Annotated in this window: 57 protein-coding genes and 3 tRNA genes (2 of these 60 running past the window's edge); 36 read left to right on the top strand and 24 right to left on the bottom strand. The window is 69.3% G+C overall.

Annotated elements, in window-relative coordinates; all coding sequences use genetic code 11:
* From BM430_RS11455 to BM430_RS11435, 5 genes are all read right to left on the bottom strand, one after another.
* Positions 1–640, bottom strand: the beginning of a protein-coding gene (locus BM430_RS11455; RefSeq protein WP_093567385.1) for a sensor domain-containing diguanylate cyclase. The gene continues 890 nt to the left of window position 1, outside the view; only the first 640 of its 1,530 coding nucleotides appear in the window; its start codon is at positions 638–640; the stop codon falls past the left edge of the window.
* A gap of 421 nt (positions 641–1,061) precedes the next feature.
* Positions 1,062–1,733: a deoxyribose-phosphate aldolase gene (gene deoC / locus BM430_RS11450; protein WP_244539444.1), complete on the bottom strand. Its 672-nt coding sequence runs from the start codon at positions 1,731–1,733 to the stop codon at positions 1,062–1,064.
* Between the two features lie 102 nt (positions 1,734–1,835).
* Entirely contained in the window at positions 1,836–2,099 is a 264-nt protein-coding gene (locus BM430_RS11445) for a hypothetical protein (protein ID WP_093567383.1), read from the bottom strand.
* Between the two features lie 127 nt (positions 2,100–2,226).
* Entirely contained in the window at positions 2,227–4,356 is a 2,130-nt protein-coding gene (locus tag BM430_RS11440; protein WP_280142274.1) for an Ig-like domain-containing protein, read from the bottom strand.
* 270 nt (positions 4,357–4,626) lie between these two features.
* A tRNA-Glu gene (locus tag BM430_RS11435) sits at positions 4,627–4,702 on the bottom strand.
* A 192-nt stretch (positions 4,703–4,894) separates the two neighbouring features.
* Between BM430_RS11435 and BM430_RS11430 the strand changes: the two genes are divergently transcribed.
* The gene (locus BM430_RS11430; RefSeq protein ID WP_093567381.1) at positions 4,895–5,752 is read left to right on the top strand and encodes a creatininase family protein; all 858 of its coding nucleotides are present in this window, start codon (positions 4,895–4,897) and stop codon (positions 5,750–5,752) included.
* 35 nt (positions 5,753–5,787) lie between these two features.
* Positions 5,788–6,672, top strand: a complete 885-nt coding sequence (locus BM430_RS11425; protein ID WP_093567380.1) for a sterol desaturase family protein — start codon at positions 5,788–5,790, stop codon at positions 6,670–6,672.
* 242 nt (positions 6,673–6,914) lie between these two features.
* Here BM430_RS11425 and BM430_RS11420 read toward each other — a convergent pair whose 3' ends face one another.
* The 5 genes from BM430_RS11420 to rpiA form a co-directional block, all read right to left on the bottom strand.
* A complete protein-coding gene (locus BM430_RS11420) occupies positions 6,915–8,297 on the bottom strand; it encodes a class II 3-deoxy-7-phosphoheptulonate synthase (protein WP_093567379.1) in 1,383 nt (460 codons plus the stop codon).
* Positions 8,298–8,549: 252 nt separating this feature from the next.
* Entirely contained in the window at positions 8,550–9,947 is a 1,398-nt protein-coding gene (gor, locus tag BM430_RS11415; protein WP_093567378.1) for a glutathione-disulfide reductase, read from the bottom strand.
* A gap of 5 nt (positions 9,948–9,952) precedes the next feature.
* Entirely contained in the window at positions 9,953–11,173 is a 1,221-nt protein-coding gene (locus BM430_RS11410) for an O-antigen ligase family protein (protein ID WP_244539443.1), read from the bottom strand.
* Positions 11,170–11,721, bottom strand: coding sequence for a DUF2059 domain-containing protein (locus BM430_RS11405; RefSeq protein ID WP_093567377.1), 552 nt, complete (start codon positions 11,719–11,721; stop codon positions 11,170–11,172). Before BM430_RS11405 ends, BM430_RS11410 begins: the two co-directional genes overlap by 4 nt.
* A 63-nt stretch (positions 11,722–11,784) precedes the next feature.
* Positions 11,785–12,495, bottom strand: coding sequence for a ribose-5-phosphate isomerase RpiA (gene rpiA / locus BM430_RS11400; protein WP_093567376.1), 711 nt, complete (start codon positions 12,493–12,495; stop codon positions 11,785–11,787).
* 232 nt (positions 12,496–12,727) lie between these two features.
* On the opposite strand from rpiA, the gene BM430_RS11395 reads away from it, so the two are divergent.
* Together BM430_RS11395 and BM430_RS11390 are read left to right on the top strand one after the other, a co-directional pair.
* Positions 12,728–13,264, top strand: coding sequence for a hypothetical protein (locus BM430_RS11395; protein WP_093567375.1), 537 nt, complete (start codon positions 12,728–12,730; stop codon positions 13,262–13,264).
* Positions 13,264–13,563, top strand: coding sequence for a hypothetical protein (locus BM430_RS11390; protein ID WP_093567374.1), 300 nt, complete (start codon positions 13,264–13,266; stop codon positions 13,561–13,563). Before BM430_RS11395 ends, BM430_RS11390 begins: the two co-directional genes overlap by 1 nt.
* Before the next feature lie 36 nt (positions 13,564–13,599).
* Here BM430_RS11390 and BM430_RS11385 read toward each other — a convergent pair whose 3' ends face one another.
* A complete protein-coding gene (locus BM430_RS11385; protein WP_093567373.1) occupies positions 13,600–14,010 on the bottom strand; it encodes a hypothetical protein in 411 nt (136 codons plus the stop codon).
* A gap of 229 nt (positions 14,011–14,239) precedes the next feature.
* On the opposite strand from BM430_RS11385, the gene gph reads away from it, so the two are divergent.
* The gene (gene gph, locus BM430_RS11380) at positions 14,240–14,938 is read left to right on the top strand and encodes a phosphoglycolate phosphatase (RefSeq protein ID WP_093567372.1); all 699 of its coding nucleotides are present in this window, start codon (positions 14,240–14,242) and stop codon (positions 14,936–14,938) included.
* A 235-nt stretch (positions 14,939–15,173) separates the two neighbouring features.
* Here gph and BM430_RS11375 read toward each other — a convergent pair.
* From BM430_RS11375 to BM430_RS11365, 3 genes are all read right to left on the bottom strand, one after another.
* A tRNA-Val gene (locus BM430_RS11375) sits at positions 15,174–15,248 on the bottom strand.
* Positions 15,249–15,376: 128 nt separating this feature from the next.
* A tRNA-Val gene (locus BM430_RS11370) sits at positions 15,377–15,451 on the bottom strand.
* A gap of 100 nt (positions 15,452–15,551) precedes the next feature.
* Positions 15,552–17,342: an ABC transporter ATP-binding protein/permease gene (locus BM430_RS11365; protein WP_093567371.1), complete on the bottom strand. Its 1,791-nt coding sequence runs from the start codon at positions 17,340–17,342 to the stop codon at positions 15,552–15,554.
* 379 nt (positions 17,343–17,721) lie between these two features.
* On the opposite strand from BM430_RS11365, the gene BM430_RS11360 reads away from it, so the two are divergent.
* The 4 genes from BM430_RS11360 (at position 17,722) to BM430_RS11345 (ending at position 21,061) form a co-directional block, all read left to right on the top strand.
* Entirely contained in the window at positions 17,722–18,354 is a 633-nt protein-coding gene (locus BM430_RS11360) for a 2OG-Fe(II) oxygenase (protein WP_093567370.1), read from the top strand.
* A 126-nt stretch (positions 18,355–18,480) separates the two neighbouring features.
* Positions 18,481–19,335: a hypothetical protein gene (locus tag BM430_RS11355; protein WP_093567369.1), complete on the top strand. Its 855-nt coding sequence runs from the start codon at positions 18,481–18,483 to the stop codon at positions 19,333–19,335.
* Positions 19,336–19,605: 270 nt separating this feature from the next.
* Entirely contained in the window at positions 19,606–20,490 is an 885-nt protein-coding gene (locus BM430_RS11350) for a ParA family protein (RefSeq protein WP_244539442.1), read from the top strand.
* Positions 20,480–21,061: a hypothetical protein gene (locus BM430_RS11345; RefSeq protein WP_093567367.1), complete on the top strand. Its 582-nt coding sequence runs from the start codon at positions 20,480–20,482 to the stop codon at positions 21,059–21,061. The genes BM430_RS11350 and BM430_RS11345 overlap by 11 nt, the downstream gene beginning before the upstream one ends.
* A 256-nt stretch (positions 21,062–21,317) precedes the next feature.
* On the opposite strand, the gene BM430_RS11340 is transcribed toward BM430_RS11345, so the two are convergent.
* Entirely contained in the window at positions 21,318–22,529 is a 1,212-nt protein-coding gene (locus BM430_RS11340; protein ID WP_093567366.1) for an FAD-dependent monooxygenase, read from the bottom strand.
* A gap of 144 nt (positions 22,530–22,673) precedes the next feature.
* Here BM430_RS11340 and BM430_RS11335 point away from each other — a divergent pair, with 144 nt between their 5' ends.
* Positions 22,674–23,648, top strand: coding sequence for a quinone oxidoreductase family protein (locus BM430_RS11335; RefSeq protein ID WP_093567365.1), 975 nt, complete (start codon positions 22,674–22,676; stop codon positions 23,646–23,648).
* A gap of 58 nt (positions 23,649–23,706) precedes the next feature.
* Positions 23,707–24,351 (top strand): bifunctional nicotinamidase/pyrazinamidase, encoded by a 645-nt coding sequence (gene pncA, locus BM430_RS11330; RefSeq protein WP_093567364.1) that lies wholly within the window; start codon positions 23,707–23,709, stop codon positions 24,349–24,351.
* A gap of 551 nt (positions 24,352–24,902) precedes the next feature.
* On the opposite strand, the gene rimO is transcribed toward pncA, so the two are convergent.
* Complete coding sequence (rimO, locus tag BM430_RS11325; protein ID WP_093567363.1) at positions 24,903–26,219, bottom strand: 30S ribosomal protein S12 methylthiotransferase RimO; 1,317 nt, start codon at positions 26,217–26,219, stop codon at positions 24,903–24,905.
* Positions 26,220–26,667: 448 nt separating this feature from the next.
* Between rimO and BM430_RS11320 the strand changes: the two genes are divergently transcribed.
* The 5 genes from BM430_RS11320 (at position 26,668) to BM430_RS11305 (ending at position 30,983) form a co-directional block, all read left to right on the top strand.
* Positions 26,668–27,156: an SDH family Clp fold serine proteinase gene (locus BM430_RS11320; protein ID WP_093567362.1), complete on the top strand. Its 489-nt coding sequence runs from the start codon at positions 26,668–26,670 to the stop codon at positions 27,154–27,156.
* Between the two features lie 29 nt (positions 27,157–27,185).
* Positions 27,186–27,560, top strand: coding sequence for a hypothetical protein (locus tag BM430_RS33920; RefSeq protein WP_143132009.1), 375 nt, complete (start codon positions 27,186–27,188; stop codon positions 27,558–27,560).
* Between the two features lie 477 nt (positions 27,561–28,037).
* Positions 28,038–29,543, top strand: coding sequence for an aminodeoxychorismate synthase component I (pabB, locus tag BM430_RS11315; RefSeq protein ID WP_093567361.1), 1,506 nt, complete (start codon positions 28,038–28,040; stop codon positions 29,541–29,543).
* Entirely contained in the window at positions 29,540–30,151 is a 612-nt protein-coding gene (locus BM430_RS11310; RefSeq protein WP_093567360.1) for an anthranilate synthase component II, read from the top strand. Before pabB ends, BM430_RS11310 begins: the two co-directional genes overlap by 4 nt.
* The gene (locus BM430_RS11305) at positions 30,138–30,983 is read left to right on the top strand and encodes an aminotransferase class IV (protein WP_093567359.1); all 846 of its coding nucleotides are present in this window, start codon (positions 30,138–30,140) and stop codon (positions 30,981–30,983) included. Before BM430_RS11310 ends, BM430_RS11305 begins: the two co-directional genes overlap by 14 nt.
* A gap of 221 nt (positions 30,984–31,204) precedes the next feature.
* Here the strand turns inward: BM430_RS11305 and grpE are convergent, their stop codons facing one another.
* Entirely contained in the window at positions 31,205–31,789 is a 585-nt protein-coding gene (grpE, locus tag BM430_RS11300) for a nucleotide exchange factor GrpE (RefSeq protein ID WP_093567468.1), read from the bottom strand.
* A 58-nt stretch (positions 31,790–31,847) separates the two neighbouring features.
* Positions 31,848–34,688, bottom strand: a complete 2,841-nt coding sequence (locus BM430_RS11295; RefSeq protein ID WP_093567358.1) for a [protein-PII] uridylyltransferase — start codon at positions 34,686–34,688, stop codon at positions 31,848–31,850.
* Positions 34,689–34,934: 246 nt separating this feature from the next.
* On the opposite strand from BM430_RS11295, the gene BM430_RS11290 reads away from it, so the two are divergent.
* The 7 genes from BM430_RS11290 (at position 34,935) to BM430_RS11265 (ending at position 40,430) form a co-directional block, all read left to right on the top strand.
* Entirely contained in the window at positions 34,935–35,906 is a 972-nt protein-coding gene (locus BM430_RS11290) for an aliphatic sulfonate ABC transporter substrate-binding protein (RefSeq protein ID WP_093567357.1), read from the top strand.
* Positions 35,907–35,938: 32 nt separating this feature from the next.
* Complete coding sequence (locus tag BM430_RS11285; RefSeq protein WP_244539448.1) at positions 35,939–36,742, top strand: ABC transporter permease; 804 nt, start codon at positions 35,939–35,941, stop codon at positions 36,740–36,742.
* Between the two features lie 15 nt (positions 36,743–36,757).
* Entirely contained in the window at positions 36,758–37,540 is a 783-nt protein-coding gene (locus BM430_RS11280; RefSeq protein WP_093567355.1) for an ABC transporter ATP-binding protein, read from the top strand.
* 105 nt (positions 37,541–37,645) lie between these two features.
* Complete coding sequence (locus BM430_RS11275; RefSeq protein WP_093567354.1) at positions 37,646–38,155, top strand: OsmC family protein; 510 nt, start codon at positions 37,646–37,648, stop codon at positions 38,153–38,155.
* A gap of 131 nt (positions 38,156–38,286) precedes the next feature.
* Positions 38,287–39,468, top strand: a complete 1,182-nt coding sequence (locus tag BM430_RS11270; RefSeq protein ID WP_143132008.1) for a DUF262 domain-containing protein — start codon at positions 38,287–38,289, stop codon at positions 39,466–39,468.
* A complete protein-coding gene (locus tag BM430_RS33915) occupies positions 39,465–39,932 on the top strand; it encodes a HEPN domain-containing protein (RefSeq protein WP_143132007.1) in 468 nt (155 codons plus the stop codon). Before BM430_RS11270 ends, BM430_RS33915 begins: the two co-directional genes overlap by 4 nt.
* Positions 39,933–40,115: 183 nt before the next feature.
* Positions 40,116–40,430, top strand: a complete 315-nt coding sequence (locus tag BM430_RS11265) for a helix-turn-helix domain-containing protein (protein ID WP_210188433.1) — start codon at positions 40,116–40,118, stop codon at positions 40,428–40,430.
* Between the two features lie 3 nt (positions 40,431–40,433).
* On the opposite strand, the gene BM430_RS11260 is transcribed toward BM430_RS11265, so the two are convergent.
* Genes BM430_RS11260 through BM430_RS11245 form a run of 4 tightly spaced genes read right to left on the bottom strand, consistent with a single transcriptional unit; the run spans position 40,434 to position 43,531 of the window.
* The gene (locus BM430_RS11260) at positions 40,434–41,216 is read right to left on the bottom strand and encodes an ABC transporter ATP-binding protein (RefSeq protein WP_093567353.1); all 783 of its coding nucleotides are present in this window, start codon (positions 41,214–41,216) and stop codon (positions 40,434–40,436) included.
* Between the two features lie 14 nt (positions 41,217–41,230).
* Positions 41,231–41,941, bottom strand: coding sequence for an ABC transporter permease (locus tag BM430_RS11255; RefSeq protein ID WP_093567352.1), 711 nt, complete (start codon positions 41,939–41,941; stop codon positions 41,231–41,233).
* Complete coding sequence (locus tag BM430_RS11250; protein ID WP_093567351.1) at positions 41,938–42,642, bottom strand: ABC transporter permease; 705 nt, start codon at positions 42,640–42,642, stop codon at positions 41,938–41,940. The genes BM430_RS11255 and BM430_RS11250 overlap by 4 nt, the downstream gene beginning before the upstream one ends.
* A gap of 34 nt (positions 42,643–42,676) precedes the next feature.
* Complete coding sequence (locus BM430_RS11245; RefSeq protein ID WP_093567350.1) at positions 42,677–43,531, bottom strand: transporter substrate-binding domain-containing protein; 855 nt, start codon at positions 43,529–43,531, stop codon at positions 42,677–42,679.
* 283 nt (positions 43,532–43,814) lie between these two features.
* Here BM430_RS11245 and BM430_RS11240 point away from each other — a divergent pair, with 283 nt between their 5' ends.
* Complete coding sequence (locus BM430_RS11240) at positions 43,815–44,315, top strand: GNAT family N-acetyltransferase (RefSeq protein WP_093567349.1); 501 nt, start codon at positions 43,815–43,817, stop codon at positions 44,313–44,315.
* Between the two features lie 75 nt (positions 44,316–44,390).
* Here the strand turns inward: BM430_RS11240 and BM430_RS11235 are convergent, their stop codons facing one another.
* Positions 44,391–45,005 carry a PepSY domain-containing protein gene (locus tag BM430_RS11235; protein WP_093567348.1) on the bottom strand — a complete coding sequence of 205 codons (615 nt, stop codon included), beginning with the start codon at positions 45,003–45,005 and terminating at the stop codon, positions 44,391–44,393.
* 173 nt (positions 45,006–45,178) lie between these two features.
* On the opposite strand from BM430_RS11235, the gene BM430_RS11230 reads away from it, so the two are divergent.
* The 4 genes from BM430_RS11230 to BM430_RS11215 all read left to right on the top strand — a co-directional run bounded on the left by BM430_RS11230 (position 45,179) and on the right by BM430_RS11215 (position 47,073).
* Positions 45,179–45,448: a hypothetical protein gene (locus tag BM430_RS11230; RefSeq protein ID WP_244539441.1), complete on the top strand. Its 270-nt coding sequence runs from the start codon at positions 45,179–45,181 to the stop codon at positions 45,446–45,448.
* Positions 45,449–45,480: 32 nt separating this feature from the next.
* Positions 45,481–46,341 (top strand): SDR family oxidoreductase, encoded by an 861-nt coding sequence (locus tag BM430_RS11225; RefSeq protein WP_093567347.1) that lies wholly within the window; start codon positions 45,481–45,483, stop codon positions 46,339–46,341.
* 76 nt (positions 46,342–46,417) lie between these two features.
* Positions 46,418–46,717, top strand: a complete 300-nt coding sequence (locus BM430_RS11220) for a nucleotidyltransferase family protein (protein ID WP_093567346.1) — start codon at positions 46,418–46,420, stop codon at positions 46,715–46,717.
* Positions 46,717–47,073, top strand: a complete 357-nt coding sequence (locus BM430_RS11215) for a HepT-like ribonuclease domain-containing protein (RefSeq protein WP_093567345.1) — start codon at positions 46,717–46,719, stop codon at positions 47,071–47,073. Before BM430_RS11220 ends, BM430_RS11215 begins: the two co-directional genes overlap by 1 nt.
* A gap of 28 nt (positions 47,074–47,101) precedes the next feature.
* Here BM430_RS11215 and BM430_RS11210 read toward each other — a convergent pair whose 3' ends face one another.
* Entirely contained in the window at positions 47,102–47,320 is a 219-nt protein-coding gene (locus BM430_RS11210; protein WP_093567344.1) for a DUF6894 family protein, read from the bottom strand.
* A gap of 172 nt (positions 47,321–47,492) precedes the next feature.
* On the opposite strand from BM430_RS11210, the gene BM430_RS11205 reads away from it, so the two are divergent.
* The 8 genes from BM430_RS11205 to BM430_RS11170 all read left to right on the top strand — a co-directional run.
* Positions 47,493–48,335 carry a transglutaminase-like domain-containing protein gene (locus tag BM430_RS11205; protein ID WP_093567343.1) on the top strand — a complete coding sequence of 281 codons (843 nt, stop codon included), beginning with the start codon at positions 47,493–47,495 and terminating at the stop codon, positions 48,333–48,335.
* Between the two features lie 42 nt (positions 48,336–48,377).
* Entirely contained in the window at positions 48,378–49,748 is a 1,371-nt protein-coding gene (locus BM430_RS11200) for an ethanolamine ammonia-lyase subunit EutB (protein WP_093567342.1), read from the top strand.
* A complete protein-coding gene (gene eutC, locus BM430_RS11195; RefSeq protein WP_093567341.1) occupies positions 49,745–50,530 on the top strand; it encodes an ethanolamine ammonia-lyase subunit EutC in 786 nt (261 codons plus the stop codon). The genes BM430_RS11200 and eutC overlap by 4 nt, the downstream gene beginning before the upstream one ends.
* Before the next feature lie 170 nt (positions 50,531–50,700).
* Positions 50,701–52,296, top strand: coding sequence for an ABC transporter substrate-binding protein (locus BM430_RS11190; RefSeq protein WP_093567340.1), 1,596 nt, complete (start codon positions 50,701–50,703; stop codon positions 52,294–52,296).
* 10 nt (positions 52,297–52,306) lie between these two features.
* Entirely contained in the window at positions 52,307–53,317 is a 1,011-nt protein-coding gene (locus BM430_RS11185) for an ABC transporter permease subunit (RefSeq protein WP_093567339.1), read from the top strand.
* On the top strand, positions 53,314–54,225 hold the full coding sequence (locus tag BM430_RS11180) for an ABC transporter permease subunit (protein WP_093567338.1): 912 nt from the start codon (positions 53,314–53,316) through the stop codon (positions 54,223–54,225). Before BM430_RS11185 ends, BM430_RS11180 begins: the two co-directional genes overlap by 4 nt.
* Positions 54,226–54,233: 8 nt before the next feature.
* Positions 54,234–55,274 carry an ABC transporter ATP-binding protein gene (locus tag BM430_RS11175; protein ID WP_093567337.1) on the top strand — a complete coding sequence of 347 codons (1,041 nt, stop codon included), beginning with the start codon at positions 54,234–54,236 and terminating at the stop codon, positions 55,272–55,274.
* On the top strand, positions 55,271–55,352 hold the 5' end (the start) of the coding sequence (locus BM430_RS11170) for a peptide ABC transporter ATP-binding protein (RefSeq protein ID WP_093567336.1). It continues 926 nt past the right edge of the window; the window shows 82 of its 1,008 coding nt (coding positions 1–82); it begins with the start codon at positions 55,271–55,273; its stop codon lies off the right edge, out of view. Before BM430_RS11175 ends, BM430_RS11170 begins: the two co-directional genes overlap by 4 nt.

Raw genomic sequence — 55,352 nt, 5'->3', positions numbered from 1 at the left:
CATCGCGCAGATAGATGTTGATCGCGCCATCCTGGCCGAGGCCGATCTGATCCAGCAGACTGCTGAAATACGACAGCTTGAGGCTGCCGATCACGAGGCCGCCGAAGGAGCCGTCCGGCTTGTCGATGCGCCGGCTCAGGACCACGACGTACGTTTTCAGAAGGCGCGACACCAGGGGCTTGCTGATGTGCAGGCCCAAATCGGGATCGGCCTTGTGGGCCTGGAAGTATTCACGGTCGGCGTAGTTGACGCGCCTGGGCGGCCAGCCGGCCGCATCGACGATGCTGTCGCCGTTCTCGTCGATAACGAGCATCGCGCCGAGGTCGCGGGCCGTCGCGGCCCGATCGAAGAGGATCAGCTGGCGCAGCTGCGGGGTGGCCTCGGCGACACCGGGGGCCTTCAGGTTGTCGACGACGGCGCGAAGGGTGAGGTCGATGATCTCGATGTTGCGGGCGATGTCCCGCTCGATGACCTGCAGGAGGTTCAGCGAGGTCTGGTCCGCCTTGTCCCAGGCGTCCCGCCGCAGGTCGAGCAGCATGAGCCCGGACACGACGAGCATCCCGATCGGGGCCAGCACGCCGAGCGCGATCCAGGTGCGGGGCAGGCGGAGCCGTCGCAGGAGGCGGGGTGGCAGGAACATCGGCGAGCACGTCCGTATTTTGGCAGCGCTTGGATCGTACCCGAAAAGCTTGTGCAAGCCTTATCAAAACCGGCCGTTCGGATTTCTAACGGTAATCGAGCGTACAATCGTATACGCCTGCCTCAGGGTTTCATCACCTTAAAGTTGCGCTATCATACTTTTGACTCAGATCGACATAGCTAGGCTGACAGCACGAGACAGGACGGCAGCAAGCTGACTGGAGGATAACCTCCACCAGCCGAGGCCTAGTTCCGAGCGCGTGCTCGATCGAGGGCGACGAGCAAGCTCACGCACGAGCCGACGTCGCTTCTCGTCACCATGCAGCTCGCCGAGGGCGAGAGCGCGAGATGACGACGAAGATTTCGAGCCGGTCTGCCACCGCAAACAGGGTCGCGCGCGGTCGAGCCGGGGCGTTTCGCCTTCAATACGATCCGCCCGCCACCCCCGCCGTCATTAAAGCCACGCCCGAACTCGTGCCGAGCCGCGTCGCACCGGCGGCGACCATGGCGCGGGCGGCCTCCAGGCTGCGCACGCCGCCCGACGCCTTGACGCCGACGGCGTCGCCCACCGTCGCGCGCATCAGGGCGATGTCGGCCACGGTGGCGCCGCCGGTCGAGAAGCCCGTCGAGGTCTTGACGAAATCGGCGCCGGCCTCGACCGCGAGGAGGCAGGCGAGGCGCTTCTGCGCGTCGTCAAGGAGGCAGGTCTCGACGATGACCTTCAGCACCGAGCCCCGGCAGGCGGCCCGCACCGCCGCGATGTCGGCTCGCACCACGGCGTGGTCGCCAGCCTTCAGGGCGCCGAGCGCGATCACCATGTCGATCTCGGTCGCACCCCGGCCCACCGCGCCCGCGGCTTCCGCCGCCTTGTCCTCCGGCATCACCGCCCCGAGGGGGAATCCGACGACGGAGCAGGGGGCGACGTCGCTCCCGGCCAGGATCCCGGCGACGAGGCCGACATGGACCGGGTTGACGCAGACCGCCTTGAAGCGGTGGGTCAGCGCCTCCTCGCACAGGCGCCGCACCTCGGCCGGGGTCGCGTCGGCCCGCAGGAGCGTGTGGTCGATCAGGCGGGCGAGGGCGGGCGCGTCCACGGTCACGTCTCCGAGCGGCCCCGGGGAGGGCGCCGCGACGGCCATGCGTTCCATCGCGGCGGGCGGACCGTCAAGCGCTGGGGACCGGAACCCGGCCGGGATCTACCGTCCGCTCGCCTGGCGGATCGCCGCGACCGTCTTCTCGACGAAGGCGACGCCCGGCTCGGTGAAGGTGATCTCGTCGTCGCTCAGGGTCGCGAGACCGCGCGTTTCGACCTCGGCGGCGCCCTCGGGATCCGCCTGGTGGCCGCGGCCGTCCCGGCGCACCACCGAACTGATCGGCTGGCCGCTGATCAGGTGGTGGTAGGCCGCGAAGGCGAAGATCGACAGGGCGCGGTCGGAGAGGGCGTTGGTGTCGGCAGCCATCGGGTCGGGCCTCGGGGGTCGCGTGGTGGTCGGGAATGCGCCGCATCCTGCGGCGCGGTCCCGGCCCAACGCCCGGGATCTGGAAAGGTGGTGCGTCCCCGATGCCGCAGGGCTTATCAAAGAATCCTCACCGCAGCCGGGCCGGGAGCGGCATCGCCGAGGTCTTCTCGTCGTAGAGCACCGCGTAGCGGCCCGCCTCCAGGTCGAACATCGCGTAGTCGATCCCCTTGATGGTCTCGGTCCGGAAATGCACCCGCTGGCCGCCGCGGGTGATCGCCGCGAGGCGGTGGGACAGGGCCGAGACCGGCAGCATCCCGGTCACCCGCTCCGGCCCGTCCTCGAGCTGGACCCGGAAGGTCAGGTCGTGCCCGTTCCAGGCCAGGGCCTCGAACCGGGTCGCCTCCCGGCGGTCGAGCCAGCGCAGCATCTGCGCCGCCGAGATCATCGCGACGCCGCGCTCGCGGGCCGCCGCGACGAGGTGGTCGAAATAGCCGTCGGTGTAGTCGTAGTGGGTACCGAAGGCGCCGAAGAACTGCTCGGGGCCGAGCGCCCGGTCGAGCATCGCGGCGATGCCGGTGCGCTGGTCGACGCCGTTCTCGTTCACCAGGTGGCTGGCGGCCTGGTAGATGTCGAGGACCCGCCCGTCGAGGTCGGCGAAGCGCATCGGGAAGCCGGACCCGTTCATGAAGCCCGGCCGCCGGCGGATCCACGAGCCCGGCCAGTAATAGTAGCCGAGGTCGAGGCGGATCCCGGCCGCCCGCTCGATCTTGGCGGTGTCGGCCCAGCCGTTCCAGGTGACGCAGTGCAGGCGATGGGTCTCCTGGGGCGGCAGGCCGAGCGTCTCGCCGATGCCGCCGACCTGGCGGCTCAGCGCCAGGCCGAGGGTCGCGCCGTCGACGTCGCGGCAGCCGGTATCGGCGTGGATCCCCGTCTCGAAGCCGAGCGCGGCGTAGGTTTGCGCGTCGTCCGCTCCTAAGCGCGTCGCCGGCGTGACGTAGGAGGTCGCCCGCGCACAGTCCCAGGCCTCGGGCCGGCAATCGAGCGGGCTCTCGGCGACGAGGCGCTTGTAGGAATCCAGGGTGCCGCGGCGCGTGGCGTGGTCGTCGCCGGCCATGATCAGGGCGGCGCGGCGCTCGTCGGGCAGGTACCAGACCCGCGGCAGCGGCAGCCGCTCGGCGCTCATCGTCACGATCAGGTTGGCGAGCAGCCGCTGCTGCTCGTCGGCCTGCGGGATCGCCACCCGCGCGAGGTCGAGATAGTCGGGGAAGAACAGGTCGTTCGGCCGCCGCGGCGGCAGCCCGTCCCGCTCCTGGCCCGCGAAGGCCGGATTGCCCTGGCGCAGGCGCACCACCGAGGTGGCGAGGTCGAAGGCGAAGGCCGCCGCCTGGCCCTGGCCGGCGCGGTGCAGCGACACGGCCGGCCAGGGCAGGGCCGCGGCGCCGGTCGAGAGGCGGGCGAGGATCGCGGCGCCTTCCGCGGCGTAGCGGGTCGCGGGGCCGTGGAACTGCATCGCCTGGTGGACGATGCCGCGGGCGGCCGGCGCCTGCGCGTCGACCTGGAGATACCGACCGGCCGATCCCTCTTCGCCGAGGGCATCCCCGGCCGGAGCGAGGCCGAACAGCGGCAGCCACGCGCCCTCGGGCCGGATCGCGATCAGGTTGCCGCCGTCCTGCACCCAGTCGGAGAGCCGCGCGGCCAGGGCCTCGTCCGGCGCCTCGGTCATCAGCACCAGGGCGGTCCGGGCGAGGCGCTCCGGCGTGTGATCTTGCGTCGCGACCACCGAGAACAGGTTCAGCCCCTCCGCCCGCAGGATCTCGGCGTAGTACGGCCCGAAGGGGTTCCCGGGGCCGACCGCCACCAAGACCGGCGCGCCGGGCTCCTCGGCGAGCCCGGGCGGCGGCGCCACGGTGAAGCGCCCCTCCGCCGGCTGCCGCAGGGCGAGCCCGATTGTGCTCTCCGGCCGGCTTCCGGCCCCGACCGAGATCCGGTACGTCGCGCCCGGCCGCAGGGGCGCCTGCGGCACCAGCCGCGCCGAGCGCTGGGCCGCGTCGTAGGTGATCGCAACCGCGACCGGCGCACCGCCCTCCTCGCGCAGGGCGATCGTCGCGGGCCCGATCGTCTCCGGCGCCATGTCGCGGGAGAAGCCCACCGCGATCGGCAAGCCCGGATAGACTTCCGCAGCGCCATCGAGCGGCATCAACGCCAGCACACGCGGCGAGAATTGCTCAAACAAGAGGCGGAACGATGCTGCGAGCATCATACATAAGACTACCGAGATCAGCAGGCGCATGACGACACGTTGCATCACATCTCTCGCCGAATACGATTGTCGTATGGCGGATGCTTAGCAGGCCGATCCACGGGAGGACAGCCGGGACGGCGCCGGCGCGCGTATACCTTGGTGGAGGGGGCGGGGATCGCCTACCGCTTTGGGGGAGGGGGTCGCCGGACGCGCGAAGCAGGCACGACGCCGCGCGAGCGGCGCGCCCGCAACCAAGAATCAGCGTTGTCCGAAAGATCCGGCCGGTGGCGCTCCCAAGGGGACTCGAACCCCTGTTTTCGCCGTGAGAGGGCGACGTCCTAGACCGCTAGACGATGGGAGCTGGCCCGGCGGGATGGCGGCGGTATAGCGACGGTCCGGCGGGGGCGCAAGCCTCTTGCAAGCCTCCCGGACCGACAATCTCGCGCGAGGGCGGCGGGCGCCTGCGGCCGCTCCGTTAAGCTTTCCGGTTTATGACCGCCTCGACCCGCGGCCGCGAAGCGACGGCGCCGCACGCCCCCATGCCAGTCCTCGCATGCCGACCTTCCGCCCGCTTCCTTCCTCCCGGCGCGCCGTCCTGACCGGCTGCACCCTCCTGGGTTTCGGCGTCCTGACCCTGCAACATTCGTGGCCAGCACCCGCGGTGCAGCGGATCGCGATGGCCGAGATGACCTGGGTCGAGGTGCGCCAGGCCCTCGACCAGGGCTACACGACCGCGCTCGTCCCGAGCGGCGGGCTGGAGCAGAACGGCCCCTACCTCGCCATCGCCAAGCACGACAGCATCGTCGCCTGGACGGCGCGGCGCATCGCGGAAGGGCTCGGACACACGCTGATCGCCCCGGTCGTGTCCTACGTCCCGCAGGGCGACTTCGACCCGCCGACCGGCAACCTCGTCTTCCCGGGCACGCTCGGCGTCTCCGAGGAGGCCTATGCGGGCACGCTGGAGGGCATCGCCCGCAGCCTGAAGGGGCAGGGCTTCCGCACCATCCTGTTCATCGCCGATCACGGCGGCTCGCTGGCGCCCCAGCAGCGGGTCGCAGGCAAGCTCGACCGCGACTGGGCGCCCCAGGGCGTGCGGGTGCTGAGCGTCGACGACTACTACGTCGCGGGCAACCGGGCGCAGACGCTCTGGCTGGAGGCGCAGGGCGAGACGGCGGCGACGATCGGAGGTCATGCCGGCCTCGCCGACCACGCCTCCCTGATGGCGACCGCGCCCGAGCGCGTCGACTTCGACCGGGCGCCGCCGCCGCTCCTCGCCCGGCTCGGGCTCGCCGGCGACGGCAGCAGCGGCGATCCCCGCCGCGCCACGGCGGAACGCGGGCGCGCGCTCCTCACCCTCCAGGTCGAGGCGGCGCTGGCGCAGATCCGCCGGTTCACGACCCCGAAATCCTAGCCCGAAATCTTGGTTCGCAAGCAAGGTTCGCGACGATGCCGACCGTTCCGACGCCGCCCTCGCTCTGGAGCGTGATCCAGAATCTCGGCCAGAGCACCGTCAGCATCGTGCTGCTGCTGACGATCCTCGGCCTGCTGTTCACGGTGATCGCCTGGGTCGCCCGGGCCTGCAATCCGGGCCGGCCGTGGTGGCGCAAGCCCGACATCGTGACGGATGTCTGCTATTGGTTCGTGATCCCGGTGGTCTCCGGCTACGCCCGGATCTGGCTCCTGGTCATCGGCCTGTTCCTGCTGAACGGGCTCCCGGCGACGCTCGGGCTGCCCCGCCTGTTCGGCGAGGGGATCGGGCCGCTTGCCGGCCTGCCGCTCTGGGCGCAGGCGCCGCTCTACCTGATCCTGTCCGACCTCGTGATGTACACGACGCATCGGCTGTTCCACACGATGCGGCTGTGGCGCTTCCACGCCATCCACCACTCCTCCGAGGAGATCGAGTGGACCTCGGCCGCCCGCTTCCACCCGGTCGACGCGGTCTTCCACGGCGCCCTCGCGGACGTGGTCCCGCTCCTCCTCGGCATCTCGCCGGACGTGCTGCTCATGCTCGTGCCGTTCAATGTCGGCGTCTCGGCGCTCGCCCACGCCAATCTCGACTGGACCTTCGGCCCCTTCCGCTACGTCCTGGTGAGCCCGGTCTTCCACCGCTGGCACCACACCGGGCCGGAGGAGGGCGGCAACAGCAACTTCGCCGGCTGCTTCCCCGTCATCGACCTGATCTTCGGCACGTACTACATGCCGAAGGGGGTCCTGCCGCAGGATTTCGGCAACGGCGACCCCGCGTTCCCGCGCGGGTTCGGCGAGCAGTTGGTGCATCCGTTCCGGTCGCAGGAGCGGCCGGCCGGGCTGGAGCCTGGGGCGTCTTCGTAGGGCGCCCGCCTGTTCTCTCGGCGCCCGTTTGCTTGTCTTCTACAGACTTGACACCCTGCATGTCATCCCGGGGCTCGGCGAAGTCGAGAACCCGGGATGACATGCAGGGTGTCAACTCTTTGGAGTTCACTCGAACAGGCTCACAGAGGCTGTTCAGCTCGGCTCGACACGGATAGCCCGGGAGGGGCACCGCATTTGCGGCACCCCTCCCGGGCCCCCCTCATTCCGACGATCCGAAAAACCTACTCGGCCGCCTCGATCCGCGGGTGCTCATGCTGCCGGCGCTCGCGCTTGACGAGGTCGGCGGTCAGGAACGCCACCTCGAGCGCCTGCTCGGCGTTGAGGCGCGGGTCGCAATATGTGTGATAGCGGTCGCGCAGGTCGTCCGCCGTCAGCGCCCGGGCGCCGCCGGTGCACTCGGTGACGTTCTTGCCCGTCATCTCGAGGTGGATGCCGCCGGCATGCGTCCCTTCGGCCTGGTGGATGTCGAAGAAGCCCTGGATCTCCTTCATCACCCGCTCGAACGGCCGGGTCTTGTAGCCGCTCGCCGTCACGGTGTTGCCGTGCATCGGGTCGCAGGACCACACCACCTTGCGGCCCTCGCGCTCCACCGCCCGGATCAGGCCCGGGAGATGGTCGCCGACCTTGTCGGCGCCGAAGCGGCAGATCAGGGTCAGGCGGCCGGCTTCATCGGTCGGGTTCAGCAGGTCGACGAGCCGGATCAGGTCGTCGGCCTTCAGCGACGGGCCGCATTTGAGGCCGATCGGGTTCTTGATGCCCCGGGCGAACTCGATATGGGCGTGGTCGGCCTGGCGGGTGCGGTCGCCGATCCACAGCATGTGGCCCGACGTGGCGTACCAGTCGCCGCTGGTCGAATCGACCCGGGTCAGGGCCTCCTCGTAGCCGAGCAGCAGGGCCTCGTGGCTGGTGTAGAAGTCGGTCTGGCGCACCTCCTGGTGCGTCTCCGGGTTGATGCCGATCGCCCGCATGAAGTCGAGGGTCTCGGTCATGCGCTGGGCGAGGTCGGCATAGGCCGAGGACTGGGGCGAGTCCTTGACGAAGCCGAGCATCCAGCGATGCGCGTTCTCGAGATTGGCGTAGCCGCCGGTGGCGAAGGCGCGCAGCAGGTTCAGCGTCGCGGCCGACTGGCGGTAGGCCTCGGCCTGCCGGCGCGGATCGGGCACGCGCTCGGCCTCCGAGAAGCCGATGCCGTTGACGATGTCGCCACGGTAGCTCGGCAGCGTGACGCCGTCGACGGTCTCGACCGGCGAGGAGCGCGGCTTGGCGAACTGCCCGGCGATGCGGCCGACCTTCACCACCGGCGAGCCGCCCGCGAAGGTGAGCACCAGCGCCATCTGCAGGAAGACGCGGAAGAAATCGCGGATGTTGTCGGCGGAATGCTCGTCGAAGCTCTCGGCGCAATCGCCGCCCTGGAGCAGGAAGGCCTCGCCCGCCGCGACCTTGGCGAGATTCTGCTTCAGCTTGCGCGCCTCACCGGCAAACACCAGCGGAGGAAAGCTCGCGAGCTGCCGCTCCACCGCCTCGAGAGAAGCGGAATCCGGATAATCCGGAACCTGCTGAATCGGCAGCCGCCGCCAGCTCGTGGGGGTCCAACGCTCGCTCATCGTCCTCTCCTCGCGCACCTCTTCGATAACCGGTCAGGTCGGTCGCGGAAGCCGGGCTTATAGGGGGGTTTGGCCCGCGGCGCGAGGGGGCTCACGCGCGAACGTTCCCGCACGGACCGTGCGCGCGAGGCGTGTTGCCGCAGCGGCACGGACCGATGTCGCGCAGCGGCGGCAAGACGATCCCGCCCGCGCCTGATCCGCAGGACCGCCCTTGGCCCCCGGCCCGGGACTGCCCTCACCTCAGAGCTGCCCTCAGCCCACCGCCACCGGCTGCTTGACCACCGACGGCGTGCGCATCGTCACCAGCTCCTCGCCGGCGGTGGGGTGGACCGCGATGGTGCGGTCGAAATCGGCCTTCTTCGCCCCCATCGTCACCGCGATGCCGACCGCCTGGATGATCTCGCCGGCATCGTGGCCGAGCACGTGGACGCCGACCACCCGGTCGCTCGCCCGCTCGACGATGATCTTCATCAGGATCCGCTCGTCGCGGCCCGACAGGGTCGCCTTCATCGGCCGGAAGCGGGCCTCGTAGACGTCGATCTCGCCGCACAGGCGCCGCGCCACCTCCTCGCCGTGGCCGACGACGCCGATCTCCGGGGTCGAGAACACCGCGGTCGGGATCAGGTCGTGATCGACCGCCCAGGGCTTGCCTCCGAACACCGTGTCGGCGAAGGCGTGGCCCTCGCGGATCGCGATCGGGGTGAGGGCCGCGCGGTTGGTGACGTCGCCGACGGCGTAGATCGAGGTCGCGGCGGTCTGCGAGAAGCGGTCGACGGGGATGGCGCCCTCCGCGTCGAGGGTGATGCCGGCCTTCTCCAGCCCGAGGCCGGCGACGTTCGGGCGCCGCCCGGTCGCCACCAGCACCTGGTCGACCAGGAGTTCGCTGCCGTCGCTCAGGGTGGCACAGATCGCGCGATCGCGCCGGTCGAGGCGGTGGACGGTGCTGTTCAGGCGCAGGTCCATCCGCTTGGCGTAGGCCTCGCCGAGGGCTTGGCGGATCTCGCCGTCGAAGCCGCGCAGCAGCCGGTCGCCGCGGTGGAGCAGGGTGGTGCGGGTGCCGAGGGCGGCGAACACGCCCGCGAACTCGACCGCGATGTAGCCGCCGCCGACCACCAGGATGCGCTCGGGCTGCGTCTCCAGCTCGAACACCTCGTTCGACGTGATGGCGAGCTCGGCGCCGGGGATCAGCGGCTCCTTCACCGGATGGGCGCCGACCGCGACCAGGATGTGGCGGGCGCGCACGCGGGTGCCGGCGCGCACGAGGCGCACCGTGTGGGCATCCTCGATCACCGCCCGGTCGGCCACCACCTCGACGCCGGCCCGCATCAGGTTGGTGGCGTAGATGCCCTCGAGCCGCGTCACCTCGGCGTCGCGCCGGGCCTTCAGGGTCGCCCAGTCGAAGCGCGGGGTGCCGACCTCCCAGCCGAAGCCGGCGGCGTCCTCGAACTCGTCACTGAACCGGCCGGCATAGACCATCAGCTTCTTCGGCACGCAGCCGCGGATCACGCAGGTGCCGCCGACCCGGTACTCCTCGGCGAGCTGCACCTTAGCGCCGTAGCCGGCGGCGATGCGCGCCGCCCGCACTCCCCCGGAGCCGCCGCCGATCACGAACAGGTCGACGTCGAAAGCCTGATCTCGGGTCTCGGTCATGGCGGTCACCGCTCGTTTGTTCGATCTTGTATCTGATAATGCAGGGCGCGCAGCCAGGCGATGGCCGCGCCGACGCCGGCGGTCCACCAGGCCTGCCAGGCGCCGTGCTCCACGAAGGCGACGATGCCCGCCGCCGCGAGGAGCGCGAGCGCGGTGCCGCGGGCGAGCCCGCTCCAGCCCGCGAGCGCGCGCAGGGTCAGGACCAGGACGAGGCCTGCGAGCGTCGCGCCGACGAGGCCGAGCTCGGCCCAGACCTGGAGGAAGCTGTTATGCGGGTGCCCGACCGCCAGCATGAAGCGCATCTCGGGCTCGATCCGCTCGGCCACCGGCGCGTCCTGGAAGCGCCCGGAGGTGCCGTAGCCGGCCCCGCGCCAGGGATCGGCGGCGACCGCCGCGCCGAAGCTGCGGGCGATGGCGACCCGGGCCCGGGTGCTGCTCCCGGCGAGCCGCTGATGCAGGGCGTCGGGCATGGTGCGGGCCAGAAGATCGCCCTCGACCGGTGCCAGCACCAGCGCCCCGAGGAACGCCGCCCCGGTGAGGTCGATCCCGGCGCGGGCGGGCAGCCAGCGCAACGCGCCGAAGGTGAGGGCGCCGGCGGCGAGCCCCAGCACCGTCGCGCCGCTGACCGAGCGCCAGGCCGCCGCCGCGAAGACGGCGACGGTGAGCGCCGCAAGGGCGCGCCGGCCGCGCGCCGCGAGGAGGGCCGCGAGGGGAAAGATCAGCAGCATCCCGGTCAGGAGCGGCCGGTTGAACGCGAAGGCGGCGACACGCTGGCCCAGGGCCTCGCGAATCACGAGGCCGGAGGCGAGGTCCGCGATCACGTAGAGGCAGGTCGCGATCAGGATCCAGGCCGCCGGCCCGGCGACGGAGGCCAGGTGCGGCGGCGCGAGGCGCGCCACCAGGTAGGCGCCCAGCAGCGCCGGGAGGAATTCCGACAGGGTGCGCAGCGACAGGCCGGGCAGCGGGCTCCAGGCGAGGCTCAACCCGCACCAGCCCAGGAAGGCGAGGGCGGCGATCCCGACGGGCGTCGCGAGCGGCGCGACGAGGAGCGGCCGCAGCGGGCGCCGGGCCGCCAGGCTGCCGGCGAGCAGCAGGAGCCCGGCGAGGCCGACCACCACCGGGCTCGACCGGTTCGCCACGGCCATGCAGGCCGGCAGGGCGGCGACGACGATCGCGCCGAGACGATCGAGCCCGGTTGCCCGCTCGCCGGCCGTGCGGGCGGTCACTGAAGCTGGTGGCCGCGCTTGCCCATCTCGGCCCGCACCCGGACCATCATGTATTCCGAGACCTCCTGGGTCCAGGTCTGCATCGCCTGCACCATGTCGTCGAGCACCTGGGGCTGGGTCTCGACGTAGCGCTTGCCCGAGGGCGAGCGGAAGAAGGCCGCGATGTCGCGCAGTTCCGCCTCCGTGAGCCTCGTGGCGTAGATGCGCGAGGCGACCTCGATGATCCGCTGCTTCTGCAGCTCCAGCTCGGGCTGCATCTTCTCGATGACCTCGGCGAGGTCCTTGGTCAGCTCGGGCCGGGTGACCGCCGCCTGCTTGATCTGCTCGCCGAAGGCCGGAAGGATCGAATCGAAGGAGCGGGCGATGCCGGAGGAGAGCATCACCTCCTTGGCGAGCGCGAGATGGCTCGGGGTGATGGCGGCACCCTGCGGCGCGGCGGGAGCCGCCGGGGCGGCCGGAGCGGCGGGCTTCGTCTGGGCGAGGGCGGGACCGGACAAGGTCGCGGCGAGGAGGCCCGCCAGGAGGACTCGGGAACGGCGCGGGGACATCGGTTTGCTCCGGAAGTCGGCGCCCGTGCGGGGCGGCCGTGACGAGGATGGGGGACGGGTGCGTCAGGCCGCCCCGAGGGTGACGATGCGGGGCTGGCCGTCGGCCGCCTCCGCGACGATCGCGCCGGTGGCGAGCCCGATGAACAGGCCGTGCTCCACGACGCCCGGCACCGCCACCAGGGCACGGGCCAGAGCGTCCGGATCGGGGATGCGGGCGAGGGCGGCATCGAGGATCAGGTGGCCGCCATCGGTGAGGAACGGCGCCCCGTCGGCGCCCTGGCGGATCGCGAGGGGGCCGTCGCAGCCATTCGCGCGGATCGCGGCCGCGACCGCCCGGGTGGTGGCGCCGAGGCCGAAGGGCACCACCTCGATCGGCAGGGGGAAGCGGCCGAGCGTCTCGACGCGCTTGGCGCCGTCGACGATGACCACCATGCGCCGGCTCGCCGCCGCCACGATCTTCTCACGCAGGAGCGCGCCGCCGCCGCCCTTGATCAGGCGGAGCTGCGGGTCGATCTCGTCAGCGCCGTCGATCGTGAGGTCGAGCGCGGGGGCGTCGTCGAGAGTCGTGAGCGGGATGCCGGCGGCCTCGGCCGCCTTGCGGGTCGCCTCGGAGGTCGGCACGCCGACGACCGAGAGCCCGGCCCGGACCCTCTCGCCGAGCAGCTCCACGAACACGGCCGCCGTCGAGCCGGTGCCGAGGCCGAGGCGCATGCCGTCCTCGACCAGCGCGACCGCCCGGGCGGCGGCGGCGCGCTTGAGCTCGGCGGGGCTCAACGCCGGCCTCCGCGGAATGGACGGATCTGGGACATCGGCTCGGTGCCTCGGTTCGTCTCTCTCGTCCGCCGTGACATCACCGTTGAGGCAATAGCAAGGCGGACGGGGGCGCCCTGACGGCCGGCCCCGCTCATCGAGAGGCCCCCTAGCACGCGACCGGGGGAGGCGGAAGCGGCCATCCGGCCTCGCCCGGGCCCGATGCCGGTGCTAGAGAGAGCCGACGAGGGAGACCATGATCGACGCCGCGATCATCGACCTGACGCATCATCTCAGCCGTCAGCCGCCGGCCATCGTCTCGCCGTACCTCGCGGCGCAGGCGGCCACGACGGCGCGCGCGTCCGAGCGGCTGGTCCGCGATGCGGAACGGTGGAACGCCGACTGGGCGCGCGACGCCGAGAGGCAGGTCGATGCGCTCCGGCTTCGGCTGGAGACGGGGCCGGTCACCGCGCAGGATCTTCGCCAGCTCGACCGGCTGATCGACCTGCTCACGGAGCAGACCGACACCCAGGCTGCGACCTTCCGAAGCCTTGAGAAGCGAACCCGGCGGTTCCTGAAGCAGGTGAAGGCGCGAGCACCCCAGGATGCCGCACGGCTCGCCATCGAGCGCGACCGCTTGTTCGCCGCCTATGCGCGGTCCTGTCTGATCCGCTTCGAACTCGTCCTGGCGCTGCGCGCGCTCCGCGCGGGCCACGATCCCGCGGCGCAATCCGGCCCGGTCTTCACCGATCCAGCCGCGCTCGAAAAGTACCTGCGCGCACCAGCCGCTTGATGGTGGCGCTCCGGCTATCGGACCGCTTCCGGGAGCGGCTCGCCCTGCTGTCCGAGGGGCGGCGCGAGCACGTCATCAACCGGCTCATCCGATTCCAGCGCGATCCGCAGGAGAAGCAACTGCGGCTGCGTCCGCTGCGCTGCGCGCCTGGCCACTTCCTGATCGACAGCGCCCGCTACGACCGAATCGTCCTACGGACGGACCTGATCGACGGCGAGACCGTCTACACCGCCGTCGATTGCGGCAGGCACGAGATCATCGAGGATTGGGAGCGGGCCGCCAAGCCGCGCTCGACGTGACCCGTCTCAACTCCACGAGCCCGCCGCCCGAATGGCTTAGGGCTTGCCCGAAGCGGCCGGCGCCGCGCTGCCGGCATTGCCCTGCGGCGTGCAGACCACGGCGTCGTCGAGCACGTAGCAGATGCTCATCGCGCCGGTGCGCTGGTTGACCCGGAAGACGCCGGCCTCGCGCAGGTGGCGCGAGGCGACGAGGCTGTACTCGGAGGGGGCCTGCGGCCCGGCGCCCTCGCCGGGGCCGAAGCACAGGGTGGTGCCGATGGTGTTCTCCTGCAGGCCGTACTGGCAGGAGATGACCTCGCCGGTCGCCTTGTCGACCCGGTAGACCCGGTTGAGGTCGGCCTGGGGTGCTGGCACGAACTCGTAGGACGCGGCCTGCGCCGCGCCCGCGACGACCAGGCCCGCCGCCAGACAGGCGATCCTGATCGGGTAACCCGTTCTCCCGCGCATGGCGCGCCGCTCCTTGAACCCATCGGGGCGACCGACCGCACCGTCGCGGCAGGCGGCTCGCCCATCTCGCGCTGTTATAGCTCGCTTCCGCTTGTCCGAGGCTTGTTGTCCGAGGCTTGCCGCGTCCCGAACGGGCCTCGGCTCGGCGGAGCCTCTCCCGGCGCGGGTTCCGCCCCGCGACGCCCGCCTGTATGGGAGACCGTCCCTGCCCCCAAGCCCGCGAGAGCCCATGCCGACTTCCCATCCAGACGCCCTGCCGCCGATCGTCGTGTTCGACCTCGACGGCACCCTCGCGGAGACCGCGGGCGACCTGATCGGCACGCTCAACGTGATCCTGGAGCGGGAGGGGCTGCCCCCGGTGGCGGTCTCGCAGGCCCGGGAGCTGATCGGGGCGGGCGCGCGGGCGCTGATCCAGCGCGGCTTTTCGGCCGGCGGGCGCGAGCTGACGCCGGACCGGCTCGACGAACTCTTCCTGGTCTTCCTCGCCCATTACGGCCAGCACCTGTGCGACGCGTCGCACCTCTTTCCCGGCGTCGTCGCCTCCCTCGACCGGCTGGAGGAGGCCGGCTACCGCCTCGCGGTCTGCACCAACAAGCCGGAGGACCACTCGGTGCGGCTCCTGGAGCTGCTCGGGGTGAAGGACCGCTTCGCGGCGATCTGCGGGCGGGACACCTTCCCGTACTTCAAGCCCGATCCGCGCCACCTCACCGAGACGATCGCGCGGGCCGGGGGAAATCCGGCCCGGGCCGTGATGGTCGGCGATTCCCGCACCGACGTCGCCACCGCCAAGGCCGCCGGCATCCCGGTGGTGGCGGTGCCGTTCGGCTATACCGACGTGCCGGTCGAGGAACTGGAGCCGGACGTGGTGATCCAGCACTTCGATGCGCTGTACGAGGCGGTGCGACGGCTGGATCGCGGCGCGGCCTGAGACCCGGGTTCGACCGACCTGACACCCTCGATGTCATCCCAGGGCCGCGCAGCGGAGCCCGGGATCCATAACCGCCGACGTTCCCGGACAGGGCTGACACCGTTCCGCTTCATCCTGAACCCCCGGCGGTTATGGATCCCGGGTTCTCGGCTACGCCGAGCCCCGGGATGACATCGCGGGTGTCAGCGGCGTCGAGAACGCCGTCCTGGCTGTCGCTGGTTTCATCGGAAGGGAATGGTGGGCGCGACAGGGATTGAACCTGTGACCCTTCGCGTGTGAAGCGAATGCTCTCCCGCTGAGCTACGCGCCCGACGATCGGTCCCATGCGGGGAAGATGCGACGCTTGAACAGCGACCGCATCTCGGACCGAACCTCTTCGACGGCAAGATCGCGTGGCGCGGGCCACCAGCAACTCAAGCCGTACAAGTCTCGAAAGGGTGGTGGGCGCGACAGGGATTGAACCTGTGACCCTTCGCGTGTGAAGCGAATGCTCTCCCGCTGAGCTACGCGCCCTGTGAGCCGGCTTCTAGGCGGGGCGACGCAGCGCGTCAAGGCGCTTCGTCGCCCTTATGCTTCGGCGCCTTTGCACTTCGCCGCCCCCGGCCGGGAGCGGCTACTGGGCCGGCATCGCCGCGACGAGGTCCGTCGGCACGAAGCGGCCGTCCTCGCGCCGGGTCATGTCGATCCGGCGATCGTGGAAGGCGGTCAGCGTCGAGCGGTGGCCGATCGAGACGATGGTGGTGTCCGGCAATTCCTGGCGCAGCATGCGGTAGAGCGCGGCCTCGGTCGGCTCGTCGAGGGCGGCGGTGGCCTCGTCGAGGAAGAGCCAGTCGGGCTTCGCCAGCAGCGCCCGGGCGATGGCGAGGCGCTGCTGCTCGCCGAGCGACAGGGCCTGCGCCCACGGCGCCTCCTCGTCGAGGCGGGAGGCGAGGTGGGGCAGGCGGGCCGCCTCGAGCGCCGCACGGATCGCCGCGTCGTCGCGGCTGCCGGCGGGCTCCGGGTAGGTGGCGGCGGCGCGGAGCGTCCCCATCGGCAGGTAGGGCCGCTGCGGCAGGAGCATCAGGCGCGCGCCTTCCGGCGTTGCGACCGAGCCCTCGCCGAAGGGCCAGATACCCGCGATGGCGCGAAACAGCGTCGACTTGCCCGAGCCCGAGGGACCGGTGAGCAGGGTCGTCTCGCCGGGCCGGAACGAGAGGGCGGGGGCCTCGGCGATGCGCCGTCCGTCCGGCAGGTCGAGGGCGAGGCCCTTGAGGTGGAGGCCGCCGCCGCCGGCGGGCAGCACCGAGAGGGCGCTGCCCGCCGCCATCGCGTCGGCCCGGGCCATCGCGGCGTCGAAGGTGGTGAGCCGATCGACCTGCGCCTTGTAGTCGGCCAGCGTCACGTAGAACGTGATGAAGAACGACATCGTGCCCTCGACGCGCGAGAACGCGCCGGCGGTCTGCGTCATCACCCCGAGCGGGATCTGGCCGGCGAAGTAGTAGGGCGCGACCAGGATGTAGGGGATCACCACGTTCACCTGCTGGTAGCTGACCGTGAAGGCGGCGAGCTTCTTGCGGCGGTCGACGATGGCGTAGAAGTTCTGGATCAGCGCGCCGAAGCGCTCACCGAGCGAGGCCCGCTCGGCCCGGGCGCCGCCGAGGAGCGCCACCTGCTCGCCGTACTCGCGCAGGCGGGCCAGCGAGAAGCGGAAATCCGCCTCGCGGCGCTGCTGCTCGAAATTGAGTCCGACCAGGGCCCGGCCGATGCGGTGGGTGAGCCAGGTGACCAGCGCCGAATAGATCAGCGCGCCCCAGACCAGGAAGCCCGGCACGTGCCAGCTCGTCCCCGGCACCGTGAAGGCCGACGAGATGTTCCACAGGATGACCGAGAACGAGATCAGGTTCGAGACCGCCGAGATGAAGCTGATGGTCAGCGACTGGGTGGTCTGGGTGAACTGGTCGATGTCGTCGGCGATGCGCTGGTCGGGGTTGTCGGCCTGGGCGCCGGAGAAGCCCATGCGGTAATGGGTGTTCTGCCCGAGCCAGCGGTCGACGTAGTGCCGGGTCATCCAGGCCCGCCAGCGGATCCGCAGGAACGACTGGATCACGTACTGGATGATCGCGCTCGCGACGTAGACCGCGGCCCAGAGGCAGAACACCGAGAACAGCAGCGACCAGAACGCCGTCGCATCCTTGCCCTGGATGGCGTTGAACCAGTCGCGGTTGAAGTACGACAGGCGCACGTTGATGGCGACCTGAGCGAACTCGATGCCGATCACCAGGACCGCCATGGTGAGCGCGACCCAGCGCTCCTGCATCTGCACCGCCGGCAGCGGCCACAGCCGCACCGTCGTGACCTCGCGGGTGGTGTAATAGGGATAGGCCAGACGCCAGATCTGCAGGAGGGCCTGCTTCAAGCCGTGCATCGCGGTCTCCGGGCCGCCCGGCGGGCGGGCCTCAAGCGGGCCCGCCGGGAGGGCGGGCCGGTGATTCGGTGGCGGTCAAGAGCGCGCCGGGATCGGCAGGCGGCCTTGCGACCCGCCATGGGTCAGCCCCGTGGCAGGACCATGGCGCCGTGGCCGTTGCAAGTTAAACCCCGTTCACCTGCGGCAGGGCGGCACTCCGGCACGCTCGCCGAGACGTGAACGCGCCGTCGTCACCGCCGGCGGTGCCCGCTGTCAGACCAAATGCCGCGGTGCCCCGCCGCCGCCGCAATCCGCCCCGATGGTCCCGTGGTTTCCGGCAGGCCGCGGGATGCGCGGCCGCGGAACAGCCGCCGCCTGACCTGACGAGTGCGATCATCCCATGTCGTCCCTCTCGATCCTCGACGTCGACGCCGTGCGCGCCGCCCCCGTCTCGCACGACCCCTACCATTACTTCCTCGGCCGGCAGGTTCTGCGATCCGAGGCGATCGCCGACCTGAAGCGCGACTTCCCGGCGATCGCGAAGCCCGGCTATCTCACGGTCGACGAGGTGCAGCTCACGGGCCGCTTCAAGGACCTGATCGAGGAACTCGAGAGCGACGACTTCTCGCGGGTGCTCGGCGAGAAGTTCGGCCTCGACCTCGTCTCCTGCCCGCGGCTCACCACGATCATGCGCCGCTCGCAGCCGAAATACGGCGCGATCCACACCGACGGCCCCTCGAAGGTGATGACGCTGCTCGTCTACATGAACGACGAGTGGGACGCGCCGGAGGCCGGGCGCCTGCGCGTGCTCTACGACGGCGAGCGGTTCGAGCCCTACGCGGTCGAGGTACCGCCGACGATGGGGACGATGTTCGCCTTCCTGCGCGCCGACAATTCCTGGCACGGCCACCGGCCGTTCGAGGGGGAGCGCCGGGTGGTGCAGGTCGCCTGGGTCAAGGACGCGGCCGAGCTGGAGCGCAAGCGCAAGCGCAACCGCACGGCGCAGTTCCTGAAGGGCATTTTCGGCCGTTAGGACAGTGTCCGGCGGGAGACACCGAGGATTTCGCTGCGCGCCGGGCCCCGGGACCCATGTCCACGGGGTTCGCGCGCGCTCTAAGACTTGACCGCCGGCATCCGCCGGGGGACGCTTGGGGGCATCATGAGGGCGTTTCACCGCGCGGGCCTTGTCGCGGCCGGCCTGTTCGTGCTGGCCGGGGCGGCCTGCATGCTCGGGCCGGGCCGCGCCGTCGCGCAGTCGGACCTCGAGATGCCCGCCGACCCGCCGGTCCTGTCGAAGCCCTATCGCTCCACGATCCCGATCTACCGCCGCCGTCCGCCGCCGGACGCCGTGCCGCCGGAGGCCGGCCAGGCGGGCGGCTGGCGCGAGCCGCCGGGCCGGATCGGCGCCCGCGACGGCGCATCGCAGGAGGGCGCCGCGGCGTTGCGGGACGCGCCGTCGGAATCCGGCTTCGGCCCGGTAAAGGCCGCGCCGGCCCATGACCTCGCGCCCGATGACGATCCGGAGGAGCGCTCGCCGGTCCGGGCCGCGACGGCGCCGACGAAGCGGGAGCTGCGCGAGGAGGCCCGCCGGGAGGGCGGGCCCGAGACCCGCGCCGCCGCGCGCCCCGCCCCCGTGCGGGAGACGCCGCGCCAGGCCGAATCCCGCCAAGTCGAATCCCGCCCGACCGAGACCGCCGCCGAGGACGACGAGGAGGAGGCCGCGCCGGCCTATGCGGGCGTGTGGGGGCCGAGCAGCGCGGCCTGTGCCCGCAGCCGCTCCGCCCGCCGCGGCTTCCTGCCCGCCGTGATCCGGCCGGGAAGCGCACGGGCCGGCAAGACCCTGTGCCAGTTCCGCGACCGGCGGCGAGACGGCCGCACCTGGACCGTGACCGCCGCCTGCCGCAGCGCCGGCCGCAACTGGACCTCGCGGGTGCGCCTGACCGTGGCGGGAAGCCGGCTGACCTGGGCGTCCGAGCGCGGCTCGGCCACCTACACCCGCTGCTCCGGCGGCTGAGGCTGCAGGTCGGTGGGGACAAGTCGGCGGGGACAAGCCGGCAGGCACAAGTCGACGGGCAAAACTCGACAGGGACGAGACAGTCGACGGGAAACAAACTGCAACCGGCCTTGACTCCCCGCAAACACCGGTGGTGGAAAGGGGACCCGCCGTGAAGAGACCCCCGATGGCCCCGTCAAGCCCGCCCGCCGCCTCGCCGCGGCGGACCCGCGTTCCCTCCCTGCGGCCGGGCTCGCGCGCATGACCGGCAAGCGCGTTCCGGGAAAGCTCGTGGCTGTCGCCAACATGAAGGGCGGCGTCGGCAAGACCACCAGCGTGGTGATGCTCGCCGACGCGCTCGCCGCCGGCGGCGCCTCGGTGCTGGTGATCGACCTCGATCCGCAGGCCAGCGCCTCGGTGTGCTTTGCCGGCGACGGGATCCTGGCCGAGATGATCACCGGGGGCCGCACCCTCGACTATTATCTCGGCCTGCGCATCGTCGACCGCGACAAGGCCGCCCTGCCGGACTTCATCCGCGATTACGTCTCGAGCACCACGCATCTGGGCGAGCCGCTGCCGATCTCGCTCATCGCCTCCGGCCCGTCGCTGCGCATCGTCGAGCGCGAGATCATCTACGCGCTCACCAAGCGCAAATACTCGATGCACGCCATCGAGGGCCACCTGTGGAAGCTGTTCCAGGAGGACTTCGTGCCCCTGCGCGAGCAGTACGACTACGTGCTGTTCGACTGCGCGCCGGGCATCTCGCCGATGACCGAGGTGGCGATCCGGGCGAGCGACCTCGTGGTGGTCGCCTGCATCTCGGACTTCCTCTCCACCTACGGCCTCAAGGCGTTCTACGAGACGATCTGGGGCGTCGGCAGCGCCTCCGAGAGCATGCTGGCACCCCGGCGCCCGCCGCACGTGCTGATCACCCGCTGGCAGAACACCAAGCAGCAGGCGACGACCTACGCCACCCTGCAGGAGAGTGCCGCGGCGGAAGGGGCGCGGTTCCGCCTGTTCAAGACCCGCGTGCCGCAATCGGCGGCCCTGGCGAACGCGCTGACCCTGGAGTATCAGACCTTCGCCAACAAGTATCGTGACCAGACCCGCGACCTGATCGGCGAGGTGATCACGCCGGTGGTGACCGAACTGAAGGAGGCCCTGGATGGCGCTTGAGATCGACGGCCTCGCGGTCCTGTGCGCGATCGCGGAGGCGCCGCAGGCGTTTCCGGCGATCCGCAGCGACGTCACCAAGGCCGCCCACGCCCTGGTGACGAAGCAGCTGAAGGCCAAGACCCTCGACCTGGCGGGGCTGCGCGCGGTGCGCGAGGCGCTGGGGCCCCAGCCCCTGGCGCTGATCGTCGACGGGCTGAAGGACGCCGAGGTCAAGGCCCTGGTCACCCGCCTCGACAAGCATCACCCGGACCTCAAGGACGGCCCGGCCGTCGCGCATCGCCGCCACCTGATGGCGATCGCCGCCGACCTCGACCCGGTCGCGAGCCCGGCGGCGAAGCCGAAACCCGCGAAGGCGCCCGCCAAGGCACCGGCGAAGCCGAAGCCCGCCGCCAGGGCGGTCGATGCGGCGTCGGCCGAACCTGCGGCCGCTGCGGCATCCGAGCCTGCCCCGCCGTCCCCGGCTCCCGCGAAGGCGCGTACGCCGGCCCGCGGCAAGCCCGCCCCCGCCGACGCGCTCGCTTCAGCGGCGATGGCTGCTCGCCCACCGCGGAGGCCCAGGCAGCAGGAGTGATCGGGTCTGCGCTGATCTGACAAGAAGAACGTAGAGCGCGGATTTTCCCTCCCCCCTCCGCGGGGGAGGGTGGCGAGCGGAGCGAGCCTGGAGAGGGGACGCCGCTTCCTGATAGGGCGGAACCGTCGTGAAGGGCGCTACCTGGAACAACGTCGCGCCGCCCCTCTCCCGCCCGGCTACGCCGGGCACCCTCCCCCGCAGAGGGGGGAGGGAAAATCCGCGCGCTCTTCTTCAAACCGATTTGACGAACTCTCCCTCACCCCCGCATCAGCGTCGGCGTCCCGAGCCGCGGGGTCACGCCCTCGCGCATCACCAGCCGGCGCAACGGCGCGATGGTCGAGAGGGCGAGCAGCCCCGCGCCGCGGGCGAGGTCGCTCGGCAGGAAGGCGGTGAGCAGGCTGCGGTTGAGGGTATCGACCGCGCCGGTGCGCAGGCGGGCATCGAGCGCCCGGCCGCGGGCGAAGCCCGAGAGCACCGACTCCGCCCCGGCGTCGCGCGCCCCCGCCACCGCGTCGCGCAGGGCCGCCGCGTCGCGAAGGCCGAGATTCAGCCCCTGCGCGCCGATCGGCGGGAAGACGTGGGCGGCCTCGCCGACCAGCGCCAGCCGCGGCCCGACCGGGCGCGGCACCGACAGGCCGCGCATCGGCACCAAGCCCCGCGGTCCGTCGATACGCATGGCACCGAGCATCGACTGCGCCTGGCGCTCGATCGCGGCGGCCAGAGCCGCGTCGTCGAGTTCGAAAAGGCGCTCGGCCCGCGCCTCCGCCGAGACCCAGACCAGGCTGGAGCGGCGCCCGCCCGGCAACGGCACCAGGGTGAAGGGTCCCTCGCGGGTGTGGAACTCGGTCGAGACCTCGCGGTGGTCGCGGGTATGCGCCAGGATCGTGGTCAGGGCCTTCTGCGGGTAGGTCCAGCGCCGAGCCGTCAGGCCCGCCTCCTCGCGCAGGGGCGAGCCGCCGCCATCGGCCGCGACGACGAGGCGCGCCGCGACGCGGCCGCCGCCCTCCAGCGCCAGCACGGCCCTGTCGTCGGCGACACTGCGCCCGGCGGCATCGTGCTCGACGAGGGTGAGCTCCGGGAGGGACCGGGCGCGGGCGCGCAGGGCCTCGACGAGGCGCGCGCTCTCGATGTTCCAGCCGAAGGCGTCGAGGCCGATCTCGCGGGCGACGAAGCGGGCCGGCGGGGGACGGAAGAGGCTGCCGGTGTCGTCGATCAGGTGCATCTCGGCGAGCGGCGCGGCCTGGGGCTCCAGCCCTTCCCAGGCGCCGAGCGCGCGCAGCAGCCGCACCGAACCGTCGAGGAGCGCCACGGTGCGCCCGTCGGCCACGGGGGCGTGGCGGCCGACCAGCGCCGTCCGCAGGCCGTCGCGGGCGAGCGCCAGGGCCGCCGCCAGCCCGACCGCGCCGGCGCCGACCACCGCCACGTCGTAGAGGGGGCCTTCAGGATTCGGGTCGGTGGTCTGGCTCACGAAACGGTCCTCGCATGGTCTGCCCGGAGACCTCGATCCTTAGATCTGGGTCGCGCGGGGCCGGTCCGCCATCCCGGCCATTGCCGAACACGGAGCCGCACCTATCATCCCGGCCGCACGACAAGACCAAGACGGGAGCGGACGATGCCCAAGGCGATCCGGGTTCACGAGTATGGCGGCCCCGAGGTGATGCGCTACGAGGAGGTGACGGTCGGCGAACCCGGTCCCGGCCAGATCCGGGTGCGCCAGAGCGCGGTCGGCGTCAACTTCATCGACATCTACTTCCGCTCCGGCCACTACAAGGCGCCCCAGCTCCCCTTCACCCCTGGCAACGAGGGCGCCGGCACGGTGGTGGCGGTGGGCGAGGGCGTCACCGGCTTCAAGCCCGGCGAGCGTGTCGCCTACGGGTCGGCCGCCGGCACCTATGCCGAGGAAGTTTTGGTTGACGCCAAGCAGGTGGTGCGCCTGCCCGACGGCATCGACGACGACACCGCCGCCGCGATGATGCTCAAGGGCCTCACCACCCAGTACCTGCTGCGGCGCACCTACAAGGTCCAGCCCGGCGACACGATCCTGTTCCACGCCGCGGCCGGCGGCGTCGGGCTGATCGCGACGCAGTGGGCCAAGCATCTCGGCGCCACGGTGATCGGCACCGTCGGCTCGGAGGACAAGGCCGAGCTCGCCCGCCAGCACGGCTGCGACCACGTCATCCTGTACCGCAACGAGGATTTCGCCGCGAAGGTGAAGGAGATCACCGGCGGTAAGGGCTGCCAGGTCGTCTATGACGGCGTCGGCCAGGCGACCTTCCCGGCCTCGCTCGATTGCCTGCGGCCCTTCGGCTATTACGTCAATTTCGGCAGCGCCTCGGGCGCGGTGACGCAGTTCGACATCAGCCTACTTGCCCAGAAGGGCTCGCTGTACGCCACCCGGCCGACCCTGTTCACCCACACCGCCGACCGGGCGGTGCTGGACGAGATGGCCGCCGACCTGTTCGAGGTGGTGCGGAGCGGCGCGGTGAAGATCCCGGTCCATACGCGGGCGACGCTCGCCGCCGCGCCGAAGGTCCATGCCGAACTCGCCGGGCGGCAGACGACGGGTGCGACGGTGATGCACCCCTGATACGCTGACGCTTCGGCACCCGGGGCGAATCGCTCCGGGTGGGCGGAGACCCGATGCGATGGATGCCTACGCCCTGCGAGTGACCGAGACCGACCTGCTCCTCGTCATCGACGTCCAGGCCGACTTCCTGCCCGGCGGCGCCCTCGCGGTGCCGGACGGGGACGCGGTGATCGGGCCGATCAACGCGCTCGGGCGCAAGTTCAAGCATATCGCCCTGACCCAGGACTGGCACCCGGCGGGCCACGCCTCCTTCGCCATGAGCCATCCGGGCAAGGCCCCCTTCGGCACCGTGCAGCTCCCTTACGGCACGCAGGTCCTGTGGCCGGAGCACTGCATCCAGGGCACGCCCGGGGCGGACCTGTCGCCGAGGCTGGAGCTGCCGCACGCGCAACTGGTGATCCGCAAGGGCTACCGGCCGGGGATCGACAGCTACTCGGCCTTCCGCGAGGCCGACCGCACCACCACGACCGGGCTCGCCGGCTACCTGCGCGAGCGCGGCTTCACCCGGGTGTTCCTCTGCGGCCTCGCCACCGATTACTGCGTCGGCTGGAGCGCCATCGACGCGCGGGAGGCCGGGTTCCAGGCGGTGGTGGTCGAGGATGCCTGCCGGGCGATCGACCTCGACGACTCGCTCGAGCGCGCCTGGGGCGACATGGCGGCGGCGGGCGTGGAGCGGGAGGAGAGCGGGGCGATCGGGGGGTAGGGCAGGCAGATCCGCTCGACGGCGCTAATTCACTCTACGTCATTCCGGGGCCGAGCAAGCGGAACCCGGGATCCATAACCGCCGACGACGCAGGGTGAAGCAAGACGCATCCCACTTCACCCGGAGACGCTCGCAATGAGAAGACGGCTCCGTTTTGCCTCGCCGCCCTTTTCGGACGACTGAAACGAAGTGGAAGGAGTCCGGGATCCAGCACGAGAAGTCGCGAAGCGTCTGCTTGTCTGCAACGGCGCACCATTCAGAGCCGCTTCGCGGCACTTCCTTTGCTGGATCCCGGATCTCCTTCCGCTGACGCTTCAGTCGTCCGGGAAAGGGGAGCTAGAACGACTCACCCAGTCTGACCTGGCCATGTCGTGCACCACGACTCAATCCCAATCCTCGGCCCGGCCCCATTTGCGGTCCGAACGCGCGGGCGATGTACCGCGCGTAGAGCACCCCGCCGACGCCGAGCGCTAGGAAGAGCGCGACGGCAGACCAACTCGGCTCGCCGACCGCGGCCCCCGGTCGTGATGCGATGAGCCAGAGCGGCATCGCTACACCGCCACCCCGTGCAGGTCGTAGGCATCCGCCGACTCGATCTTCACCGTCACGATGTCGCCGACCCGGACCGGGCGGCGGAAGGCGACGTGGACGTTGCCGTCGATCTCCGGCGCGTCGTATTTCGAGCGGCCCTTGGCGACCGTCGGGCCGGCGGCGTCGATGATCACCGGCAGGCGCTTGCCGACCTTCGCCTTCTGGAGCCTCAGGGACACCGCCTGCTGCGTCTCCATGAACCGGCGCTGGCGCTCGGCCTTGACCGCGTCCGGCACGGCCTCGGCCACCGCGTTGGCGGGGGCGCCGCGGACCGGCTCGTACTGGAAGCAGCCGACGCGCTCGAGCTTGGCCTCCTTCAGCCAGGTCAGGAGTTCCTCGAACTCCTCCTCGGTCTCGCCGGGGAAGCCGACGATGAAGGTCGAGCGGATCGCGAGGTCCGGGCATGTCGTGCGCCAGGAGCGGATGCGCTCCAGCATCTTCTCCTGGTTGCCCGGGCGGCGCATGCGCTTGAGCACGGCGGGGCTCGCGTGCTGGAGCGGCATGTCGAGGTAGGGCAGCACCTTGCCCTCGGCCATCAGCGGGATGACCTCGTCGACATGCGGGTAGGGGTAGACGTAGTGCAGGCGCACCCAGGCACCGAGCTCGCCGAGCTCCTTGGCGAGGTCGTAGAACCGGGCCCGCACCTCGCGGTCGCGCCAGGGGCTCGTGGCGTAGCGGGTGTCGACGCCGTAGGCGCTGGTATCCTGCGAGACGACGAGCAACTCCTTGACGCCGGCCTTCACCAGCTTCTCGGCCTCGCGCAGCACGTCCGCCGCCGGCCGGCTGACGAGGTCGCCGCGCAGCTGCGGGATGATGCAGAAGGTGCAGCGGTTGTTGCAGCCCTCCGAGATCTTCAGGTAGGCGTAGTGCCGCGGCGTCAGCTTGACGCCCTGCGGCGGGACCAGATCCAGGAACGGGTCGTGGGCCGGTGGCACCGCCTCGTGGACCGCCGCCACCACCGACTCGTAGGCCTGCGGCCCGGTGACCGCGAGCAGGTTCGGGTATTTCTCCCGGATCTCCTCCGGCTGGGCGCCCATGCAGCCGGTGACGATCACCCGGCCGTTCTCCGCCATCGCGTCGCCGATCGCCTGCAGCGACTCGGCCTTCGCCGAATCGAGGAAGCCGCAGGTGTTGACGATCACCACGTCGGCGCCGTCGTGCTTGCGCGCCAGTTCGTAGCCCTCGGCGCGCAGGTGGGTGAGGATGCGCTCGGAATCGACCAGGGCTTTGGGACAGCCGAGCGACACGAAGGAGATCTTGGGGGCGGGTGCGTTCATGGCGGAGGAGATTTCGGCAGGGCAGGATTTCGGCAGGGGCGGGATGCGACGCCGGCCCACGGCCAGGCTGGCGCGAGCAGGATCAAGGATTTAGGGAAGGATGCTGGGGCAGGCCTCTAGCACAGGGCGGGGCGGGCGTCACGGGGCCGGCGCGTCCGTCGCAGCATGCCAGGCGATACAGATCTGATGGATGCCTCACGCGCGGCACAATGCCGCTTAAGTCTCCCATGAAATCGGACATGTCTATATTGAGCATTCTGCTGCGAACAGCGGCGCTGAAATAATACTCGAATTATAATCGTCTCGCATTTACGTCAAAATTAGATAGAGCTTGAGTCTCTACGCGGAAGAGATGGACGCGCCGAATTCGATTATATAATATGAACAACGTCGGCCACAATCCGACGATGCTTTGATAAATGCAAGCAATCATATAGCGAGTTTTGGGATGATCACCGATCAGGACGGGCACATTTCGTCTAATTCATTCATTGAGACGGAACTTTGCACGAAAATAAAAAATATTGGCGATCACACAGCTTCAGATGTTGTCAGCTTAATTGCTCCCATGCAGCACGGCATCGACGACTTGATGCGAGATAGTATCGAAGAGATAAAAAATAAGAAACCGAAGGTTATCGTCATTCTGGAAACGGACGGCGGATCGATCGAGGTTGTCGAGAGGATCGCCGACCTACTGCGATATCACTATCCACAGGAAGTATCCTTCCTCATTCCAAGTCACGCCATGTCGGCGGGAACCGTGCTCGCTATGTCTGGCGACAATATCTATATGGATTATTTCTCAATTCTAGGTCCGATCGATCCTCAAGTCGTAAGCAGATCAAAGGGAGATGTCTATGTTCCTGCGTTGGGATATTTGCAAAAGTATGAAGATTTATTAAGCAAATCTAAAATAACACAATTACAGATGTAGAAATTGCCTTCTTTATCTCGAAATTCGATTTGGCAGAACTGCATCAATTCGAACAAGCTCGCGACTTATCAATGGAGCTACTCAAGAAATGGCTTGTTAAATACAAATTTAAAAATTGGAAGACGACAAGGACAAATGGAAAGACCGTAACGCCAGCGATGAAGGAAAAACGAGCTGCCGCTATTGCAACTACATTAAACGATATACGCAGATGGAAATCCCACGGCCGCGGGCTGACCATGGACGTTATCGACGGAGAAATTAATCTTCTTATTGAGGATTTTGGTAGGGATCCAATGCTTAATCAGAAGGTAAGGTCTTATTACCGGCTTCTTCAGGACTATATGATGACAGTGAGGCAGTCGATCGCGATTCACACGGCTGAGCGCTACAGGGGTGTTTGATATGACGAACAAATTCGATAAGGAGCATATTCTCGATGCAATAAGGTCTCAGCCATCGGGGAAGGAAAAAATTGAGCGCGCACAGAGAATCGTCAATAATCTAAGAGCAAGTGGAGTAAAATTGCATACCTACGAACTCAGGCATCCATTCAGCGGCGAAGTCCAACCCGTAGCAAAACCGAAAAAAGTCTTCAAGGTCGATCGCAGAAAAGGATGACCGAGCGTTAGAATGAGTTTTAGCCATCGCCACCTCTCGCCGTCGCAGGACTTGGCGGCCGGGATCTCGCACGATTGATTACAGCCGGTCCGTCGATGCCGTTGCCCTTAGCCGACCCGCCCTGTTCTCGTGATCGGCACGTCGCTCACGCATCGTCTCCGAGGGAGGCCCTGATCCGCCGGATTGTGGCTTGAAGAGGAAGCAACTGATCCGAAAGTGCGGATTTTCCCGGAAATGTGCGCTCGGATATGCCTGCGCCCATGTGGAGCCGCACCGTCCCCCTCCTCGATCCCGCCGCCGCCGCGTCCCGCCTGCGCGGCCGACATCCGCGCGGGCGATCCGGCCTCGCGCTCCTCGACAGCGCGATGCGGCACGACAGCCTCGGGCGCCACTCCTACCTCGCCGCCGATCCGTTCGGGTGTTTCCGGGTGCGCGGCGGCAGGGCTTTCTGGAACGGCGCGCCGGTGCCGGGCGCGCCGCTCGCAGCCCTCAGGACGGCGCTCGCCCCCTGGCGCACCACGCCGGATCCCGCCCTGCCGCCGTTCCAGGGCGGGGCGATCGGCTACGCGGCCTACGATCTCGGCGCCAGCCTGGAGCGGGTGGCGGCACCCGCGCGTCGCGCCGGCCTGACCGACGACCTCGCCTTCGACGTCTACGCCACGGTCGTCGCCTTCGATCACCGGGCCGGCACCTGCCACCTGATCGCCACCGGCTTCCCCGAGACCGATCCGGCCGCCCGGGCCGCCAAGGCCGCGTCCGACCTCGACGCCCTGGAGGCGGCGCTCGCCGGCCCCGAGCCGGTGCAGGACGCCGCGCCGGTGCCGCCTCTCACCTGGCGCTCGAACTTCACGGCGGAGACCTACGCCCGGGCGGTCGAGCGGGTGCGGGACTACATCCGGGCCGGCGACATCTACCAGGCCAACATCGCCCAGCGCTTCGAGGCCGACCTGCCGCCGGGCTTCGACGCCTTCGCGTTCTACCGCCGCCTGCGGGCGCGCAACCCCGCGCCGTTCGCGGCCTACCTCGAACTCGACGGGCTGACCGTCGCCTCCTCCTCGCCCGAGCGCTTCCTGCGCCTCGACGGGGGCCAGGTCGAGACCCGGCCGATCAAGGGCACGGCGCCGCGCTCCACGGATCCGGCCGAGGACCGGGCCCGGGCCGAGGCGCTCCTCGCCAGCGACAAGGAGCGGGCCGAGAACGTGATGATCGTCGATCTCCTGCGCAACGACCTGTCGCGGATCTGCGCGCCCCACAGCGTCGTGGTGCCGACGCTCTGCGGGCTCGAGACCTACGCGGGGGTCCATCACCTCGTCTCCGCGGTCACCGGCACGCTGCGGGAGGGGGCGGACGGGCTCGACCTGCTGGCCGCCACCTTTCCGGGCGGCTCGATCACCGGGGCGCCGAAACTGCGCGCCATGGACATCATCACGGAGATCGAGGGCGATGCCCGCGAGTTGTATTGCGGGGCGATCGGCTGGATCGGGTTCGACGGCAGCCTCGACACCAGCATCGCCATCCGCACGGTGGTGACGGACGGGACCCGCGCCGTGCTCCAGGCCGGGGGCGGGGTGACGCTGCTGTCGGACCCGGAGGCCGAGTACCGCGAGACCCTGACCAAGGCCGAGCGGGTCTTCGCGGCCTTCGCTGGAGCGTTTTCCGACGAAGTGGATACCGGTTCGTCGAAGAAAACGCGGCATAATCGAAGAGATCGAGCCACGTCCGATCGCAGCGCGATCGGACGTGGCTCGAGCGGGGAGGGCGCATGATCCTCGTCATCGACAATTACGATTCCTTCGTCTTCAACGTGGTGCGCTACTTCGAGGAGTTGGGCGCCGCGGTGCAGGTGGCGCGCAACGACGCCCTCGACGTGGCGGGCATCCGCGCCGTGAGCCCGGACGCTGTGGTGATCTCGCCCGGGCCGTGCAGCCCGGCGGAGGCCGGGGTGTCGCTTCCCGCCATCCGCGCCTTGTCGGGCGAGGTGCCGCTCCTCGGCATCTGCCTCGGGCACCAATGCATCGGCGCGGCCTTCGGCGGCCGGGTCGCGCGGGCCCGGCGACCGCTCCACGGCCACGCGACGGCGATCGACCATGACGGACAGGGCGTGTTCCACGGCCTGCCGGCGCCGCTCACGGTCGGGCGCTACCACTCGCTGATCGTGGAACCGGCGCCCGGCATGGCGGAGCACCTGCGCGTCGACGCGGTCTCGCCCGAGGGCGAGGTGATGGCGCTCTCGCACCTCCGGCACCCGACCTGGGGCGTGCAGTTCCACCCGGAATCCGTGCTGACCGAGCACGGCCACGCCCTGTTCGGCAATTTCCTGGACCTCGCCCGGCGCTGGCGCGACGCGGAAGGACGGCACCGTGCTGTGGCGTGACGGGCGCGTGCAGGAGGGGACAACCGCGCCCTTCGACCTCGCCGACCGCGGCCTGCTCCTCGGCGACGGGGTGTTCGACACCGCCATGGCGCTCGGCGGCACGGTGGTGGCGGAGGAGGCGCATCTGGCGCGGCTCGTCGCGGCCGCCGCGGCGCTCGGCTTCCGCTTCGACGCGGAGGAGGCCCGCACGGCGATGCGGGCGGTGGCGGCCGGCCACGCCCGGGCGGCGATCCGCACCACCGTGACCCGCGGGTCCGGGCCGCGGGGCCTGCGCCCGCCGGCCGAGCCGCGCCCGGTCCTGTGGGCGAGCGCCGCGCCGTTGCGCTCCGGCACGGTCTATACCGAACTCTCGCTCGGCTGGAGCGCGATCCGCCGCAACGAGACCTCGCCGACCGCGCGCCACAAGACGCTGGGCTACCTCGACGCGGTGCTCGCGGCCGAGGCGGCAGCGCGGGAGGGGCACGACGAGACGCTCTTCCTCAACATGGCGGGGCGGGTCGCCTGCGTCGGGACCGGCACCCTGTTCGCGGTGTTCGGGTCGTCGCTCGTCACGCCGTCCTTGAGCGAGGGAGTGCTGGCCGGCATCGTGCGGGCGAGGCTGCTCGCCCTCGCTCCCGGCCTCGGCCTCGTCCCGGGCGAGCGCCCGCTCGCGCCGGAGGACCTGGCGGGGGCGGAGGCCGTGTTCGTCACAAATTCCCTGCGGCTCGTCGCGCCGGTGCGGCGGATCGCCGGGCGGGACTATGCCAGCGCCGGGCATCCGGCGGTGCGGGCGTTGCAGGCGGCCCTGTCGGCGGAGATCGCGCAGGCCTGCGGGATGGCGCCGGAGGGGTGAGGCAGAGCGCACGTGAGAACCCTCCCCCCCACTGCGGGGGAGGGTGGCCCCTGCGTCAGCAGGGGCCGGGAGAGGGGACGCCGCTTCCGGAGAAAGCTGAACCGTTCTGAAGGGCGCGCACTGGATCTGTGTCGCGCTGCCCCTCTCCCGGCTCACTCCGTTCGCCACCCTCCCCCGCAGAGGGGGGAGGGTTTGGCGATGCATCACACCAAGCGGCTCGCTCAGCCTTCCGCCGGCTTCGCCTCAGCCTTCGGGCCGCCCTTCGCCACGCCGACCAGGGCCGGGCGCAGGACGCGGTCGCCGATGACGTAGCCCGACTGCACCACCTGCACGACCGTGCCGGAGGTGACGTCGGGGTTGGGCACCTCGAACATCGCCTGGTGCAGGTTGGGGTCGAAGCGCTGGCCCTGCGGCTCGACCCGCTTCACGCCGTGGCGCTCCAGGGTCTTGAGCAGGTCGCGCTCGGTCAGCTCGATCCCGTCGACCAGGGCCTTGAGCGGACCCTCGGCGGCGGCGCGGGCATCGGCCGGCACGCTCTCGAGGGCGCGCCGGATGTTGTCGGCGGCGTTGAGCATGTCGCGGGCGAAGTTCGTCACCGCGTAGGTGCGGGCATCCGTCACCTCGCGCTCGGTGCGCCGGCGCAGGTTCTCCATGTCGGCGAGCGTGCGCAGCAGCTTGTCCTTGAGGTCGAGCTTCTCGGCCTCGAGCGCGGCGATCGCGTCGGCGTTCGGCGCGGAGGCGGGAGCGCCCTCGGCAGCCTCGGGCTCGTAAGCCCGCGCGGCGTTCTCCGTGTCGTTCGGCGTCATCGTCATTCCAAAAAGGGGTCCGGGAATGACCCCGATATCAGGTGGACGGCCGGCGAAATCAAGCTTCGCCAGCCGCCGGGGCCGCCTCGCTCGCCTCGTCCTTGCGGGCGTCCCGGCCCGCGCCGCGGCGGCTCCGCTCGCCCCGGGGCAGGTCGGCCTCGAACACCGCCATCACGGCCCGGCGGATCGTCGCCTGCCGGTCGGGCTGGGTCACCTTGGTGCCGGTGAGGTCGGTGACGTAGAACACGTCGACCGCCCGCTCGCCGAAGGTCGCGACGTGGGCCGAGGTGATGTTGAGGTTGAGCCGGCCCAGCGCCGAGGTGAGATCGAAGAGCAGGCCCGGCCGGTCGAGGCCGGAGATCTCCAGGACCGTCTCGCGGGCCGAGAGCGCGTTGTCGATCGACAGGTCGGGGGCGACCTGGAAGGTGCGTGGCCGGTCCTTCGCCGGGTGCTTGTCGGCGACGAGGTCGGCGATGCGGATCTCGCCCTTCAGCGCCCGCTCGATCGCGGTGGCGATGCGGCCGGCCCGGCGCAGCTCGTCCTCGTCGCGCTCGAAGGCCCGCGACAGGGTGATGGTGTCGAGCACGAAGCCGTCGGCGGTGGTGAAGATCTGCGCGTCGACGATGTTGCCGCCGGCGGCCGCGCAGGCGCCGGTGAGGATCGCCAGCAGGCGCGGATGGTCCGGCGAGTAGACGCAGAGCTCGGTGACTCCGCGGGACAGATCGGTCTCGAAGGTGGTGGCGACGGTGTTGCCGGCCTCGGTCGCCGTGCGGATGAAGCGGGCGTTCTTGAGCTGGCGCCCGGCATCGACCTTGAGCCAGTAATGCGGGTAGTGCCGGGCGGCGTAGGCGTCGAACTCCTCCGCCGACCAGTCGGCGAGCTGCTCGCGCAGGCGCATCTGGATCAGCCGCACCCGGTCGGTGCGCGGGATCTCCGAGCGCCCACCCGACAGGACCATCTCGGTCTCGTAGTAGAGGGTGCGCAGCAGCGTCGCCTTCCAGGCGGTCCAGGTGCCGGGGCCGACCGCCTTGATGTCGGCGATGGTGAGCACGAGCAGCAGCTTCAGCCGCTCCAGGCTCTGCACCACGCCCGCGAAGGTCTCGATGGTCTTCGGATCGGAGAGATCGCGGCTCTGCGCGGTCATCGACATCAGGAGGTGGTGCTCGATGAGCCAGGCGACGGTGTTCGTCTCGGCGGCGTCCAGCCCGAAGCGCGGCCCGAGCTTGCGCGCCACCGCCGCGCCGGCGATCGAGTGGTCGTCCTTCCGGCCCTTGGCGATGTCGTGCAGGAACATCGCCACGTAGAGGGCGCGCCGGTTCTGGATCGTGCCGACGATGCGGTGGGCGAGCGGATGCTCGTCCTCGAGTTCCCCGGCCTCGATCTTGCCGAGCACGCCGAGCGAGCGGATCAGGTGCTCGTCCACCGTGAAGTGGTGGTACATGTTGAACTGCATCATCGCGACGATGCGGCCGAAATCCGGCACGAAGCGCCCGAGCACCCCGGTCTCGTTCATGTGCCGGAGCACCGTCTCGGGGGCGTTCTGCGAGGTCAGGAGCTCGACGAACAGGCGGTTGGCCTCCGGATCGACCCGCACCATCGGGCCGATCAGGGCGAGCGACCGCGTCGCGAGCCGGCTGGCATCCGGGTGGATCGCGAGGTCGTGCCGGTCGGAGAGCCAGAACAGCCGGATCAGGTTGACCGGATCGCGCTCGAAGGCGGCGTCGTCCCGCACGTCGAGCCGGCCGGTATGGATGCGGAAATCGTCCGCCTCGAGGTCGGGCGCGCGGAAGTGCTGCTTGAAGCGGCGCAGCCAGCGGTCGAGCACCGGCGGGCGCTTGGCGTGGCGCGCCTCCATCTCGGCGCAGACGATGGCGGTGAGGTCGCCGACATCCTTGGCGATCAGGAAGTACGACTTCATGAACCGCTCGACCGCCGCGAGGCCGCCGCGGGCGCCGTAATCCAGCCGCTCGGCGATGCGGGGCTGAAGGCCGAAGGACAGCCGCTCCTCCGCCCGCCCGGTGACGAAGTGCATGTGGCAGCGCACCCGCCACAGGAACTCGTCGCAGCGCTGGAACAGCCGGAGCTCGTCGGGCGTGAACAGGCCGGCCTCGACCAGATCCTCGGCCTCCTTCACCCGGAAGGTGTACTTGGCGATCCAGAACAGGGTGTTGAGGTCGCGAAGACCGCCCTTGCCGTCCTTGACGTTGGGCTCGACGAGGTAGCGTGAGGCGCCGCTCTTCTGCACCCGCGCGTCGCGCTCCTTGAGCTTCGCTTCGACGAACTCGGCCGCCGTGCCCTGCACCACCTCGCGGTCGAAGCGGGTCTCCAGTTCCTCGAACAGGGCGCGGTCGCCGAACAGGAAGCGCGATTCGAGCAAAGCCGTGCGGATCGTCATGTCGCCGCGGCCCTCGCGCAGGCATTCCGCGACCGAGCGGGTGGCGTGGCCGACCTTCAGCTTGAGGTCCCACAGCACGTAGAGCATCGCCTCGACGACGCTCTCGCTCCAGGCGGTCTGCTTGTAGGGCAGGAGAAACAGGAGATCGATGTCGGAGCCCGGCGCCAGGAGGCCGCGGCCGTAGCCGCCGGTCGCCACCACGGCGATCTGCTCGGCCGCGGTCGGGTTGTCGGAGCGGTAGAGCCGCTTGACCACCGCGTCGTAGATCGCCCGGATCACCGCATCCATCTGGGCGCAGATCAGCCCGGCGCAGGCATGGCCGTCGCGCTCGGCGAGCAGCTGCCGCTCGGCCTTCGCGCGGCCCGCCTCGATGATGCGGCGCAGTTCCGGCACCAGCCGCTCGCGCAGGCGGGTCGGGTCGCTGAGCGACTGGTCGATGCCGGCGAGCAGGAGCTTGAGGGCGGCCTCGGTGTCGGACGGGTCGATGGCGGTGAGGTCGGGCATGGCAGCCGGGCTTGTCAGGAGGGAAGCGCGGCCGGGTCCCGTCGCGTTCCCGCCTGTTTCGCATCACGGCAGGCGGAAAGCCAACGCTTCCGCGCGTCACACAGGAGGCCCACAGGCCGTACCGTTCGATACAAAGGCTAATCCGCTTCATCGTCCGGATCGTTTGACACTCCGAACGGCGCGCCCTAGCTATGGCGACGGCCCGCCCGCATTCGAGAACAGCCCGCGGCCAGCCAGGGAGAGACGATGCGCATCCATCGCCGCGCGCTGATCGCAGCGACCCTCGGGGCCGCCAGCCTCGCCGCCGTCCCGTCGGCGCTCGCGCAATCGGCGAAGGAGGTGCGCCTCGACTGGGCGACCTACAATCCGGTCAGTCTCGTCCTGAAGGACAAGGGCCTGCTCGAGAAGGCGCTGGCGCCCAAGGGGATCACGGTGCGCTGGGTCCAGTCGCTGGGCTCGAACAAGGCGCTCGAATTCCTCAATGCCGGCTCGATCGATCTCGGCTCGACCGCCGGCGCGGCGGCCCTGCTGGCGCGGATCAACGGCAACCCGATCAAGGCGGTCTACGCCTACTCGCGGCCGGAATGGACCGCCCTCGTGACCCGGCCGAATACCGGCATCCGGGCGGTGGGTGACCTGAAGGGCCGCCGCGTCGCGGTGACCCGCGGGACCGACCCGCACATCTTCCTGATCCGGGCTTTGCGCGGCGCCGGGTTGAGCGAGCGCGACGTGAAGCTGGTGCTGCTCCAGCACCCGGACGGGCGCACCGCCCTCGACCGCGGCGACGTCGATGCCTGGGCCGGCCTCGACCCGATCATGGCGGCGGCCGAGATCGAGAACGGCGACGTGCTGTTCCACCGCGACGCCGCCGCCAATACCTGGGGCGTGCTCAATGTCCGCGAGGACTTCGCCAAGCAGAACCCGGAGCTGACGCGCACGGTGCTGGCGGCCTACGAGGAGGCGCGCAAGCTCGCGCTGTCCGATCCCCAGGAGCTGAAGCGGATCCTGGTGGCGGCAACCAAGCTGCCCGAGCCGGTGGTGGCGCGCCAGCTCGAGCGCACCGACCTGTCGCAGCCGGTCATCGGCAAGCTCCAGGCCGAGACGATCCTCGATGCCGGCACCGCGCTCCTCGATGCCGGGGTGATCCCGGCCGGGACCGATGTCGGCGCCGCGGTCGAGGCCCTGATCGACCCGCGCTTCGGGCCGGCGGCGCCGTGAAGCCGGCGGAAGCGGGCCCGCTTCCCCTCGCGATCGCGCCCGACACGTCTTCCAGGAAGGCCCTGCGCCTGCCCGGCGGACGGGTCCTCGCCGGCCTCGTCCTGCCGGTCGCGCTCGCCCTCGCCTGGGAGGGGGCCGTCAGGGCCGGGCTGGCCCAGGGCCGGCTGGTGCCGCCGCCGGGCCGGGTGCTGGCAACCCTGTGGGGCCTAGCAGTGAGCGGCGAATTGTGGACCCACGTGCTCGCCAGCCTGACCCGGGTCGCGGCCGGGTTCGGCTTCGGGGCGCTCGCCGGGATCCTGGTCGGCGCGCTCACCGGCACCCTGCCGCTCGTCCGGCGCCTCGTCGATCCGAGCCTCCAGGCCCTGCGGGCGATTCCCTCGATCGCCTGGGTGCCCCTGTTCATCCTGTGGTTCGGCATCTTCGAGGCCTCGAAGATCACCCTCATCGCCGTCGGGGTGTTCTTCCCGGTCTATCTCGGGGTGGCGGGCGCCATCGCGGGCGTCGACCGCAAGCTGGTCGAGGTCGGCCGCGTCTTCCGGCTGTCGCGGCTGGATCTCGCCCGGCGCATCCTGCTGCCGGCGGTGCTGCCCGCGACGCTGGTGGCCCTGCGCACGGGGCTGGGCCTCGGTTTCATGTTCGTGGCGGCGGCCGAACTGCTCGGCGCGTCGGAGGGCCTCGGCTACCTCCTCCTCGACGGCCAGCAGCTCGGCAAGCCGGACCAGATCGTCGCGGCGATCCTGGCCTTCGCCGCTTTGGGCAAGCTCTGCGACGCGGTGCTGGTGGGGCTGACCGCGCCGCTCGCCCGCTGGCAGGACACCGCGCGGGACACCCTCTGAGATGCGGGCGCCACCATGCTGATCCTCGACCGCCTGTCGAAGACCTATGCCGACGGCACGCGGGCGCTTGCCGACATCTCGCTCTCCTTGCGGGCCGGCGAGATCGTGGCGCTGATCGGCGGCTCGGGCTGCGGCAAGACCACCCTGCTGCGCCTGATCGCCGGGCTCGACCGGGCGAGCGCCGGGACCGTCAGCCTCGACGGCGAGGGGATCACGGCCCCGCATCCGGGCGTCGGCATCGTGTTCCAGGAGCCGCGGCTGCTGCCCTGGCTCAGCGTCGCCGACAACGTCGCCTTCGGCCTCGCCGGACTGCCGAAGGCCGAGCGCCGGGCCCGGGTGGCGCACGCCCTCGACCGGGTCGGCCTCGCCGAGCAGGCCGGGCGCTGGCCCCGCGACCTGTCGGGCGGCCAGCAGCAGCGGGTGGCGATCGCCCGCGCCTTCGTCGCCGCGCCGAAGGTGCTGCTCCTCGACGAGCCGTTCTCCGCCCTCGACGCCCTGACCCGGGCCGGGCTGCACCGCCATCTCCTCTCCCTGTGGGAGGAGAGCCGGCCGACCGTGCTCCTCGTCACCCACGACGTCGCCGAGGCGGTGGCCCTCGCCGACCGCGCCGTGGTCTTGCGCCCGAAGCCCGGCCGGATCGACGACACGATCCCGCTCCCCCTGAGCCGCCCGCGCCAGGCCTCGACGCCGAACAGCGAGGCCGCCGCCCGCACCATCCTGGCGAGCCTCGATCGCTCGATGCGCCCGGAGGGCGAGGCGGACCGCGCCAGGCCCGACGCCCCCGCCCTGTGGTGGTGAGACTCCAGGTGTGAGCCCCTGAGGTGTGAGCCCCTGGCCGCGAGCCCTGGCGGGGCGACGGCGCAGGATGCTAAGCCGTTCGCCCATAAACAGGGAGGACACCCCATGGACGCCACCGAACTGCGCTCGCTCCAGGCCCCGATCAAGGACCGCTACCGCGGCGATCCGGAGGCGGCGGTCGTGACCCTGAAGGCGCAGGGCTCGCTCGACGACGGCGGCATCGCGTGCAAGGTCGAGACCGGCCGGGCCCTGGCGGTCGCGGGCCTCCACCCGGCGAGCGGCGGATCGGGCGCCGAGCTCTGCTCCGGCGACATGCTGCTCGAGGCGCTGGTCGCCTGCGCCGGCGTGACCCTGAAGGCGGTGGCGACCGCGCTCGAGATTCCCCTTCGCAAGGGCCTGGTCAAGGCCGAGGGCGACCTCGATTTCCGCGGCACGCTGGGCGTCGACAAGGGCGCGCCGGTGGGCTTCCGGTCGATCCGGCTCAGCTTCGAGGTCGACACGGACGCGCCGCAGGAGAAGCTGGATCAGCTCTTGAAGCTGACCGAGCGCTACTGCGTGGTGTTCCAGACCATCAACCAGAAGCCGCAGCTGGACGTGGTGATAAAGAATACGTAATAGCATCGAATGCCATTACGTATTTTATATGAAAAATTTTTTATACATATTTATTCAGAAAATATTCTTACTCGAGAATTGGCAGAATATTATAATTTACTAGCACTAGCCACGGCAATCGGATTTCTGTCGTGGCTAGTGAAAATGACTATTCGAAATACATGCAAAGTGCTACATCTCCTCCAGATACGGAGATCAATGTGCAAGAGATAACGGATCTATCCGACGATCAGGTCGCATCCCAAGATGAATATGAGATTTCCCTAGCAGAGGGAGTTGACGACGAGACTTTGCTGGAAACCACTGGGACAAAGAAATTCACTATTACAAGCTATGGAGCCGATTATACAGTCGACTCTTTAGTAAAAAGAATGAAAGGAAAATCTTTCAAAATTCCTGATTTTCAACGCCGATTTGTCTGGTCTCAAGGTCATGCATCGAAATTTATAGAATCTTTATTGATGGGGCTGCCCGTCCCGGGCATCTTTCTATATCGGGAAGCCGAGACAAATAAGAGCCTTGTTGTCGATGGTCAGCAGCGCCTTCGCACCCTAGAGGCTTTTTATGCCGGGACCTTTAATGAAAAGAAATTCAGACTTACAAACGTCCGAGAGCCATGGACTGGCAAAACGTATGACGAGCTTGACGGCGCAGACCAACTAAAACTAGACGACTCTATTGTTCACGCAACTATATTTACGCAAGATCAGCCCGCAGATGCGCTTGAAAGTATATATTTTGTATTCGAACGCATCAACTCTGGCGGTATCCGACTTTCCCCACAAGAAATTAGGAATTGCATAGCTGCGGGACCATTTATCTCTCTTGTAAAAAAGCTGAACGAAAATACTCATTGGCGTAAAATATTCGGTGGTCCTGTAAATAAAAGGGCAAAAGACGAAGAACTTATAGTGAGATTCTTTGCGATGTTGGACTATAGAGATAAATATGCCCGCCCTATGGCAAAATTCCTTAATGAATATTCCGTCCTTATGAATAATTCCAGTTCTGACCAGCTCGACCAACATGGTGATATATTCGAAAAAACAATAGGAGTGATTAATGAAGCATTAAATGGCAGGGCTTTTCGACCAGTCAGATCATTAAACGCCGCCGTTTTTGACAGCGTAATGGTCGGAGTCGCGTCTCGCATAATTTCGGGGAATCCGATTGATAGTGGCAAAGTGGCTGAAATATACCAAAACTTGCTTTCTTCAAACGATTTTCGCAGGAGTTGGATCCGAGCCACAGCAGATGAAGAGTCAGTTAAGTCTCGTATGGAAGCTTCTGTGTCAGCATTTTCGGCAGAATGATGCAGTACCAACTAGATAGCCGCTTTGTAGCGCTCAAAAAATATGTCAATTATGCATGTGCCTCTCAGGAGTCAGACGAGATAAAGGGAAATCTTTACAGATTTGGCACCGTATTAATATGTGGAAACATTGAGAGGTGTGTTGAAATCATCACATTAGAACGGCTTGCTCATAGAGCTCACCCTCGAGTACTCAATTTTGTCAAATCACATTTTAAAAGAGGTAATAATTTTGACTGCGGTGCGATAATACAGCTTTTAAATAGATTTGATCCAAATTGGGCGAAGTCGTTTGAAAAATTTTTGGAGTCAAATATTGACGTTACGGACGGAATATCTTCGTTATATGTTGTCCGCAATTCTGTTGCTCATGGTGGCGCTCAATCTGTCGGCAGTCAAAGACTTACTGAGCTTTACGAAGTAAGTCAACGCTTAATCAACGGTCTTGTGGAAGCAACTAAATAATAACGCATATTAATTTAATATAGCTGGTTGACATACACATTAAAAATATCGTTGCATATTTATAGCGCGATACGTTTGCAATAGACAATCGAACATTATTATATTTTCTTAAGCCGCACAAAAACTTGAAATAAGCCGCACAAAAACTTGAAAATAGAGCAGTTGAAGAGAGAGCAGAGTACGATGACCGACAGCTTCGCGCGCATCATGAGCGGCGCCAGGAGCGCTTTGGCCTACATAGAGGGCAGCCCTCCCGCCGGCACCGTCGTCCACGTGCCGGAGGATCTGGACGTCGCCGAGATCAGGAACCGAACTGGTCTCGCGCAACCGGCCTTCGCTGCCACCATCGGCGTGTCGCTCCACACCCTGCGCAACTGGGAGCAGAAGCGGCGCCGGCCGGAGGGCCCCGCCCGGGTGCTCCTCGCCCTGGTCGAGAAGCGGCCTCAGCTGGTGCTGGAAATTCTTGGTGACGAGACGGCCCTCGGCGAAGGCGCCTGACCCTCACTCCCCCCGCGCCAGGAACTGCCGGAACCGCTCCGACCGCGGCGCGGAAAACACCTGGTCCGACGGCCCGTCCTCCAGGATCCGGCCCTCGTGCAGGAAGACCACCCGGTGGGCGACGTCGCGGGCGAAGGCCATCTCGTGGGTGACGACCAGCATGGTGCGGCCCTCCTCCGCCAGCGCCCGCATCACCCGCAGCACCTCGGCGACGCGCTCGGGGTCGAGGGCGGAGGTCGGCTCGTCGAAGAGCAGCACCCGCGGATGCATGGCGAGCGCCCGGGCGATGGCGGCGCGCTGCTGCTGGCCGCCGGAGAGGTGGGCCGGGTAGTGGTCGCGCTTGTCGGCGATGCCGACCTTGGCGAGCAGCGCCTCGGCCTCGGCGACGCAGTCGGGCTTCTTGCGCCCCAGCACGTGGACCGGCGCCTCAATCACGTTCTCCAGCACCGTGCGGTGGGACCAGAGGTTGAAGCTCTGGAAGACCATACCCACCCGGGCGCGGATGCGGTCGACCTGCCTGGTATCCGCCGGCACCCGGCCGCCGCGGCGCTCGCGCCAGGCCACCGTCTCGTCGCCGACCACCACCTCGCCCGCCTCCGGCACCTCCAGGAGGTTGATGCAGCGGAGTAGCGTCGACTTGCCGGAGCCGGACGAGCCGAGGATCGCCACCACCTCGCCCTCGCGGGCCGAGAGCGAGACGCCGCGCAGGACTTCGAGGCGGCCGAAATGCTTGTGCAGGTCGCGGACCGCGACGGCCTCGGGGCGGGTGGGCGAGGGGGCCAGCATGGCGGGTTCCGGGGTCAGGCGGGGTGGGCCACCGGGCGCGGGCGCAGGTCCGGCGACAGCCGGGCCTCGGCGAGCCGCAGGATCCCGATGATCACGAAGGTCAGGGCGAGGTAGAACGCGCCGGCGCAGACGAAGACCTCCAGCGCCCGGAAGCTCTGGGCGATCAGCTTCTGGGCGATGCCGGTGATCTCCATTAGCGTGATGGTGGAGGCGAGCGAGGTCGCCTTGACCACCGAGATCACCTCGTTGCCGTAGGCCGGCAGGGCCTGGCGGGTGGCGAGCGGCAGGGTGATGCGGCGAAACAGGAGAAGCCGCGGCATGCCGCAGGCCCGCCCGGCCACCAGCGCCCCGTGCGGCACCGAGAGGACCGCACCGCGAAAGATCTCCGCCGTGTAGGCGCCGGTATTGAGGGCGAGCGCCAGCAGCGCACACCAGTACGGCTCGCGGAAGAAGGTCCACAGGCCCCAGGCCTGCAGCGTCGGCCGGAACTGGCCGAGGCCATAATAGATCAGGAAGATCTGCACCAGGAGCGGCGTGCCGCGGAACACGAAGATGTAGAGGCGGGCGAGCCAGTCCGCCGGCGCGACGCCGGAGAGCCGGCCCCAGGCGGCGAGCGCCGCCAGCACGCCGCCCAGCGCCACCGAGCCGGCGGTGAGGCTCAGGGTGAGGGGCAGGCCGCCGAGCAGCGTCCGCACGGTGACGCCGAGGAAGTCGAGGTCGATCATCGGGAGCCCCGGCGGGCATGCGCTTCGGCCCTGGAGAAGCCCCAGGTCGAGAGCGAGGTGATGGCGAGGTAGAGGGCGGCCGCCGCGAGGTAGAAGGTGAAGGGTTGGCGGGTCGAGCCGGCCCCGACCTGGGCCTGGCGCAGCAATTCGATGAGGCCCGTCACCGAGACCAGGGCCGAGTCCTTGAGCAGGATCTGCCAGACGTTGCCGAGGCCGGGCAGGGCGTCGCGGGCGACGAGGGGCGCCACGACCCGGCGCAGGATCAGCCCGCGATGCATGCCGACGGCGCGGGCGGCCTCGATCTGCCCGCGGTCGAGGGCGAGGTAGGCGCCGCGGAACACCTCGGCCTGGTAGGCGCCCGAGATGATCCCGAGCGCCGCGACGCCGACCCCGAAGGCCGGCACCCCGACGAAGCCGGTGGCACCGAACAGGCCCGCGATGCTACCGAGCGCCGCGCTGCCGCCGAAATACAGGAGGTAGATCACCAGCAGGTCCGGCACGCCGCGCAGGAGCGTGGTGTAGCCGTCGGCCAGCATCCGCAAGGGGAGGAGGCCGGAAAGCTTGGCGCCCGCCGCCAGCCCGCCGAGCACGGCCCCGACGAGAAAGCCGCACAGGGCCAGCGCGAGGGTGGTGCCGGCGGCCAGCAGCAGCGCGCCGCCCCAGCCGCCGGGGCCGAAGCCGAGAAGGGTGAAGGCGCTCACGCGGCTCCCTCTGTCTGGTCTCTGCGCAGGTCCGTCAGCCCTGCGGGGTCAGGTCGGCCTTGAACCACTTGAGCGAGAGCTTCTTCAGGGTGCCGTCGGCGACCACCGCATCGATGCCCTCGTCGAGCCGCGCCTTGAGCTTCGCCTCGCCCTTGCGCAGGCCCATCGCCACGCCGCGGCCGAGGATGCCGCCGCGGAAGCGGGGACCGGCCAGCATCACGGTGTCGGCGAATTCCGGCTTCTCGGCGGTCGCCCGCAAGGGGGCGTCGTTGGCGAAGATCGCGTCGATGCGGCCGGCGGCGAGATCGAGGTCGTGCTGCTCGGTGGTCTTGTACTCGCGCACCTCGATCGTGCCCTTGAGGTACTTGTCCATGAAGGCGGCGTGGATGGTCGAGACCTGGACGCCGACGGTCTTGCCCTTGAGGAGCGGCTTGATCGTGTCGAGCGCCTTCTGCGCCTCGGCCTCGTCCGCCAGGCTGAACTTCTGGCCGCCCAGCGGGAGCTTCGCCAGCGGCCCGTTGCGGTCGACCGCGAAGCCCGAGGAATCGCCGCTATAGGGCTTGGTGAAGTCCACCACCTTCAGGCGCGCGTCGGTGATGGTCATGCCCGACATGATCGCGTCGAACTTCTTGGCGTTGAGGCCCGGCACCACGCCGTCCCAATCCTGGGCGACGAATTCGCATTTGAGCTTGGCGCGGGCGCAGATCTCGCGGCCGAGCTCGATCTCGTAGCCGTCGAGGGTGCCGTCGGGCTTGGTGAAGTTGTAGGGCGCGTAGGCGCCCTCGGTGGCGATCCGCACCGTTGCCGGCACCGTGTCCTCGGCCCGGGCCGCCCCGGCGGAGCCGAGCGCGAGGGACAGAGCGAGGGCGAGAGCAGACCTGATTCTCATTGTGGCGTCGTTCCCGGACCTTTGAGGCGTTCCACGCTCAGCTAACCCGCAAGGCATGCCTCGACGCAAGCGCTTGCACGTCAGGATGATGCGAGCGGCATGCCAGCGGCGGTTTGCACTCACAGCTGAGCGCTGCTATGGCGCCCCCGCGGGCGCTGGTGCTGCGCAGCGGGCGAGATGCCCGCCGGGAGACGAGCGAATGGGCCCGAGGGCAGAGGCGCGACGACGGATCGGCTGACCGATCCGCCCATGATGTGATGCCAGCCTCCGAGACTGTGTGCCCGTGACCACGCTTCCCCTCGTCATCCGGCCCGAGACCCCGCGCGACAACGACGCCATCGAGCGCTTGCACGAGCGGGCCTTCGGCCCCGGCCGCTACGCCCGCACCGCCTTCCGCCTGCGCGAGGGCGTACCCCACCTCTCCGATCTCTCGTTCACGGCGCTGGTCGGCACGCTGCTCGTCGGCTCGGTGCGGGTCTCCCCGGCCCGGGCGGGCGCGAGCCCGCTCCTGGTGCTCGGGCCGCTGACCGTCGATCCGGCCTTCGGCAGCCGCGGCATCGGGGGAGCGCTGATGCGCGCCTCCCTCGACGCCGCGAGGAGCGGCGGCCACGGCCTCGTCATCCTGGTCGGCGACGCGCCGTACTACGCCCGCTTCGGCTTCCGGGTGCTGCCGCCACGCAAGCTCGTCCTGCCGGGCCCGGTCGACCCGGGCCGGTTCCTCGCGCTGGAACTGCGCGAAGGGGCCCTGGCGGAGGCCGGGGGGAACGTCGTCGGGGGCGTCTGAGGCGGCAATACGAGGGACCGCCGCGGGATCCCCTCTCCCATTCGGGAGAGGGGAAAGGCTCGCTTCCTTAAGGCATCAGTCCTTCATGATCTGGCCGTCCGGCCCGACCTTCACTTCCTTCTCGTTGTCGGCGAGCGCCACCTTGATCTCGTAGGCGACGGCCGAGCCCTCGCGCTCGACCTCGGCCTCGTAGGCCTTGCCGCCGCCGGCCTGCTTCTCGGCGATCGCCAGGGCGTCCTTCAGCGAGACCTTGGCGTTGTTGAAATCGGCGACCTTCAGGCGGGTGAAGTAGCGCTCGATCGGCTGGTTCTCGCTCTTGTAGAGCTCGCCGGTATCGGCGTTGATGCCGTGCTCGACCAGCTTGCCGTCCGGATAGACGACCTTGATCGACCAGTGGGTCGGGTTCTTGCTGTCGGCCTTCTCGAAATCGGCGTCGATGGCGCGGCCGTTGCCGTCCTTCTTCTCGGCCGTGGCGATGGCGTCGGCCAGGCTGACCTTGGCCAGCTTGGCGGCCTGCCACTCCTTCATGTCCTTCACGTCGCCCGTCGCGGCCGGGGCCGTGGTCGCCGGGGCCGTGGTTACGGGGGCGGTGCCCGGAGCGGTCGGCGCCGTCGGCGCGGTGGTCTGGGCGAGGGCGAGGCCGGTGGTGAGGGCGAGGGCGCCGGCGGTGGCGAGGAAGCGCGTCAGCATCACAGTCTCCGAGGAGGGTGCGTCGAGGACACCGGAAACGCCGCGCGGCCGACTTGGTTGCCCATTGGGCAACCTGCTTTGCCGGAAGGCAGATCGCCGGGTTCGGAACAGGGGTACTCCCCGCCAGTTAGCCCGCCCGTCGCGGCGGTCCGTCACCTCACCGGAGATCGTCCGTGCTGCCCCTCCGCGCCCTGCTGGTGCTCGCTCCCCTGGTCGTCGCCGCTCCCGCGCTCGCGCAGGGAACGTCCTTCCCCGGCGGGCCCTTCCTCGATCCCGACGCGACCGGCTCGCTGCGCGGCTGGCGCGCGGACGAGGACCGCCCGCCGCGCACCGGCCCGCAGGCCTGCCAGCGCTGGTGCGAGACCGATCACGTCCCCTGCGACCCGCCGAACTTCAAGATCGCCGACGGCCGCTGCCGGCCCTTCGGCGGCGGCCGCTACTGACCGCCCGCGCCTCGACCCGGAGACCGACCTGCATGACCGACTTTCCGAAACCTCCTTTCGACCGCCAGACGCTCATCCCGATGCCCGGACGCGATGCCGAGATGGATCCCCGGCCCGATTACGGCGAGACCCGCTACAAGGGCTCGGGACGGCTCGCCGACCGCAAGGCGATCATCACCGGCGGCGACAGCGGCATCGGCAAGGCGGTGGCGCTCGCCTTCGCCCGCGAGGGCGCAGACGTGCTGATCGCCTACTACGACGAGCACGACGACGCGCGCGAGACCGCGAAGCTCGTCGAATCCGCCGGCCGCCGGGCGGTGCTGGTGCCGGGCGACATCAAGGATCCGGCCCATTGCCGCGCCATCGTCGAGAAGGCGGTGGCGGCGTTCGGGCGGGTCGACGTGCTCGTCAACAACGCCGCGCACCAAGCCACCGTGTCGTCGATCGAGGAGATGAGCGACGAGGAGTGGGACGTCACGTTCCGCACCAACATCCACGCGATGTTCTACCTGACCAAGGCGGCGGTGCCGCACATGCGGCCGGGCTCGGCGATCATCAACACCACCTCGATCAACGCCGACACGCCGAGCCCGCAGCTGCTCGCCTACGCCACCACCAAGGGGGCGATCCAGAACTTCACCGGCGGCCTGGCCCAGATGCTCGCCGAGAAGGAGATCCGGGTGAACTGCGTCGCTCCCGGCCCGGTCTGGACCCCGCTCATCCCCTCGACCATGCCCGAGGAGAAGGTGCGCCAGTTCGGCTCCCAGGTGCCGATGAAGCGCCCCGGCCAGCCCGTCGAGCTCAGCCCCGTCTACGTGATGCTGGCGAGCGAGGAGGCGAGCTACGTCTCGGGCGCCACCGTGGCGGTGACCGGCGGCAAGCCGATGATCTGATGGTGGGTCGGGCCGCACTCTGATAGATTCGCGCGGGCTTCGGCCCGGAGCCTGCGCGATCTCCGAGGAGGCTGCGATGAACCGCGACGAAGCGCTCGCCCATCTGAAGGCGATCGAGCCTGACCTGCGGGCGCTCGGCGTCGGCGGCCTCTCCCTCTACGGCTCCGTCGCCCGTGACGAAGCGCGGCCGGATTCGGACCTCGATATCTTGGTCGAGCCCGGCAGCGACGCCTTCTACGACCTGCGCAACTACATGGGCGCCTATGAGCGACTGGCAGCGGCCTTCCCGGGTCTGGCGATCGGCTATTCCACGCGCGCCGGACTCTCGACGCATATTCGCGCGCAGGTGGAGCGCGAAGCGGTTCGGGTGTTCTAATGGCTGCGAGCCGGAATCCTCAGCTTCGCCTGGAGCATGTCCGCGACGAAATTCATGCGCTCACCGCGGCGACTGCAGGCGTCAGCCGTGAGGCATTTTTGGAATCCTATATCCTGAGGCGCACCACCGAACACGCGGTATTGATCATCTCTGAGGCCGTCAAGGCTCTTCCAATCGAGGTCACGGATCGTTATCCGGGGCCACCCTGGGCCGACATCCGCGGGGTCGGCAATATTTTGCGGCACGAATATTACGCCGTCGATCCTCTCGTCCTATGGAATATCCTGAAAGTGCACCTGCCGGTCCTGGCACCCATGATCGACAGGATGATCGCCGACATCAGCGACAAAGAGTGATGGTCTGACCATCACTCCTGTTTTGACGTCACTGCGCCGCCAGCGACACCCGGAACACCGTCCGCCCGGTCTCGTCGCGCACGTTCATGGCGAGGATCGCGCCGGCGCTCCGGCTCGCGTCGAGGGCGCAGGACCGCAGGGCCTGGACCGCCTCCGCATGGGCGGCGCCGGCATCCCTGAGCACCACCCCGATCGTGTCGCGGGCGTCCCAGGTTCCGGCATCGAGGTCGAAGAAGTAGCGGTGCACGGCGTGTCCTCCCTGCTCGCCCCGGTCTTGCCGGGCCCAACGACAAGCAGCCTTAACGCAGGCTAAGACTCGTGACGCAAAGACCGGGCCGCTCCGACGCGGACCGCGGGGCCCGGCGATTCGGCGCGGCTCTTGCGTCACCCTACCTCGGCAGTACGAGGGGGCTCAAGCCGTGCGCTACACTTTAGGTTGCCGTCTCGCCTACGATGTCGTGTCCGAGACGGTGTTCATCTTCAACCTGGAGGTCGCCCGGCTGAGCCGGCACCACGACCTGCGCGAGACGCTCCGCCTCGATCCCGACCTGCCTCTGCGCCGGCACGAGGCGCCGGAGACCGGCAACCGCTACGTGGCGGTCACGGTGCCGCCCGGGCCATTCAGCCTCGATTACGAGGCGGAGGTGACGCTCGATCCCCACCGGGCCGATCCCGTCGGCATCGCCGAGACGCCGGTGAGGGACCTGCCCCTCGACATCCTGCCCTACCTGCTGCCGAGCCGGTTCGTCTCGTCCGACCGGCTCAGCGCCTTCGCCGAGGCCGAGTTCGGCGACGCAGCCCGAGGGTTCGAGCGGGTGGCCCGGATCTGCAACTGGATCCACGACCACATCGCCTATGTCCGCGGCGCCAGCGACGAGGAGACCACCGCCGACGAGACGCTCTTGAAGCGAGCAGGGGTGTGCCGCGATTTCGCGCATCTCGGCGCCGCCTTCTGCCGGGCGCTCGGCATCCCGGCCCGCTTCGTCAGCTGCTACGCCTACGGCCTGGTGCCGAGCGACTTCCACGCCGTGTTCGAGGCCTATCTCGACGGCCGCTGGTGGCTGTTCGACGCGACGCGCCAGGCCAATCTCGACGGGCTGGTGCGGATCGGCGTCGGGCGCGACGCGGCCGAGATCGCCTTCTCGACGCCGTTCGGCGAGATGAAACCCACCGAGATGGAGATCCGCATCGACCGGGCGGACGGCGCGCCGGAACGGGGCGAGCGCACGGTCGCGGCGATCGCGACGGCGGAGGGGCCCTGACGCGGGCGAGTGCCTGCCTTAGGTTTCTTCCCGGAGGCCCCCATGAGCTACCGTCACGTCGTCGGATCCCGGACCTTCGTCTTCTCCGACCTCGCCGAGCTGATGGCGAAGGCGAGCCCGCCCCGCTCCGGCGACCGGCTCGCCGGCCTGGCGGCGGGCAGCGCCGAGGAAGGCGTGGCGGCGCGCTGGTGCCTCGCCGAGGTGCCGCTGTCCGAGATCCTCGCCCGGCCGCTGATCCCGTACGAAGCCGACGACGTCACGCGGCTGATCCTCGACACCCACGACGCTGCGGCCTTCGCGCGCGTCAGTCATCTCACCGTCGGCGATTTCCGCGAGTTCCTGCTCACTGCCTCGCCTGAGACCCTGGCGGCGATCGCCCCCGGCGTGACGCCGGAGATCGCCGCCGCGGTGTCGAAGATCATGCGCAACCAGGACCTGATCCTGGTCGCCCGCAAGGCGCGGGTGGTCACGCGCCTGCGCAACACGATCGGGCTGCCCGGCACGCTGGCGGTGCGGCTCCAGCCCAACCATCCGAGCGACGACCCCGCCGGCATCACCGCCTCGATCCTCGACGGGCTGTCTTACGGCTGCGGCGATGCCTGCATCGGCATCAATCCGGTCTCGGATTCGGTGCAGGGGCTGACCGGCCTCTTGCATCTCCTCGCCGAGATGATCGAGCGCTTCGCGATTCCGACGCAAGCCTGCGTGCTCACCCACGTCACCACGACGCTCGAGGCGATGAACCGCGGCGTGCCGGTCGATCTCGTGTTCCAGTCGATCGCCGGGACGCAGGGAGCCAACGCCTCGTTCGGCGTCACGCTGCCGATCCTGAAGGAGGCGCACGAGGCGGCCCTGGCGCAGAAGCGCGGCACGGTGGGCGACAACGTGATGTATTTCGAGACCGGGCAGGGCTCGGCCCTCTCGGCGAACGCCCATCACGGCATCGACCAGCAGACCCTGGAGGCCCGGGCCTACGCGGTCGCGCGGGCCTTCCGGCCGCTCCTCGTCAACACGGTGGTGGGGTTCATCGGCCCGGAATACCTCTACGACGGCAAGGAGATCATCCGGGCCGGCCTGGAGGACCATTTCTGCGGCAAGCTGATGGGCGTGCCGCTCGGGGTCGACGTCTGCTACACCAATCACGCCGAGGCCGACCAGGACGACATGGACACGCTGCTGACGCTGCTGGGCGCGGCCGGCGTGACCTACGTCATGGGGGTGCCGGGGGCCGACGACGTGATGCTGAACTATCAGTCGACCTCGTTCCACGATCAGCTCTACCTGCGCGAGGTGATGGGCCTGAAGCGCGCGCCCGAATTCGCCGAGTGGCTCGCCCGCATGGGCCTGACCGACGAAGCGGGCACGCTGCTGCCGGGCGGCGCCGCGCCGCTCCTGACGGGGCTCGCCGCGTGAGCCGCTCCGACGATCCCGCCGCGGCCTGGGCGCGGCTCGCCGCCCTGACCCCGGCCCGCATCGCGCTCGGCCGCGCCGGGGCCGGCCTGCCGACCCGCGAGGTCCTGCGCTTCGGCCTCGCCCACGCCCAGGCCCGCGACGCGGTTCACACCCCCCTCGACGCCGGGGCCGTGCGGGCCGGCATCGCGGCGCTCGGCTTCGCGACCCTGACCGCCGCCTCCGCCGCCCCGGACCGCGCGACCTACCTGCGCCGGCCCGATCTCGGCCGTCGGCTCGAAGAGGCCTCGGAGGCTGCGCTCGCGGCCGCCGCCGGCGAGCCGGTCGACCTCGCCCTGGTGGTGGCGGACGGCCTCTCGGCCCGCGCCGTCCACGAGGGCGCGGTGCCGCTCTTGTCCGCGCTCAAGCCGGCGCTGACCGGCTCCGGCTGGCGCCTCGCGCCGGTGGTGGTGGCGACGCAAGCGCGTGTGGCACTGGGCGACGCGGTCGGGACGCTGCTCAAGGCCCGCGCCGTCGCGGTGCTGATCGGCGAGCGGCCCGGCCTGTCCTCGCCCGACAGCCTCGGGATCTACCTCACCTTCGATCCGCGCCCCGGCCGGACCGATGCCGAGCGCAACTGCCTGTCGAACGTGCGGGCGGCGGGTCTCAAGCCGGATCTGGCGGCGTTCAAGCTGCACTGGCTGATCGATCAGGCGCTCAGCCGGCGGCTCACCGGTGTCGCGCTGAAGGACGAGAGCGACCGGGTGCTGGCGGCGCCGGAGGGGCGGGCCGCGCTGGAAGGGTAGGGGCGGTCGCCCACCCTTCTCACGGGACACGATCTCCCGTCGCCCCGCACGCGCCCGGCGATGAGGCATTTGTGCGTCCCCGTCGCCAAGGCCTTGCGGAAATGAGCGGAAACCCGCCAGAAGTGGCGAAAGGCCGGGCCTCGGGGCCCGCGACGAGTGGAGAGCAGAGCATGAAGCGCGCGTCCCTGGCGGTGGTTCTCGGTGCCGCGTCCGCCCTGGCGGCTAGCCTGCCGGCCGGCGCCAAGACGCTGGTCTACTGCTCCGAGGGCAGCCCGGAGAATTTCTATCCGGCGGTGAACACCACTGGCACCTCGTTCGATGCCGGCTCCCAGATCTACTCGAACATCGTCAATTTCGAGCGCGGCACCACCAACGTGGTGCCCGACCTCGCCGAAAAATGGGACATCTCCGAGGACGGCAAGACCTACACCTTCCACTTGCGCAGGGGCGTGAAGTGGCATTCCAACAAGACCTTCAAGCCGACGCGCGACTTCAACGCCGATGACGTGATCTTCTCGTTCGAGCGGCAGTGGAAGGAGAACCACCCGTTCTTCCGGGTGACCAGCGCCAACCACACCTACTTCAACGACATGGGCCTGCCGAAGCTGCTCACGTCGATCGACAAGGTGGACGATTATACCGTCCGCTTCACCCTGACCGGACCGGAGGCACCGTTCCTCGCCGATCTGGCGATGCCCTTCGCGGCGATCCAGTCGAAGGAATACGCCGACGCGATGATGAAGGCCGGCACGCCGGACAAGCTCGACCAGGAGCCGATCGGCACCGGACCGTTCTACCTGCTGCAGTACCAGAAGGACGCGATCGTCCGCTACCGCGCCTTCCCGCAATACTACGCCGGCAAGGCCGCCCTCGACGACCTCGTCTTCGCCATCACGCCGGATGCCTCGGTGCGCTGGGCCAAGCTCCAGAAGGGCGAGTGCCACGTCATGCCGTATCCGAACCCGGCCGACGTCGACGCGATGCGCAAGGACCCGAACGTCCAGGTGCTGGAGCAGCCCGGCCTCAACATCGGGTACCTCGCCTACAACACCCAGAAGAAGCCGTTCGACGACGTGCGCGTGCGCAAGGCGCTGAATATGGCGATCAACAAGAAGGCGATCATCGACGCGGTCTACCTCTCGACCGGCGTCGCGGCGAAGAACCCGATCCCGCCGACGCTGTGGTCCTACAACGACGCGATCAAGGACGACCCCTACGATCCGGAGGCCGCCAAGAAACTGCTCGCCGAGGCGGGCCTGGCGAACGGCCTCACGATGGACCTGTGGGCGATGCCGGTGCAGCGGCCCTACAACCCCAACGCCCGGCGCATCGCCGAGCTGATGCAGGCCGACCTCGCCAAGGTCGGGGTGAAGGCCGAGATCAAGTCCTACGAGTGGGGCGAGTACCGCAAGCGCGTCCAGGACGGCGAGCACCAGACCGCGATGTTCGGCTGGACCGGCGACAACGGCGATCCCGACAATTTCCTCCACACCCTGCTCGGCTGCGCCGCGGCGCAGAAGGGCGGCGGCAACGCCGCCAAGTGGTGCGACAAGACCTACGACGACCTCGTCACCAAGGCCAAGACCATCACCGACAAGGCCGAGCGCACCAAGCTCTACGAGCAAGCGCAGGTGGTGTTCAAGGAGCAGGCGCCCTGGTTCACCATCGCGCACGCGGTGCAGCTGAAGCCGGTGCGCAAGGAGGTGGTGGACTTCAAGCTGTCGCCGTTCGGCCGCCACACCTTCTACGGCGTCAGCCTGAAGTAAAGGCGCCCGCGTGCTCCGCTTCCTCCTGACCCGCGCGTCCCTGGTGATCCCGACCTTCCTCGGGATCACCCTGGTGGCGTTCTTCCTGATCCGCCTGGTGCCCGGCGACCCGATCGAGACGATGGCGGGGGAGCGGGGCATCGACCCGGCGCGGCACGCGGCGCTCCGCGCCGAGTACGGCTTCGACAAGCCCCTGCTCGCGCAATACGGCATCTACCTCGAGCGCCTCGCCCACGGCGATCTCGGCCGCTCGATCAGCACCAAGGAACCGGTGATCGCCGAGTTCGCGAGCCTGTTCCCGGCGACGATCGAACTCGGGGTTTGCGCGATCCTGTTCGCGCTCCTGGTCGGCCTGCCGGCCGGCATCCTGGCGGCGCTCAAGCGCAACTCGGTCTTCGACCACGGGGTGATGGGGCTGTCGCTCACCGGCTACTCGATGCCGATCTTCTGGTGGGGCCTGCTGCTGATCCTGCTGTTCTCGGTGCAGCTCGGCTGGACGCCGGTCTCGGGCCGCATCGACGTGCAGTACTTCATCGAGCCGGTGACCGGCTTCCTGCTGATCGACACCCTGTTGTCGGACGAATCCGGCGCCTTCCGGTCGGCCCTCTCTCACCTGATCCTGCCGGCGGTGGTGCTCGGCACGGTGCCGCTCGCGGTCATCGCCCGCATGACCCGCTCGGCGATGCTGGAGGTGCTCGGCGAGGACTACATGCGCACCGCCCGGGCCAAGGGCCTGCCGTCCTGGCGCATCGTCGGGCTGCACGCGCTCCGCAACGCCCTGATCCCGGTCGTCACGGTGATCGGGCTGCAGGTCGGCGTGCTGTTCACCGGCGCGATCCTGACCGAGACGATCTTCTCCTGGCCCGGCATCGGCAAATGGCTGATCGAGGCGATCGGCCGGCGCGACTACCCCGTCCTCCAGGGCGGCATCCTGCTGATCGGCGCGGTCGTCATGGCGGTGAACCTCCTCGTCGATCTCGCCTACGGCCTCGTGAACCCCCGCATCCGGCACGCACGATGAGCGCCGAACTTCTCGATACCCCCGCCGCGTCCGCGGCCCCCGCCGGCCCGCCGCACCCGCTCGCCGAGTTCTGGGGGAGCTTTCGCGCCAACACCGGCGCGGTGATCGGCCTCGCGCTGATCGTGCTGGTGCTGCTGATGGCGGTGTTCGCCGACATCGTCGCTCCCCACCCGCCGAACCTCACCGACAACGCCGCCTTCCTCAAACCCCCGTTCTGGCAGGAGGGCGGCTCGCTCGCCTATCCCCTCGGCACCGACGCGATCGGCCGCGACATCCTCTCGCGCCTGATCCACGGCGCCCGGCTGTCCCTGTCGATCGGCATCGCGGTCGTGACGGTGTCGATCCTCGTCGGCACGATGCTGGGGCTGGTCGCGGGCTTCGTCGGCGGCGCCACCGGCATCGTCATCATGCGGGTGATGGACATCATCCTGACCCTGCCGTCGCTGCTGCTCGCCATCGTCATCGTGGCGATCCTCGGCCCCGGGCTGATGAACGCGATGCTGGCGGTCGCGGTGGTGGTGCTGCCGCACTACGTCCGCATCGCCCGCGCGGCGGTGATCGCCGAGAAATCGAAGGACTACGTCACGGCGGCCCGGGTCAGCGGGGCGGGGCCCCTGCGCCTAATGCTGTCCGAGGTGCTGCCGAACTGCGCCGCCCCGCTCATCGTCCAGGCCTCGCTCGGGGTCTCGACCGCGATCCTCGACGCCGCGGCTTTGGGCTTCCTGGGCCTCGGCGCCCAGCCGCCGTCGCCCGAATGGGGCACGATGCTGGCGGATGCCCGCGAGTTCGTGCTCCGGGCCTGGTGGGTGGTGACCTTCCCGGGGCTGATCATCCTGATCACCGTGCTCGCCTTCAACCTTGTCGGGGACGGTCTTCGCGATGCCCTCGACCCCAAGCTGAAGCGGTGAGGGTCCCCATGCCGCTCCTCGACATCCAGAACCTCTCGGTCGAATTCCCGTCCGCCAGCGGAACTTTGCGCGCCGTCGACGGCGTCAGCCTGACCCTGGAGGAGGGGGAGGTGCTCGGCGTCGTCGGCGAATCGGGTTCGGGCAAGAGCGTGACCATGATGGCGCTGATGGGCCTCGTCGCTTATCCGGGCCGGGTCCGGGCCGACCGCCTCGCCTTCGACGGCCGCGACCTCCTGACCATGCCGGCCCGCGAGCGCCGCCGCCTCACCGGCCGCGACGTGGCAATGATCTTCCAGGAGCCGACCACCAGCCTCAACCCGTGCTTCACGATCGGCTTCCAGATCACCGAGTCCCTGCGCCAGCATCTCGGCCTCGACCGCAAGGCGGCCAAGCGCCGGGCGATCGAATTGCTGGAGCAGGTCGGCATCCCGGCGGCCGAGAGCCGGCTCTCGGCCTATCCGCACCAGCTCTCCGGCGGCATGAACCAGCGGGTGATGATCGCGATGGCGATCGCCTGCAACCCGCGCCTCCTCATCGCCGACGAGCCGACGACGGCTCTCGACGTCACGATCCAGGCGCAGATCCTCGACCTGCTGCTCTCGCTCCAGCGCGAGCGCGGCATGGCGCTGGTGCTCATCACCCACAACATGGGCGTCGTCGCCGAGACCGCCGACCGGATGATGGTAATGTATGCCGGCCAGGTGATGGAGGAGCAGCGCGCCGACGCCCTGTTCGCCGACCCCCAGCACCCCTACACGTCGGCCCTGCTCGCGGCTTTGCCGGAGCGCAGCGCGGACGGGCGGCTCGCCACCATCCCGGGCGTGGTGCCGGGCCTCTACGACCGGCCGCGCGGCTGCCTGTTCGCGCCGCGCTGCACCTACGCCACCGATCATTCCCGTGAGCAGCGGCCCGCCCTGCGGCCCTGGCAGGACGGCTTCGTGCGCTGCCACTACCCGCTCGGCGACCCCTCCCGCGACGCCCGCATCCGCCAGGACCATCCCGTCGGCGCGAGCGCCGACAGACCCGCCACCGCGGAGGCCGTCCGTTGAGCGCCCCCGTCGTCGTCGCCGACGATCTCCGCCAGACCTACGAGATCCGCCGCGGCCTGTTCCGCGCACCGGCCCGGC

Source organism: Methylobacterium sp. 174MFSha1.1, assembly GCF_900116815.1.
Lineage (GTDB): Bacteria > Pseudomonadota > Alphaproteobacteria > Rhizobiales > Beijerinckiaceae > Methylobacterium.
This window is presented reverse-complemented; position numbering and strand designations above follow the sequence as displayed.

Bases quoted from the DNA above. Each gene is read 5' to 3' on its own strand.
- BM430_RS11445 (WP_093567383.1), bottom strand. From the start codon at position 2,099: ATGGCTGCCGACACCAACGCCCTCTCCGACCGCGCCCTGTCGATCTTC.
- BM430_RS11440 (WP_280142274.1), bottom strand. From the start codon at position 4,356: ATGCTCGCAGCATCGTTCCGCCTCTTGTTTGAGCAATTCTCGCCGCGT.
- BM430_RS11430 (WP_093567381.1), top strand. From the start codon at position 4,895: ATGCCGACCTTCCGCCCGCTTCCTTCCTCCCGGCGCGCCGTCCTGACC.
- BM430_RS11425 (WP_093567380.1), top strand. From the start codon at position 5,788: ATGCCGACCGTTCCGACGCCGCCCTCGCTCTGGAGCGTGATCCAGAAT.
- BM430_RS11420 (WP_093567379.1), bottom strand. From the start codon at position 8,297: ATGAGCGAGCGTTGGACCCCCACGAGCTGGCGGCGGCTGCCGATTCAG.
- gor (WP_093567378.1), bottom strand. From the start codon at position 9,947: ATGACCGAGACCCGAGATCAGGCTTTCGACGTCGACCTGTTCGTGATC.
- BM430_RS11405 (WP_093567377.1), bottom strand. From the start codon at position 11,721: ATGTCCCCGCGCCGTTCCCGAGTCCTCCTGGCGGGCCTCCTCGCCGCG.
- BM430_RS11395 (WP_093567375.1), top strand. From the start codon at position 12,728: ATGATCGACGCCGCGATCATCGACCTGACGCATCATCTCAGCCGTCAG.
- BM430_RS11390 (WP_093567374.1), top strand. From the start codon at position 13,264: ATGGTGGCGCTCCGGCTATCGGACCGCTTCCGGGAGCGGCTCGCCCTG.
- BM430_RS11385 (WP_093567373.1), bottom strand. From the start codon at position 14,010: ATGCGCGGGAGAACGGGTTACCCGATCAGGATCGCCTGTCTGGCGGCG.
- gph (WP_093567372.1), top strand. From the start codon at position 14,240: ATGCCGACTTCCCATCCAGACGCCCTGCCGCCGATCGTCGTGTTCGAC.
- BM430_RS11365 (WP_093567371.1), bottom strand. From the start codon at position 17,342: ATGCACGGCTTGAAGCAGGCCCTCCTGCAGATCTGGCGTCTGGCCTAT.
- BM430_RS11360 (WP_093567370.1), top strand. From the start codon at position 17,722: ATGTCGTCCCTCTCGATCCTCGACGTCGACGCCGTGCGCGCCGCCCCC.
- BM430_RS11355 (WP_093567369.1), top strand. From the start codon at position 18,481: ATGAGGGCGTTTCACCGCGCGGGCCTTGTCGCGGCCGGCCTGTTCGTG.
- BM430_RS11345 (WP_093567367.1), top strand. From the start codon at position 20,480: ATGGCGCTTGAGATCGACGGCCTCGCGGTCCTGTGCGCGATCGCGGAG.
- BM430_RS11335 (WP_093567365.1), top strand. From the start codon at position 22,674: ATGCCCAAGGCGATCCGGGTTCACGAGTATGGCGGCCCCGAGGTGATG.
- pncA (WP_093567364.1), top strand. From the start codon at position 23,707: ATGGATGCCTACGCCCTGCGAGTGACCGAGACCGACCTGCTCCTCGTC.
- rimO (WP_093567363.1), bottom strand. From the start codon at position 26,219: ATGAACGCACCCGCCCCCAAGATCTCCTTCGTGTCGCTCGGCTGTCCC.
- BM430_RS11320 (WP_093567362.1), top strand. From the start codon at position 26,668: ATGATCACCGATCAGGACGGGCACATTTCGTCTAATTCATTCATTGAG.
- pabB (WP_093567361.1), top strand. From the start codon at position 28,038: ATGTGGAGCCGCACCGTCCCCCTCCTCGATCCCGCCGCCGCCGCGTCC.
- BM430_RS11310 (WP_093567360.1), top strand. From the start codon at position 29,540: ATGATCCTCGTCATCGACAATTACGATTCCTTCGTCTTCAACGTGGTG.
- grpE (WP_093567468.1), bottom strand. From the start codon at position 31,789: ATGACGCCGAACGACACGGAGAACGCCGCGCGGGCTTACGAGCCCGAG.
- BM430_RS11295 (WP_093567358.1), bottom strand. From the start codon at position 34,688: ATGCCCGACCTCACCGCCATCGACCCGTCCGACACCGAGGCCGCCCTC.
- BM430_RS11290 (WP_093567357.1), top strand. From the start codon at position 34,935: ATGCGCATCCATCGCCGCGCGCTGATCGCAGCGACCCTCGGGGCCGCC.
- BM430_RS11280 (WP_093567355.1), top strand. From the start codon at position 36,758: ATGCTGATCCTCGACCGCCTGTCGAAGACCTATGCCGACGGCACGCGG.
- BM430_RS11275 (WP_093567354.1), top strand. From the start codon at position 37,646: ATGGACGCCACCGAACTGCGCTCGCTCCAGGCCCCGATCAAGGACCGC.
- BM430_RS33915 (WP_143132007.1), top strand. From the start codon at position 39,465: ATGATGCAGTACCAACTAGATAGCCGCTTTGTAGCGCTCAAAAAATAT.
- BM430_RS11265 (WP_210188433.1), top strand. From the start codon at position 40,116: ATGACCGACAGCTTCGCGCGCATCATGAGCGGCGCCAGGAGCGCTTTG.
- BM430_RS11260 (WP_093567353.1), bottom strand. From the start codon at position 41,216: ATGCTGGCCCCCTCGCCCACCCGCCCCGAGGCCGTCGCGGTCCGCGAC.
- BM430_RS11255 (WP_093567352.1), bottom strand. From the start codon at position 41,941: ATGATCGACCTCGACTTCCTCGGCGTCACCGTGCGGACGCTGCTCGGC.
- BM430_RS11245 (WP_093567350.1), bottom strand. From the start codon at position 43,531: ATGAGAATCAGGTCTGCTCTCGCCCTCGCTCTGTCCCTCGCGCTCGGC.
- BM430_RS11235 (WP_093567348.1), bottom strand. From the start codon at position 45,005: ATGCTGACGCGCTTCCTCGCCACCGCCGGCGCCCTCGCCCTCACCACC.
- BM430_RS11225 (WP_093567347.1), top strand. From the start codon at position 45,481: ATGACCGACTTTCCGAAACCTCCTTTCGACCGCCAGACGCTCATCCCG.
- BM430_RS11220 (WP_093567346.1), top strand. From the start codon at position 46,418: ATGAACCGCGACGAAGCGCTCGCCCATCTGAAGGCGATCGAGCCTGAC.
- BM430_RS11215 (WP_093567345.1), top strand. From the start codon at position 46,717: ATGGCTGCGAGCCGGAATCCTCAGCTTCGCCTGGAGCATGTCCGCGAC.
- BM430_RS11200 (WP_093567342.1), top strand. From the start codon at position 48,378: ATGAGCTACCGTCACGTCGTCGGATCCCGGACCTTCGTCTTCTCCGAC.
- BM430_RS11190 (WP_093567340.1), top strand. From the start codon at position 50,701: ATGAAGCGCGCGTCCCTGGCGGTGGTTCTCGGTGCCGCGTCCGCCCTG.
- BM430_RS11180 (WP_093567338.1), top strand. From the start codon at position 53,314: ATGAGCGCCGAACTTCTCGATACCCCCGCCGCGTCCGCGGCCCCCGCC.
- BM430_RS11175 (WP_093567337.1), top strand. From the start codon at position 54,234: ATGCCGCTCCTCGACATCCAGAACCTCTCGGTCGAATTCCCGTCCGCC.